At 64.6% G+C, this 56470-nt stretch carries 50 protein-coding genes, 1 tRNA gene and 2 pseudogenes (2 of these 53 running past the window's edge); 29 read left to right on the top strand and 24 right to left on the bottom strand.

From position 1 onward, the window contains the following. The 4 genes from ACVW17_RS06145 to ACVW17_RS06130 form a co-directional block, all read right to left on the bottom strand. Positions 1–164: the start of a hypothetical protein gene (locus tag ACVW17_RS06145; RefSeq protein WP_456796874.1), read on the bottom strand. Its footprint begins 481 nt before the window's first position; the window shows 164 of its 645 coding nt (coding positions 1–164); its start codon is at positions 162–164; its stop codon lies beyond the left edge, outside the window. Beyond that, the gene (locus tag ACVW17_RS06140; RefSeq protein ID WP_456796873.1) at positions 161–664 is read right to left on the bottom strand and encodes an RNA polymerase sigma factor; all 504 of its coding nucleotides are present in this window, start codon (positions 662–664) and stop codon (positions 161–163) included. The genes ACVW17_RS06145 and ACVW17_RS06140 overlap by 4 nt, the downstream gene beginning before the upstream one ends. 225 nt (positions 665–889) lie before the next feature. Continuing rightward, positions 890–2050: an alpha/beta hydrolase family protein gene (locus tag ACVW17_RS06135; protein WP_456796872.1), complete on the bottom strand. Its 1161-nt coding sequence runs from the start codon at positions 2048–2050 to the stop codon at positions 890–892. Positions 2051–2472: 422 nt separating this feature from the next. Then, positions 2473–2931, bottom strand: a complete 459-nt coding sequence (locus ACVW17_RS06130) for a winged helix-turn-helix transcriptional regulator (protein ID WP_456796871.1) — start codon at positions 2929–2931, stop codon at positions 2473–2475. Positions 2932–3100: 169 nt separating this feature from the next. On the opposite strand from ACVW17_RS06130, the gene ACVW17_RS06125 reads away from it, so the two are divergent. The 3 genes from ACVW17_RS06125 to ACVW17_RS06115 all read left to right on the top strand — a co-directional run bounded on the left by ACVW17_RS06125 (position 3101) and on the right by ACVW17_RS06115 (position 6477). After that, complete coding sequence (locus tag ACVW17_RS06125; protein WP_456796870.1) at positions 3101–3958, top strand: alpha/beta fold hydrolase; 858 nt, start codon at positions 3101–3103, stop codon at positions 3956–3958. Between the two features lie 90 nt (positions 3959–4048). After that, positions 4049–5314, top strand: a complete 1266-nt coding sequence (locus ACVW17_RS06120) for an MFS transporter (protein WP_456796869.1) — start codon at positions 4049–4051, stop codon at positions 5312–5314. 269 nt (positions 5315–5583) lie between these two features. Then, complete coding sequence (locus ACVW17_RS06115; RefSeq protein WP_456796868.1) at positions 5584–6477, top strand: hypothetical protein; 894 nt, start codon at positions 5584–5586, stop codon at positions 6475–6477. A 249-nt stretch (positions 6478–6726) separates the two neighbouring features. Here ACVW17_RS06115 and ACVW17_RS06110 read toward each other — a convergent pair. Next, positions 6727–6803 (bottom strand) — tRNA-Arg (locus ACVW17_RS06110). A gap of 431 nt (positions 6804–7234) precedes the next feature. Here ACVW17_RS06110 and ACVW17_RS06105 point away from each other — a divergent pair. From ACVW17_RS06105 to ACVW17_RS06095, 3 genes are all read left to right on the top strand, one after another. Beyond that, positions 7235–8314, top strand: coding sequence for an LLM class flavin-dependent oxidoreductase (locus ACVW17_RS06105; RefSeq protein WP_456796867.1), 1080 nt, complete (start codon positions 7235–7237; stop codon positions 8312–8314). A 93-nt stretch (positions 8315–8407) separates the two neighbouring features. Then, a complete protein-coding gene (locus ACVW17_RS06100; protein ID WP_456796866.1) occupies positions 8408–9448 on the top strand; it encodes an alpha/beta hydrolase in 1041 nt (346 codons plus the stop codon). A gap of 210 nt (positions 9449–9658) precedes the next feature. Continuing rightward, a complete protein-coding gene (locus ACVW17_RS06095) occupies positions 9659–9916 on the top strand; it encodes a GCG_CRPN prefix-to-repeats domain-containing protein (RefSeq protein WP_456751081.1) in 258 nt (85 codons plus the stop codon). Positions 9917–9931: 15 nt separating this feature from the next. On the opposite strand, the gene ACVW17_RS06090 is transcribed toward ACVW17_RS06095, so the two are convergent. Then, positions 9932–10336 carry a YccF domain-containing protein gene (locus ACVW17_RS06090; protein WP_456751080.1) on the bottom strand — a complete coding sequence of 135 codons (405 nt, stop codon included), beginning with the start codon at positions 10334–10336 and terminating at the stop codon, positions 9932–9934. A 176-nt stretch (positions 10337–10512) separates the two neighbouring features. Between ACVW17_RS06090 and ACVW17_RS06085 the strand changes: the two genes are divergently transcribed. Beyond that, positions 10513–11121, top strand: a complete 609-nt coding sequence (locus ACVW17_RS06085; RefSeq protein ID WP_456751079.1) for a carboxymuconolactone decarboxylase family protein — start codon at positions 10513–10515, stop codon at positions 11119–11121. A 154-nt stretch (positions 11122–11275) separates the two neighbouring features. Here ACVW17_RS06085 and ACVW17_RS06080 read toward each other — a convergent pair. Beyond that, positions 11276–13049 (bottom strand): annotated as a pseudogene (locus ACVW17_RS06080) (putative bifunctional diguanylate cyclase/phosphodiesterase). Positions 13050–13252: 203 nt separating this feature from the next. Beyond that, positions 13253–14215: a sensor histidine kinase gene (locus tag ACVW17_RS06075; protein ID WP_456751077.1), complete on the bottom strand. Its 963-nt coding sequence runs from the start codon at positions 14213–14215 to the stop codon at positions 13253–13255. Between the two features lie 178 nt (positions 14216–14393). Here ACVW17_RS06075 and ACVW17_RS06070 point away from each other — a divergent pair, with 178 nt between their 5' ends. Both ACVW17_RS06070 and ACVW17_RS06065 read left to right on the top strand, forming a co-directional pair. Beyond that, on the top strand, positions 14394–15236 hold the full coding sequence (locus ACVW17_RS06070; RefSeq protein ID WP_456751076.1) for an SDR family NAD(P)-dependent oxidoreductase: 843 nt from the start codon (positions 14394–14396) through the stop codon (positions 15234–15236). Between the two features lie 23 nt (positions 15237–15259). Further along, positions 15260–16279, top strand: coding sequence for an adenylate/guanylate cyclase domain-containing protein (locus tag ACVW17_RS06065; protein WP_456751075.1), 1020 nt, complete (start codon positions 15260–15262; stop codon positions 16277–16279). A 903-nt stretch (positions 16280–17182) separates the two neighbouring features. Here the strand turns inward: ACVW17_RS06065 and ACVW17_RS06060 are convergent. Beyond that, positions 17183–18424 (bottom strand): LLM class flavin-dependent oxidoreductase, encoded by a 1242-nt coding sequence (locus tag ACVW17_RS06060; RefSeq protein ID WP_456796865.1) that lies wholly within the window; start codon positions 18422–18424, stop codon positions 17183–17185. A 390-nt stretch (positions 18425–18814) separates the two neighbouring features. On the opposite strand from ACVW17_RS06060, the gene ACVW17_RS06055 reads away from it, so the two are divergent. The 3 genes from ACVW17_RS06055 to ACVW17_RS06045 are packed head-to-tail and all read left to right on the top strand — an operon-like array spanning position 18815 to position 21599. Then, on the top strand, positions 18815–20221 hold the full coding sequence (locus tag ACVW17_RS06055) for an MFS transporter (RefSeq protein ID WP_456756353.1): 1407 nt from the start codon (positions 18815–18817) through the stop codon (positions 20219–20221). Continuing rightward, entirely contained in the window at positions 20197–20397 is a 201-nt protein-coding gene (locus tag ACVW17_RS06050) for a hypothetical protein (protein WP_456751073.1), read from the top strand. Before ACVW17_RS06055 ends, ACVW17_RS06050 begins: the two co-directional genes overlap by 25 nt. 32 nt (positions 20398–20429) lie before the next feature. Then, entirely contained in the window at positions 20430–21599 is a 1170-nt protein-coding gene (locus ACVW17_RS06045) for an extracellular catalytic domain type 1 short-chain-length polyhydroxyalkanoate depolymerase (protein WP_456751072.1), read from the top strand. 15 nt (positions 21600–21614) lie between these two features. Here ACVW17_RS06045 and ACVW17_RS06040 read toward each other — a convergent pair whose 3' ends face one another. Further along, the gene (locus ACVW17_RS06040) at positions 21615–22283 is read right to left on the bottom strand and encodes an MBL fold metallo-hydrolase (RefSeq protein WP_456751071.1); all 669 of its coding nucleotides are present in this window, start codon (positions 22281–22283) and stop codon (positions 21615–21617) included. 168 nt (positions 22284–22451) lie between these two features. Here ACVW17_RS06040 and ACVW17_RS06035 point away from each other — a divergent pair, with 168 nt between their 5' ends. Together ACVW17_RS06035 and ACVW17_RS06030 are read left to right on the top strand one after the other, a co-directional pair. Continuing rightward, positions 22452–23264, top strand: coding sequence for an RMD1 family protein (locus ACVW17_RS06035; protein ID WP_456751070.1), 813 nt, complete (start codon positions 22452–22454; stop codon positions 23262–23264). Between the two features lie 110 nt (positions 23265–23374). Beyond that, positions 23375–24982 (top strand): alpha-amylase family glycosyl hydrolase, encoded by a 1608-nt coding sequence (locus ACVW17_RS06030; RefSeq protein WP_456796864.1) that lies wholly within the window; start codon positions 23375–23377, stop codon positions 24980–24982. On the opposite strand, the gene ACVW17_RS06025 is transcribed toward ACVW17_RS06030, so the two are convergent. Beyond that, positions 24979–26670, bottom strand: coding sequence for an alpha-amylase family protein (locus ACVW17_RS06025; RefSeq protein ID WP_456751068.1), 1692 nt, complete (start codon positions 26668–26670; stop codon positions 24979–24981). The genes ACVW17_RS06030 and ACVW17_RS06025 overlap by 4 nt on opposite strands. A 114-nt stretch (positions 26671–26784) precedes the next feature. On the opposite strand from ACVW17_RS06025, the gene ACVW17_RS06020 reads away from it, so the two are divergent. Next, positions 26785–26949 carry a hypothetical protein gene (locus ACVW17_RS06020; protein WP_456796863.1) on the top strand — a complete coding sequence of 55 codons (165 nt, stop codon included), beginning with the start codon at positions 26785–26787 and terminating at the stop codon, positions 26947–26949. A 22-nt stretch (positions 26950–26971) separates the two neighbouring features. Further along, positions 26972–27454 (top strand): MmcB family DNA repair protein, encoded by a 483-nt coding sequence (locus ACVW17_RS06015; RefSeq protein ID WP_456751066.1) that lies wholly within the window; start codon positions 26972–26974, stop codon positions 27452–27454. Between the two features lie 319 nt (positions 27455–27773). Here the strand turns inward: ACVW17_RS06015 and ACVW17_RS06010 are convergent, their stop codons facing one another. Both ACVW17_RS06010 and ACVW17_RS06005 read right to left on the bottom strand, forming a co-directional pair. Beyond that, positions 27774–28328 (bottom strand): ActR/PrrA/RegA family redox response regulator transcription factor, encoded by a 555-nt coding sequence (locus ACVW17_RS06010; protein ID WP_021077587.1) that lies wholly within the window; start codon positions 28326–28328, stop codon positions 27774–27776. Between the two features lie 119 nt (positions 28329–28447). Continuing rightward, positions 28448–29767: an ActS/PrrB/RegB family redox-sensitive histidine kinase gene (locus ACVW17_RS06005; protein WP_456751065.1), complete on the bottom strand. Its 1320-nt coding sequence runs from the start codon at positions 29765–29767 to the stop codon at positions 28448–28450. Between the two features lie 105 nt (positions 29768–29872). Here ACVW17_RS06005 and ACVW17_RS06000 point away from each other — a divergent pair, with 105 nt between their 5' ends. From ACVW17_RS06000 to ACVW17_RS05985, 4 genes are all read left to right on the top strand, one after another. Then, positions 29873–30679, top strand: coding sequence for an ABC transporter ATP-binding protein (locus ACVW17_RS06000; protein WP_456751064.1), 807 nt, complete (start codon positions 29873–29875; stop codon positions 30677–30679). Continuing rightward, on the top strand, positions 30676–31500 hold the full coding sequence (locus tag ACVW17_RS05995; protein ID WP_456751063.1) for an ABC transporter permease: 825 nt from the start codon (positions 30676–30678) through the stop codon (positions 31498–31500). The genes ACVW17_RS06000 and ACVW17_RS05995 overlap by 4 nt, the downstream gene beginning before the upstream one ends. A gap of 128 nt (positions 31501–31628) precedes the next feature. Next, positions 31629–32957, top strand: a complete 1329-nt coding sequence (locus ACVW17_RS05990; protein ID WP_456751062.1) for a polyhydroxyalkanoate depolymerase — start codon at positions 31629–31631, stop codon at positions 32955–32957. A gap of 198 nt (positions 32958–33155) precedes the next feature. Continuing rightward, complete coding sequence (locus ACVW17_RS05985) at positions 33156–33995, top strand: M48 family metallopeptidase (RefSeq protein WP_456751061.1); 840 nt, start codon at positions 33156–33158, stop codon at positions 33993–33995. A 180-nt stretch (positions 33996–34175) separates the two neighbouring features. Here ACVW17_RS05985 and ACVW17_RS05980 read toward each other — a convergent pair whose 3' ends face one another. After that, a complete protein-coding gene (locus tag ACVW17_RS05980) occupies positions 34176–36434 on the bottom strand; it encodes a transglycosylase domain-containing protein (protein WP_456751060.1) in 2259 nt (752 codons plus the stop codon). A 139-nt stretch (positions 36435–36573) separates the two neighbouring features. Here ACVW17_RS05980 and ACVW17_RS05975 point away from each other — a divergent pair, with 139 nt between their 5' ends. After that, positions 36574–36999, top strand: a complete 426-nt coding sequence (locus tag ACVW17_RS05975; protein WP_456751059.1) for a DUF1330 domain-containing protein — start codon at positions 36574–36576, stop codon at positions 36997–36999. A gap of 203 nt (positions 37000–37202) precedes the next feature. Here ACVW17_RS05975 and ACVW17_RS05970 read toward each other — a convergent pair whose 3' ends face one another. From ACVW17_RS05970 to ACVW17_RS05960, 3 genes are all read right to left on the bottom strand, one after another. After that, positions 37203–38429 carry an ABC transporter substrate-binding protein gene (locus tag ACVW17_RS05970; protein WP_456751058.1) on the bottom strand — a complete coding sequence of 409 codons (1227 nt, stop codon included), beginning with the start codon at positions 38427–38429 and terminating at the stop codon, positions 37203–37205. 360 nt (positions 38430–38789) lie between these two features. Continuing rightward, positions 38790–40121: an IS1182 family transposase gene (locus ACVW17_RS05965; protein ID WP_456798932.1), complete on the bottom strand. Its 1332-nt coding sequence runs from the start codon at positions 40119–40121 to the stop codon at positions 38790–38792. Positions 40122–40361: 240 nt separating this feature from the next. Continuing rightward, positions 40362–41582: an ABC transporter substrate-binding protein gene (locus ACVW17_RS05960; protein ID WP_456751057.1), complete on the bottom strand. Its 1221-nt coding sequence runs from the start codon at positions 41580–41582 to the stop codon at positions 40362–40364. A gap of 200 nt (positions 41583–41782) precedes the next feature. Here ACVW17_RS05960 and ACVW17_RS05955 point away from each other — a divergent pair, with 200 nt between their 5' ends. Beyond that, a complete protein-coding gene (locus tag ACVW17_RS05955; protein ID WP_456751056.1) occupies positions 41783–42307 on the top strand; it encodes a methylated-DNA--[protein]-cysteine S-methyltransferase in 525 nt (174 codons plus the stop codon). A gap of 170 nt (positions 42308–42477) precedes the next feature. Here the strand turns inward: ACVW17_RS05955 and ACVW17_RS05950 are convergent, their stop codons facing one another. The 6 genes and pseudogenes from ACVW17_RS05950 to ACVW17_RS05925 form a co-directional block, all read right to left on the bottom strand. Further along, positions 42478–42672, bottom strand: a complete 195-nt coding sequence (locus ACVW17_RS05950; RefSeq protein ID WP_456751055.1) for a hypothetical protein — start codon at positions 42670–42672, stop codon at positions 42478–42480. After that, the gene (locus ACVW17_RS05945) at positions 42669–42845 is read right to left on the bottom strand and encodes a hypothetical protein (protein WP_456751054.1); all 177 of its coding nucleotides are present in this window, start codon (positions 42843–42845) and stop codon (positions 42669–42671) included. The genes ACVW17_RS05950 and ACVW17_RS05945 overlap by 4 nt, the downstream gene beginning before the upstream one ends. 168 nt (positions 42846–43013) lie before the next feature. Next, positions 43014–43403, bottom strand: coding sequence for a response regulator transcription factor (locus ACVW17_RS05940; protein ID WP_456751053.1), 390 nt, complete (start codon positions 43401–43403; stop codon positions 43014–43016). 90 nt (positions 43404–43493) lie between these two features. Beyond that, a pseudogene (locus ACVW17_RS05935) lies at positions 43494–44163 on the bottom strand (response regulator transcription factor). After that, positions 44157–45368: a sensor histidine kinase gene (locus tag ACVW17_RS05930; protein WP_456796862.1), complete on the bottom strand. Its 1212-nt coding sequence runs from the start codon at positions 45366–45368 to the stop codon at positions 44157–44159. The pseudogene ACVW17_RS05935 and the gene ACVW17_RS05930 overlap by 7 nt, the downstream one beginning before the upstream one ends. Beyond that, complete coding sequence (locus ACVW17_RS05925; RefSeq protein ID WP_456796861.1) at positions 45361–45909, bottom strand: PAS domain S-box protein; 549 nt, start codon at positions 45907–45909, stop codon at positions 45361–45363. Before ACVW17_RS05925 ends, ACVW17_RS05930 begins: the two co-directional genes overlap by 8 nt. Positions 45910–46324: 415 nt before the next feature. Here ACVW17_RS05925 and ACVW17_RS05920 point away from each other — a divergent pair, with 415 nt between their 5' ends. The 3 genes from ACVW17_RS05920 (at position 46325) to ACVW17_RS05910 (ending at position 50245) form a co-directional block, all read left to right on the top strand. Continuing rightward, positions 46325–46582: a hypothetical protein gene (locus tag ACVW17_RS05920; protein WP_456751050.1), complete on the top strand. Its 258-nt coding sequence runs from the start codon at positions 46325–46327 to the stop codon at positions 46580–46582. A gap of 361 nt (positions 46583–46943) precedes the next feature. Beyond that, positions 46944–48302 (top strand): HlyD family secretion protein, encoded by a 1359-nt coding sequence (locus ACVW17_RS05915; RefSeq protein WP_456751049.1) that lies wholly within the window; start codon positions 46944–46946, stop codon positions 48300–48302. Next, on the top strand, positions 48299–50245 hold the full coding sequence (locus tag ACVW17_RS05910) for a glycosyltransferase (protein ID WP_456751048.1): 1947 nt from the start codon (positions 48299–48301) through the stop codon (positions 50243–50245). Before ACVW17_RS05915 ends, ACVW17_RS05910 begins: the two co-directional genes overlap by 4 nt. A 137-nt stretch (positions 50246–50382) precedes the next feature. Here ACVW17_RS05910 and ACVW17_RS05905 read toward each other — a convergent pair whose 3' ends face one another. Next, positions 50383–53175: a [protein-PII] uridylyltransferase gene (locus ACVW17_RS05905; protein ID WP_456751047.1), complete on the bottom strand. Its 2793-nt coding sequence runs from the start codon at positions 53173–53175 to the stop codon at positions 50383–50385. Positions 53176–53373: 198 nt separating this feature from the next. Between ACVW17_RS05905 and ACVW17_RS05900 the strand changes: the two genes are divergently transcribed. The 4 genes from ACVW17_RS05900 to ACVW17_RS05885 form a co-directional block, all read left to right on the top strand. Continuing rightward, positions 53374–54348, top strand: coding sequence for an aliphatic sulfonate ABC transporter substrate-binding protein (locus ACVW17_RS05900; protein ID WP_456751046.1), 975 nt, complete (start codon positions 53374–53376; stop codon positions 54346–54348). A gap of 207 nt (positions 54349–54555) precedes the next feature. After that, a complete protein-coding gene (locus ACVW17_RS05895; RefSeq protein ID WP_456798931.1) occupies positions 54556–55392 on the top strand; it encodes an ABC transporter permease in 837 nt (278 codons plus the stop codon). Next, complete coding sequence (locus tag ACVW17_RS05890; protein WP_456751045.1) at positions 55392–56177, top strand: ABC transporter ATP-binding protein; 786 nt, start codon at positions 55392–55394, stop codon at positions 56175–56177. Before ACVW17_RS05895 ends, ACVW17_RS05890 begins: the two co-directional genes overlap by 1 nt. A gap of 58 nt (positions 56178–56235) precedes the next feature. Further along, a protein-coding gene (locus ACVW17_RS05885; RefSeq protein ID WP_456751044.1) for an OsmC family protein crosses the window boundary here: on the top strand, positions 56236–56470 show its start. It continues 275 nt past the right edge of the window; the window shows 235 of its 510 coding nt (coding positions 1–235); its start codon is at positions 56236–56238; its stop codon lies beyond the right edge, outside the window.

The following is a 56470-nucleotide window of genomic DNA, read 5'->3' as shown; positions in this document are numbered from 1 at the left end:
ACGCCGAACGCGATCTGACCGGCCTGGCCGAGAATTGCGGGGCGGGCCGATCGTGCCGCCGCGCGGTTACGGCGGGAATTCCGATCGGACTGGATCAGCTTGTCGTGGTCGTCGAGGCGCCGGCTGATGTCGGCCCATAGCTGCGTGATGTCAGTGTCGGTCATCGTGCGCTCTCCTGATAATGCGCGCCCAACCGCGTCTTGAGGCGGTGCAGTCGGGTCGAGACGTTGGATTCGGTCGTGCCGACGATCGCGGCTATGTCGGACTGGCTGTGGCCATCTAGGAACAGGAGCAGGATCGCGCGGTCGAACGGCTCAGCCGCCTTGACCGCGCGTTCGAGGACGATTGCTTCGTCGACCTGCCGCTCCAGCGACGCGCCGTCGCCGGTTTCGCTATCCAGCTCGACCGTGGGCCGGCGGCGCGTACTCGATCGGACATAGTCGATCGCTACGTTGAGCGCGATGCGATAGGCCCACGCCCCGACCGGCCGCGTAGCATCGTAACGCGGCCATGCGCGCCACAGTTCGAGCAGTATCTCCTGCACCAAATCAGGACGGAGGTTGGCGTCCCAGCAATAGCTTCGGGCGACCTTGCGGATGATCAATTCGCATTCGGCGAGCATCCCTGCGAAGCCGCTATCGCCCGCGTCGCGGTCTTCTCCCATGCCTCTCGCCATCCCGTCGCCACCCCGTTGATAGCGAGGATTTCGATGGCGTGGCGATTATCTCACAGCCGGGGACACCGGGCGCCATTCAAGCTGAGTATCAGCTGCGCGACCTCGCGCATGGCTGGCGGATCCCGTCGGTAGCCTAACGCACGGTACTTGCAATCCACGACCGTCGCGGCCGGTCTCGCGACCGAACCGGTACAGCCAAGTGAGCAACCGCGCTCACCGGTGGGAGGCGAGCGTGCGATCAAAGAATTGCAGCGCCAGCGATTGCGCCCGCGCATGGACTTGCCGGCGGTCTACCGATGGATCGTCCTGGCAGAGCCGCTCGGGCAGCATCTTGCGTCCGATCTCGTTGCATACCGGCACGAAATCATAATGGCCGGCCTTGCCCGGTATCTCGATCAGACGCGCGCCGCGGATCAGCGCCGCATAACGTTCGGCATTGGTCTTAGGCGGCGCAATCGTATCGCCTGCGCCGACCAGTATCTCCATCGGCACATTGATGTCGGAGAGGTCCTTGCGCTCGAAGCCGCTGGCGAACACGGGCGCCATCGCGAACACGGCACGGATGCGTGGATCGCGATAGGAGTCGCCCGAATGGCGGATCGCTTCCTGCACCACGGGATCGCTTATCTCCATCTTCGCGAAGAGCGCGGGGGCCTCGGGGAACTCCGGTTGCGGCCCGCAGGTGAAGTCGCGCGCGGGCGAGGCGCAGAAGCGCTCAAACAGAGGCCGGTCGATGCGACCGCCCGCGAGCGTGATCACGCTGTAGCCACCCAATGAGAAGCCGAGCGCGCCTATCTTGCTTTGGTCGATCAAGGACCCGAATTGCGGGTCCTTCAGCAGCCGGTCGAGCACCGCGCTGAGGTCCTGCGGTCGCTCCCACCACATCATGAAGCCGCGCGGGTCGCCCTTCTCAGTGCAGGTGTTGCCGTGATGATTGACTGCCGCGACGATGTAGCCGTGCGCGGCGAGATAATGCCCCATCCAGAGCAAGGCGGCGGCGCACCCGCCTGTCCCGTGCGAGATCAGGATCAGGGGAAATTGTGCCTGCTTCGCCGCGACTGGCGCGTCCGGTTCGACCGCTTCGAGCTCGAACGGCGCGTCGGCGGGAACAACAGCATGACCCGTCGCCACTGCCGGATACCAGATGGTCGTTTCAAGCGGGCGCGGCCCCGTCTCGTCCCAGTTGCGCCGGTGCTCGTCGACAAAATGTCGGCTGGTTTGACCGACGCTGGCAACCTGTGCGGCGGCCGGGGTGGCGCACGCTATGATCGCGCTCAGCACAATGGCGATTGTGGATCGCCACTCGCGGTGAGAAATCCCCAACAGAGCAAACAGGCCGGCGCGCAAGCGGGCGCCGTCAAGGCATGGACCCATCAATCAAACCTCCCAGACAAACGTTGGAGCGGGCGCGAATTCGGCGTTCCGTCACCGCAAAGCGCCGCCCGCGCGATAAAGCGACATCGGTATGGGAGCAATGTCCGCCACCGCGGCGGCGGCGCGATCGCGAACGCTTCGCCGCCGTCCTTCTCCAAGGCCCCGGTTGGCGGCGATCTTTTCTGCGGTGCTGTCTGTGCTCATATCGACAGCGTGTACTATTCGCGCTTTCGGTCTCAACACCCTGAGAGGGCGGGAAGGTCTTCGCTGGATTAAATCCTTGTCATCTAGAGGTGTGTGACCGCCCCGTCCGCCATGCGTCCTGTTTACCTTCTGGCGCATCGCCGAGGGTGGGTGCGACAAGTCGCCAATATTCTGTCCGCGCCAGACCTGCACAGTGGAGAGGGCTAACCACGAACAGGTCACCGACGTTTCACAGGAGCGGGGCGCACGACAGTATCGTCGGGCCCGAGCTTCCGTCCGTCCTGCGCACGCAATTCAAGATTGCGCACCGGTAATCCAGATTTCTTATCCACGAGCAGCACGTGCGGTTCGTCAGGTGAAAAGCAGAACGCCTCGCCCCATTGCCTGAGAGCGACTAGGAGGGGAAATAAGCCCCGGCCCTTCGTGGTCAGGACGTACTCCTGATACGGACTGCCGTCTGCGGCGGGGGCGAGATCCATAATCCCGTGCTGAACCAAATTATGGAGACGCGCGGAGAGGATGTTCTTGGCGAGCCCGAGGTTCTTCTGAAATTCTCCAAATCGCCGCAAACCGTCGAAGGCATCGCGGATGATGAGCAGCGACCACCAGTCCCCGATCGCGTCCAGAGGCCGCGCGACGGGACATGTAGCCTCCTTATGACTCGTACGCTTTCCCACTGGGCAATGCCTTCCTAGACGCCATGGCATGATCGAGGCGGGGCAACACCCGCCCTCGATTCCAAATAGAGGTTGCAGATTGAAACCGCAACAGATATGAGTCATGTGGTTTCAATCTGCAACCGAACTTGGCCCGCCATTCCGGCGCCTGGCCGCGGTGGAGAGGCTCATGACGCATTATCGGACGACGGAGATCGACGGGCTCAAAATCTTTTATCGGGAGGCAGGCGACCCGACGAACCCGACGCTCCTGCTGCTCCATGGCTTTCCGGCATCGTCATTCATGTTCCGCGAGCTGATCGACCGGCTCAGCGATACCTTCCATCTCCTTGCGCCCGACTATCCCGGTTTCGGGTACAGCGATGCGCCTGCGCGCGAGACGTTCGGCTACACCTTCGATCACCTGGCCGACGTTATCGAAAAGTTCGCAGATCAGGTCGGCCTCGACCGGTACGCTCTCTACATGCAGGACTTCGGCGGCCCCGTCGGCTTTCGGGTCGCGAGCCGACGGCCGGACAAGACCTCGTTCCTCATCGTGCAGAACGCGAACGCCTACGAGGAGGGACTCCCCGATAGTTTTTGGGCGCCAGCACGCGCACTCTGGAGGGACCCCTCGCCGGAGAATTTCAAGATCATTCGCGACGCTGCCATGTCGATAGATGCGCTCGCGTGGAATTACACGCATGGGGTTGCCGACGCCACGCGAGTCAGCCCCGACAGCTGGGTTATCCAGGAGGCGTTGCTGGCGCGACCAGGCGCAAAGGAGATCATGCTCGATCTTCTTTACGACTACCGCACCAACCTCGATCGTTATCCCGAGTGGCACGCTTATTTTCGAAAGCACCAGCCGCCGGCGCTGATCGTCTGGGGCAAGAATGACATCATCTTCCCGGACGTGGGAGCTTACCCATACCGCAACGATCTGAAGAAGATTGATTTCAACATCCTCGACACCGGCCACTTCGCGCTTGAGGACCGCGGCGACGCGATCGCGGAGCATATTCGTCGGTTCGCAGCTTCTCTGTAACCCATCCGATCGGAGCAGCGGAGAGAGCATTTTCTGCGGGTTTGCCTGCTGCTGCGGTTTCACTTGGCAACTCGGCGAATCGGAGCAGGCATGGCCGAAGCGAGCGCGGCGCAATCAACCGTCCTCAGTGAATGCGACCCAACGGCTTCGCAGGCTGTGTCATGCGCAGCGGCGGCTAGCCCTCTCATGTCGCCGCGAATGGTCATGTTGTTCGCGCTCGCCTGTGGCCTCAGCGTCGGCAATATCTATGCTGCTCAGCCATTGCTCGACGCCATCGCCCGCGAATTCTCTGTCAGTCCGGCAGCCATTGGCTTGGTTGTGACGGCGACACAGATCGGCTACGCGCTCGGCCTGATCTTCATCGTCCCGCTTGGGGACCTGCTCGCTCCGCGCGCCCTAATCGCCGGCCAAGTCGCACTATCGGCCGTGGCGCTTCTCATGGTGGGCTTGGCGCAATCGAGCGTCGTCCTGCTGGTCGGCATGGCCCTAGTGGGCCTGCTCGCCGTCGTAGTGCAGGTGCTGGTCGCCTTTGGCGCGACGCTGGCCGCTCCCGCCGAGCGCGGACGCGTCGTAGGATCCGTGACAAGCGGCGTGGTCGCCGGAATCCTGCTAGCCCGCGTCGTATCGGGCGTGCTCGCCGACGTCGGAGGATGGCGCTCCGTCTATCTCTGTTCGGCGAGCCTCATGCTCGTCCTGTCCTATCTCCTGCTGCGGGCGCTACCGCACCGTCCGAAGTCGGGCGCAGCTCCGTCCTATCCAGCGCTGATCTTTTCCATGGCGGCACTGTTCCGGGAGGAGCCGATTCTGCGCGCGCGCGCGGTGCTCGCCTTGCTCGTATTCGCCAGCTTCAATGTTCTGTGGACCCCGTTGGCGCTGCGTTTGGGGGCGCCGCCATTGTCCCTTTCGCACTCTGCGATTGGATTGTTTGGTCTTGCGGGGCTGGCCGGTGCGCTGGCCGCAGGCCGGGCGGGTCGCTGGGCCGATCGCGGACTCAGTCATTGGACGACCGGGCTTTCGCTGCTGCTTATGCTCGCGGCATGGCTGCCGATCGGCCTCGTCGGGGTCTCGCTCTGGGCGCTCGCCGCTGGTGTTGTCATGCTCGATCTCGCTGTCCAAGCCGTGCATGTGACCAGCCAGACTCTGATCTTCGCCGTTCGGCCCGAAGCGCGCAGCCGTCTCGTCGCCAGCTACATGGTGTTCTATTCAATTGGGAGCGCCGCCGGAGGCATAGCCTCTACCCTTGCCTACGCTGAAGCGGGGTGGGGCGGCGTCTGTGCCCTGGGCACGACGATCAATGTGGTTGCCCTTGCCTTTTGGGCGGCGACGCGGCGCTCCACTAAGACGGGTGCGCCGTGAGGCCTGATCGGTGTGGGCTCGCACTGGCGACCTTTCCCTGTTGCGCTGGCCGTGAGGGCGACCGGGGCCAGCATGCGGCCTGCGTTCGACGCGGCGGGCAGGCCATTGAAACGTGCGATGGTCGAGCCGCCTTGTGAACTTTTCGCAACGCCTGCGAAATCCTCAGTGAACCGGTCAGCGAAAGGATGGGTCGGGCATGACACGGGCCGGGTTCCAACATACAATTTACCGAGGCGGTGTAAGTGCGGTTATTCCTTTTCAGACCCATGATGGCCGATGACGCGGGACACCGTCATGCGAACCTGAGCGCGCTCGACCGGGTAAGTCTCTCCGTGCGCCATCTCACCGGCAGGATGCGCGCATTGAAGAGCGGCCTGCAGGCCTGCCACCTACCGGGTGGAAAGCGCGTTGTGGTCATGGCGCTCGCAGCGGCGTTCGCGTGCAGTGGACCCAGTGCAGGGGCTGCAGATGAGGCGCCTTCAATTTCATTGGAGTGGCTCACCGGTAAAGTCTATCTGGTCCAGGATCCCAACTATGCCGCGACCAACTCCCTAGTGTATCTAGGCAAGGACGGTGTCACCGTGATCGGTGCAACCTGGACGCCCGAGACGGCGAAGCAACTTGCGGGCTTGATTCACAAAACTACGACTCTTCCGGTCCACCGCGTGATCGTCACCTCGCCTGATCCCGAATGGGCTGGTGGCATCGCGTACTGGCAAGGTACGAACGCTGAAGTTGTTGCAGCGCGGGTGACCTGCGAAGCATTGCGGCACACTTGGGATGACACGGTGAAGGACTTCCGGAGTCACTTTCCCTCATATCCCATCCTGCCATTGGCTCTACCCTCCCGGTGCGTTGAAGATCGCTTTTCTTTCGAGGGCGGAAACATTCAATTGCTTTATCTCGGCCCCTCGCACACGGCCGCCGACATCTTCGTCTACTTCCCCGAAGAGCAGATCCTCGATGCCGGATCAATCCTGAAACCATTCCTCGGCAATATCGCCAAGGCCGACATCGCTGCCTACCCGGGGACGCTTCGCAACCTAAAAGCATTGCGACTGCCCACACGCATGATCATCGCCGGCCATTGGACTCCGGTGCACGGGCCCGATCTGATCGATCGCTATCTCGGCCTCCTAAAGGAGCTACCCAACCCGCGATAGACCGCAGTGACGCAAAGTGAACCCCCGAACGATCGCGCCCTTCGTCGCTTCGGCACGGCGAAGCTGTATCGCGTCGTCCTCTCGCTCTCCGCTTAGTGAAAACGCACCGCCCCGGGCCGGTTACCCACTTGCATCGCGGGGACTGGCGCGCCGCAAGCTATAAGCTGGGGATTGATCGCCATTGCGTCGCTTTCCCGACGCTCGTGAGCGACTGCGCTATGTAGCTGCAATCTGAAGCCATCCTTGAGATGGCGCACCCGACACGATTCGAACGTGTGGCCTCCACCTTCGGAGGGTGGCGCTCTATCCAGCTGAGCTACGGGTGCATCTCACTTCGCCTAGCCCGCCCGACCTGATCGGGTCAACGGGTTCGGTCGCATTCAACCAGGCCTCTCGACACAAACGGTTCGGCCTATCCGCTGGTTCTCAGGGCCTACGCGTCTGTTCGCCTCACTACGCTCAAAACTGCTTACGCGGTGCTTACGCGAAAATCTGTTAAGCGTGATCGGCTTGTGGTTCGGCAACTAACTCCCTGAAACTTCTGACTTCCCTCTCTCATACTAAAACGCAAAACCCGTTGACATCAGCCTTCGGAGGGCAACGCTCTATCCAGCTGAGCTACGGGTGCGTGCAGGGGTTCATTTAGCTGATTGGCTCCCGGTCGGCAACGGCGTTGTCCGGCCGGTCAAGGGCTGTAAACTGCCTGCGTTCATATGACAGGCCGGATAAAATGGCCGTCTTTCGAGGGAGTTTGCCCATGCGTCCGCTGGAATTCGGCTGGTACCTGCCCACGCATGGCGACACCACGGCCTATGGGCCGATGGAGGCGCAAATCGCCGGTTCACCGGAACTCTGTGCGCGGGTGGTCAAGGCGGCCGAGGATGCCGGTTTCGAATATCTCCTGATCCCGGTCGGCTCGGTGTGCTGGGAGGCCTGGATCGCGGGTGCCTTCATGGCGGCGCGCTCGGAGCGGATCAAGCCGCTGATCGCGGCGCGGCCCGGCTACATCAACCCGGTGCTGATGGCCAAGATGATCTCGACCTTCGACCAGATGTCGGGCGGCCGGATCTGCATCAATTTGATCGCCGGGCAGAACGAGAGCGAGGTCGAGGCCGAAGGCGTGCGCTACGCCAAGGAGGAGCGCTACGCCCTGATGGAGGAGGAGGTCTCGATCCTGAAGGCGCTGTGGACGACGCGCGGGCCGGTGCAGTTCGAAGGCAGGTTTCACACGATCTCGGGCGCGCATATCCGCCCGCGTCCGTTGCAGCAGCCGTTTCCGAAATTCTATCTCGGCGGCGGCTCGCGGCAGGCCTGGGAGGTCTCGGCCAAGCATTCCGACGTCCATCTGTTCTGGGGCGATCTGCCCGAGCGCATCGCCGACAATATCGCCGAGATCCGGCGGATGGCGCGGTCGCATGACCGCGAGCATGCGATCGGCTTCGGCATGCGGCTGCAGGTGATCTGCCGCGAGAACGAGGCCGATGCCTGGGCGGCCGCCGACCGATTGGTGCGTCACGCCACCGAGCGGCAGAAGCTGGAGATGAAGACGCTCTACAATCGCTCGGAGGCCAATCAGCGCGTGCAGCAGCTCGCGCGCGACTATGGCGACCTGCTGATGCCGCATCTGTGGACCGGGATCACCAAGGTGCGGCCCGGCGCGGGGATCGCGGTGGTCGGCAATCCCGAACAATGCGCCGCGACCTTGCAGCAGTTCATCGACGCCGGCTGCCACTCCTTCTGCCTGTCCGGCTATCTGCATGACGAGGAGGCCGAGCGGTTCGGCCGCCTGATCCGCCCGATCCTTGCCGCCAACAATCGCGGGCGGCTCGCGGCGTGAAGCATGATCCGGAAGCTTTCCGAAAATTCACGGGTGAATCGACGCCCGGCCCGGCATGATCCGGCCGGGATTGCGGCACAACGGAGTTGAACCATGCATCATCGGGGCTGGCTTGCGGCATTGGCGCTGCTCATCGTGACGGCGGCGCACGCGCCGGTCGCGTCCGCCACGCCGGAACAGACCGAGCGCGACATGAAGCCGGTCAAGGAGATCGCGAGCGGGCGCATCGCCGTCGGCAGTGCGACGTTTCCGCTCTATCTCTCGACCGACTGGTCCAGTCCGCTGCCCGACGTCACCCGCGCGGTGCTGGTGCTGCACGGCGTGCTGCGCAATGCCGACGATTATTTCCGCGCGGCGCTGAGCGCGCAGGCGGCGGCCGGCGATGTCGGCAAGCACACGCTGATGATCGCGCCGCAGTTCCTGATCGCGCCCGACGTCGAGGCGTTCAAGCTGCCGGCGGAGACGCTGCGCTGGAGCCTCTATGGCTGGCAGGGCGGCGAGCCCGCGATCGCGCCTGGCCCGGCGAGCTCGTTCGAGGCACTCGATGCGATCCTCGCCAGGCTCGGCGACCGCAAGCTGTTTCCGAACCTGAAGCAGGTCGTGGTGTTCGGCCATTCCGGCGGCGGCCAGGTGGTGCAGCGCTATGCGATCGCAGTGAAGGGCGATCAGGTGCTGCTGCGCGAGGGCATCGGCGTGCGCTATGTGGTCGCCAATCCGTCCTCCTATGCGTATTTCACCAAGGAGCGGCCCGAGCCCGCGATCGCGGCGACATGCGAAGGCTATAACAGCTGGAAGTTCGGCATGGACGATCGGCCGCCCTATCTCGCCGCGCCGACACCGGCCGCACTGGAACAGGCCTATGTCGCGCGCCGCGTGATCTATCTCTTGGGCACGCTCGACACCAACCCCGATCATCCCGCGCTCGACAAATCCTGCATGGCGGAGGCCGAGGGGCCGTACCGCTACGCGCGCGGCCACTCCTATGTCGCCGCGATGGCCGCCCGCGACGGCGGCACGCCGAACCACAGCGTGTGGGATGTGCCCGGCGTCGGCCACGAGGGCGGCAAGATGCTCAACTCGCCCTGCGGCCTGACCGCGGTGTTCGACATCCCCGGCTGCGAGGCCGCGCGCTAGGGCATGATCCGGAAAGGCGGACACCGGTTTCCGGGAAGGTCATGCTCGAACAATGGCATGCAATCATGCTGCGATCCCATGGGATCGCATCATGATTGCATCGCGCGCACACCACAATGTGTGCGCCGATTCGATGGCAAGCCGCATTGAGATCGCCTAGGCTGTTGGCGCGAATGGAGCATCACGACCGACAGCTTGATGGAGAACGTCATGAGAGGATGTTTGCTCGCGGTTCTGACGGCAGCTGCGTTGCTCGGCTCGATTCCCGCCAACGCGGCGGATGGCTGTGGCGTCGGTTGCCACGCCACCGTGAACGGCGCCTGCGTGATTGACGGCTGGGGCACCGGCGCGCGCGTGTGGAACGAATGCCCCGCCACCTCGCGCCCGCGTCCGCCCTGCGGCGGCCATGGGTTCGTCTGGAGGCGCGACTACAAGGCCTGTTCGCAGGCGACGAAGGACTGGCTGTAACCTTCAGGCCTGTTGCTATGCCGGCACGATCACCTTGCCGATCGGCCACAGCGCGATGCCGGCAAGCTTGAGATGCGCCCAGGCGAAGGGAATGCCGATGATGGTCACCGCGAGCAGGATCGCGGTGATCAGATGGCCGATCGCGAGCCACCAGCCGGCCAGGATGAACCAGATCAGGTTGCCGATCACGCCGAGCAGTCCGGTTCCGATGTCGGACATCCCGGTGATCTCATCGCGGCGCACCGCGCGCGAGCCGAACGGCAGCAGCGTGTAAACCGCGATGTTGAAGGCGGCGCGCGCCCAGGGCAGCCCGATGATGGTGACCGCCATGATGACAGCGGCGATCAGCCAGCCGAACGCCATCCACGCGCCGCCGATCAGGATCCAGAGGACGTTCAGGAGGATGGACACAGGCTGCATGGCTGACACCTTCGCGTAACACCGCCCTCAATATAGGCCGGCGCGCGGCGCCGCGGTAGGGTGCGGACCGGGCGCGTCGCGCCTCAAAGGGGAGAACGACAATGAGAAAAAGAAATGGGTCCAGGATTCTGGGGGCCAGGATTCTTGGGGCCAGGATCCTTTCGGCCGGGAGTTTGGTGCTGCTGGCATTTTCGGTGCAGGCCGCGCGCGCCGAGGATGCCATGCGCTTCGCGCCGCTCAAGGCCGAGGAGCTGTCGCCGCCGCAAAAGGCCTGGGCCGACATGATCAGCGCGCCGCCGCGCAACGCCAAATTCACCGCGCCGCCGTACCGCGCCTATATCCGCAATCCCGATCTGGCGCCGAAGCTGTCGAACCTGTCGGAGTATCTGCGCTGGAACACCTCGCTGCCGGCGCGGCTCAGCGAGATGGCGATCCTGATCACCGCGCGGCACTGGACCGCGCAATATGAATGGTCCGCCCATTATCCGCTGGCGATCAAGGGCGGGCTCGATCCGAAGATCGCGGACGCTATCGCCAAGGGCACGCGGCCGGACGGCATGAAGGACGACGAGGCCGCGCTGTACGATCTCGGCAGCGCGCTTTATCGCGACCGGAAGGTCACGGACGCCGTCTACAAGGCCGCGCTGGAGAAGTTCGGCGAGCGCGGCATCATGGATATCATCGGCATCATGGGCTACTACGACCTGGTGTCGATGACGCTGATCACGATGCAGGCCGGTGCCGCCAACAACGGCGTCGCGCCGCTGCCGGTGCTGGAGAAATAGGCCGACTTTACCCTCTCCCCGTTTTTACGGGGAGCGGGTTGGACCGCCGGCTCCTTTGCATGGGGTTGTTTTCGAGGTTTTGGCAGTGCGTCCCTGCGGAGGCAGGCGATCTGCGATAGCCCTGCCGCAAGCAGGGTGAGGTGAGGCGGATTGCCTACCGCCTGAACCCGCTGGCGCGCGAATAGCTCTGGCGGCTCTCCTGGGCCGGGCGTGCCGCCATGCTGGCGCGGGACTCGCTCGTGACCGGCGTCGCCGGCCTCAGATCCTCGAGGAAGATCGGCTTGGCGAAGTAATAGCCCTGCGCATAGCGGATCTTGGTCGCGGCCTGCAGATAGGTGAGCTCCTCGTAGGACTCGATGCCCTCGGCGATCACGGTCATGCCGAGCGCCTCGCTCAGCGATTCGATCGCACGCAGGATGCCCTGGCTGCGCGGCCGCTGATGGATGTCGGTGATGAAGGAGCGGTCGATCTTGATCTCGTCCGCGGTGATGTCGGCGAGCGCCGACAGCGACGAGTAGCCGATGCCGAAATCGTCGATCGAGATGCCGACGCCGATGCCGCGCAGGATCGGCAGGATCTGGTCCTGGAAATGCGACCGGGTCACGAACGCGTCCTCGGTGACCTCGATCATGAAGCGCTTCGGGAAGCCGGTCTCCTCGATCGCGCGCGCGAAGCGGCGCATGAATTCGAGATTGCCGGCCTGCTTGGCCGCGACGTTGATGCTGATCGTCGCGGTCGGCCCGAACGTGTCGTTGATCAGGTCGATCGACTTGACGATCTCCGCCAGCACCAGGAACGTCAGCTCGTCGATCAGCCCGAGCTCGACGGCGAGGTTGATGAAGGTGCCCGGCGCCTGGATCACGCCCTCGTCGTCGCGCAGCCGCACCAGCGCCTCGATGCCCTTGATCTCCTGGGTGCGGATGTCGACCTTGGCCTGGAACGCGCAGCAGAAGCGCTTCTCCAGGATCGCCAGCCGCAGCGACTGCTCGATCTTCATCCGCGCCAGCGCCTCGCGCTCCATGCTGTTGTCGAAGAACGCGGTCGAGCCCTTGCCGTTGTTCTTGACGCGGTACATCGCGATGTCGGCGTTCTGGCGCAGCGCCTCGTAGCTCCTGCCATGCACGGGGTAGAGGCTGACGCCGATCGAGGTCGAGGCGAAGATCTCGGATTCCTCGATGAAGAACGGCGCCTTCAGCCGCTCCTGCATCACATGGATGAATTCGGCGACCTCGTCATTGCTGCTGATCGGGGTTCAGCAGCAGCAGGAACTCGTCGCCGGAAATCCGCGACAGGATATCGGTGTCGCGCAGCGCGTGGCCGAGCCGCTTCGACAGCTCGACCAGCAGCGCATCGCCGATCGCGTGGCCGTAATAGTCGTTGATGTGCTTGAAATTGTCGACGTCGAGGAAGGCGAGCGCGAAATGGCTCTGTGCATCGTCGCGGATCAGGCCGTTGACCCGATGCTCGATCACCCGACGGGTCGGCAGGCTGGTCAGCTCGTCGTAATAGGCCGAGCGGAACAGCTGGTCCTCGAACGCCTTCTGCTCGCTGATGTCGGTCGATGCGGAGATCAGGAGGTTGCGGCCGGCGATCTGGACCGGCCGGTGCGCGGTGAGGAACACGTATTTGGAGGCGCCGCAGGACAGCACTTCCTCGAGCACCACCGGCCGGCCGCTGCGCAGCAGGTCGAGATTGGCGGCGTGGCGTTCGTCGACAGGCGGCGGCTGGGTCGCGCTGGCGGCCAGCTGCAACTGGCTCGCGGCGGCCTCGTTCACCAGGATGAACTGGCCGTGCTCGTCCTGGACGGTCACGCCCGCCGGCAGCAGCTGGAGAAGATCGCGAAGGATGCGCAATTCATTGCTGGAAATGTCGTCTTCGCCGGTCGCTGCCGCGCCCGCCTGAAAATCGTTTCTGGTGAGACTATGCATGGGCCGACCTTGGCAAAGTCCGTTGTAGTTTTGGTTAAGCGGACCTGCGAAATGCCGTGACAGAATGAGACCCGCGCGGCTTTCGCAAGCCGTCGCGGCAATCGTCATTAACAGAGTATCAATGCCGGCTGCGGCCGCCGGTGAAAGCGATTGCGCGCTGCGCGGTTGCATCAATCATGCGCGTGTGCCGGAAAGTCGACTTATCAACAGCTCGGCAGCTTGCACTGCATGGTGCAGTGAAGACCGGTCTTCAGATAACTGATCTCGGTCTTGCCGTCGAACGGCCGCAGCGCCGACTTCAGCAGCTTGGTGCCGAAGCCGGCTTCGCCGACGGCCTCGAGCACCGGTCCCTCGGTCTCGTCCCAGATCACGTTGAGACGGCCATCGTCCACCGTCCATGACACCTGCAGGAACCCGCGCGGCGACGAGAAGGCGCCGTACTTTCCTGCGTTGGTTGCGAGCTCATGGAAGATCAGCGCGAGCGAGACCGCGAGTTTGGCGGGCAGGAACAATTGCTCGCCGTTCAGATTGAACCGCACATGGCCGTAAGGTCCGAGCTCCGAGCGCAGCAAATCCTTGATATCGCAGCCATAGCCGTCGACCCGCGCGATCAGATCGTCGGTCGCCGAGAGCGCGCGGATGCGATGGTCGATGCGCTGCCAGACATCGGGTCGGTCCTGCAGCGCCTGATGCAGCACGGCGTGGATGGTCGAGGACTTGTTCTTCAGCCGGTGCTGCAATTCATCGACCACGACCTTGCGGTACTGCTCCTCCTCGAGCAGCCGCCGCGACACCTCGCGCTGCTGCGCGACCAGGGAACGGTAGTGCTCGACGCCCCAGATCGCGATGCCGCACACCACCCAGAAGATCATCAGCAGCGCAAAGCGCGCCGGATCGGCGGTCGAGCCGCTGAAATTGAGCACCACCCCGAGCAGACCGCTGGCGAGCGCGGTTGCGATCCCGACCCGGAAACCGCCGAATGCGGTCGCAAAGAACACCGCCGGGAAATAGGGCGTGAAGAACACGTCGGGCCTGATCTGGGCGAGCCCGAAGCGCGCGGTCGTGGCCAAAACCAGACAAAGCGCTGCGAAGACGATCGCAAGCAGCAGCGAGGGCTGGGAATCGCCCCGCCAACCCGCCCTGAAATCGTCGATCCACTTCGCCATCGCTCGTTCCAGTTCACGTGAACAGGCGAACTAAAATAAGGCCGCTGCGACCGAAAAACCGCAGTTGTGGCGTTCTGGCCACAGGCGGACCTCGCCGAGTTAACCGCGCCCGCGCTTGCGTTGATGGAAGCAGCTGGGGAATATCCGCAACACCAAAGGTTAAGTTGGGGGGCCCGGCATGGGACGGCTGGACGGCAAGGTCGCGGTGATCACGGGGGCGACCAGCGGCATCGGGTTGCGCACGGCGGAGGTGTTTGTCGCCGAGGGCGCAAGGATCGTGGTTGCCGGGCGCCGCGCGGCGGAAGGCGAGGCGCTGGCCAAACAGCTCGGCGGCAATTGCGTGTTTCGGCAGACCGACGTCACGGTCGAAGAGCAGATGCAGGCGCTGATCGCGCTTGCGGTGGAGAAGTTCGGCCGCATCGACTGCCTGTTCAACAATGCCGGCGGCCCGGCGCAGACCGGCGGCATCGAAGGGCTCGATGTCGAGCGGTTCGACGCGGCGATGGCGACCCTGGTGCGCAGCGTCATGCTCGGCATGAAGCATGCCGCGCCTTACATGCGCAAACAGGGGTCCGGCAGCATCATCAACAATGGCAGCATCGCCGGTCGGCTCGCCGGCTTCTCCTCGTCGATGGTGTATGGCGCGGCGAAGGCCGCCGTCATTCACTTCACCAAATGCGTGGCGATGGAGCTCGGCGAGTCCGGCATCCGCGTCAACTCGATCTCGCCCGGTGCGATCGCGACCGGCATTTTCGGCAAGGCGCTCGGGTTGTCGACGGAAGCAGCCGAGAAGACCCCCGCGGTGATGCGCGAGGTCTACAAGGCGGCGCAGCCGATCCCCCGCGCAGGGCTGCCCGACGACATCGCGCATGCTGCGGTGTTTCTGGCGAGCGACGAATCGAGCTTCATCAACGGCCACGATCTCGTCGTCGACGGCGCCATCACCGGCGGCCGCAACTGGAGCCAGCAGCAGGCCGGCTATGTCGCGCTGCGCAAGGCGTTCGATCAGGGGGCAGGGTAGACACTCGCGCCGGAACGGAAGGCATGAACGCCAGGCTGGAGCGGAAGCTGCGCACGCTCGGCGCCGTCATCGTCGCGGGCGTCGTCGCGAGTATCGCCATCAATCTCGCGCAAGGCCGTCATTCGGCGGGAGCATTCGTCGCGGGGTTTGCCTACGCGTTCGTGTCCTGCGTGGTGCTCGGCGGGATCGAATTGTTTGTCTTCCAGGGCCGGCTGTCGGAACGACTCAACCGGCTGTCCTTTGCCGCCCTTCTGGCGGTGCGCAGCGCGGCCTATGCCATCGTCATCATTGCCATCCAGCTGCTCCAGGTCGGCGAGCGCGTCGCCGGCTTGCCGCATCAAACCTCGATCCGGGATTTCGGGGTCAGCATCGCCTATTCCGCCGCGATCTCGCTGGTGCTGAACTTCGGCTTCAGCATCGCGACGCTGATCGGCCCGCGCGTCTTCATGAATTTCGTCACCGGCCGCTATCACGCACCGGTCGAGGAGAACCGTTTCGTGCTGTTCGTCGACATCGCGGGATCGACCGGACTGGCCGAGCGGCTCGGCGGTGTCGGCATTCACCGCTTTCTCGACCGCACGTTTCGCCTGCTCACGGAATCGGTCGTCGATTATCGCGGCGAGGTGCTGAATTATGTCGGCGACGAGATCATCGTGACCTGGCCGGAGCAGCTTGGCGCGGTCGATTGCCGGCCGCTGCGCTGCTTCGTGGCGATGCGCGACGCGCTGCAAAAGGCGGCGCCGCAGTTCGAGCGCGAATTCGGCGCGGTGCCGCAGATCCGTGGCAGCCTGCATTTCGGCCCCGTGATCGTCGGCGAGATCGGCGACGTCAAGCCGGCCATCGTGTTCAACGGCGACGTCATGAACACCGCAGCGCGGCTGGAGGAACTGAGCCGCAAGGTCGATGGCGGCTTCCTCGCCTCACGCGCAGCGATGGCCCGCTTCGCCGCGCCGCCACCATTTCCGTTGAGCGATCTCGGCCGGCTGCCGATCCGCGGCCGCGTCGACGGCATCGACGTCGTCGGGATCGGGGCGGTGGCGTAGTTCATTTCTCGGACCCAGTTGCGCACACTGCGACAAATTAACCCGACGGGCAAATTTGCGCTTCCGTCGTCGGGCAAATCAGTGATCCAATTCCGTCCGTCTCACCCGATCGAGGGGCGCTTCGCGGTCGTCACGAACGCGGGTCGAGATGCGGTGGACGCCGATTGCGCAACTGACGAGTGCGCATGAGGCGGACGGCGAAATCGTGCAGGCCTGACGCCCTAGCGGTAGGTGTCTCTTCCGATTGCGCAAATGCGCGTTGTGAAGACGGTGACAAACAAGCCCAGTCTCGCCGGGGAGAGCACGTATAAGCCGTAAGCCATCGCGCAGGGAAAGCCGGATTGCTCCGGTTACACCTGTGGTCCTACCCCCGTGCTTTCTACCTATTGCACGGGGCCCATGGGTGCGATCGGCACCCGGCTTTCCCTGCGCCCTCTGTGAAGTGAGAGGGCGAAACGAGATGCAAAGCTCGGGCAATTCATGTCGCGAGAATACAAAACTGCGTCCCCCCTACAACTGTCATCGCCCGGCTCGCCGCCTCCGCTAAAGCTTCGGCGCGCCACGGACTGCTTGCCTCGTCGAAGCCTTGGCGTAGACGGGACCGGGCGATCCAGTACGCCGCGGCCTCTCGGCTCAAGCACAGCCGTTTCTGGAATACTGGATCACCCGCTTTCGCGGGTGATGACAGCGAGAGTGCGGCAATTGAATCGAACCCCATCCTCATCGTCGTCCCGGCGAAGGCCGGGACCCAACCACAAATGGCTATTGTTGAACCACGCCGGAACAACGAGTCCCATCCACAACATCCGCCGCGGCGTATGGGTCCCGGCCTTCGCCGGGACGACGGCGGTGGATGCGGCGCGATCTTGCGATCCCTCTACCCTTCCAAGGGCACTCCTGCGCTCACGCCTTCTGGTTCGCCGCTTCCTTGGCGAGATCCGGCGCGTTCACGGCCGGGATCGCGACGCGGCCCGCGCCGGTATGCTGGAGGGCGGCGGCGGCCTTGTCGTTCTGCATGATCTTGGCCATCACGGCTTGGCCGGCGCGCTCGAACACGGCGCGGTTGTCGACCAGGAACTGGCGCGACTTGCGCAGGCCGTCGATATAGCCGTTGATCTCGGGCACCACATAGCGTGCGACCATGTCCCAGCTGCGGCGGGTGTTTTCCGGATTGGCCCAGTCATGCGCGAAGCCGATGATCGAGCCGACGCCGCCGGAGACCTCGACCAGGTTCTTGATCATCTTGATCAGATCGTCGGGCGTGCCGATGGTCGACGCCGCGCCTTCGACGAAGGCGGTCTTGTCGACGGCTTCATCCGCCGAGGAAAACGCGGTGAGGCCCGGCCGCATCAAGGTGCCGACGTTATATTCGTTGTGCCAGCGCAGCAGCCCGGCGCCGGCCTCGCGCCGCGCCTGCTCGCGGGTCTCGGCGATGTGCCAGGACAGCAGCACGCGCCAGTTGGCGCGGCTCACCGTGGTGCCGGCCTTCGCGGCGGCGTCCTCGGCGAACTGCCATTGCTGCGGCAGCGCCATCAGGCCCTGGGTCGACATCGAGCCGAGCGAGATGATGCCGATGCCGTATTTGCCGGCCAGCGTCATGCCCGAGGGCGAGATCTGCGAAGCCACCACGAACGGCATGTCCTCCTGCAGCGGCAGGATCTGCAACGCGGCATCGTGCATCTCGAACCAGTCGGTCTTGGCGGTGACGCGCTCGCCGTTGAACAGGCGGCGGATCACCGCGATCGCCTCGTCCTGGCGGTCGCGCTGGGTCATCGGGTCGATGCCGAGCGTATGGGCGTCGGAGGCGAGCGCACCCGGGCCGGAGCCGAAGATGGCGCGGCCGCCGGTCATGTGGTCGAGCTGCACCATGCGCTGCGCGACGTTGAAGGGGTGGTGATAGGGCAGCGAGATCACGCCGGTGCCGAGCTTGATGCGCTTGGTGCGCTCGCCGGCGGCGGCCAGGAACATTTCCGGCGAGGCGATGGTCTCCCAGCCCGAGGAATGGTGCTCGCCGCACCAGAATTCGTCATAGCCGAGGTTGTCGAGCTGCTCGACGAAATCGAGGTCGCGGCGGAATTGCAGCATCGGATGCTCGCCGATCGGGTGATGCGGGGCGAGGAAGGCTCCGAACTTGAGGCGCGCCATAGGTCGTTCTCTCCGGCTTTTTGTTATCGGGGGCCAGAGCCCTTTCCGTTCCGATGGAATCGGAACGGGGCTCTGGACGCTGGTTTTGACGCGTTTTCTTTACGCGAACAGGTATCCACTTCGCTCGAAAACGCTCTCGCCGCCAACCTACGGGGTGGCCCCGGGCAAGGCAATGCTCCGAGGCCGCGGCGCCCGCATGGTTGTTGCGCAAATCGGCGGCGATTGCCGCCGTCCGGAATGTTTCCCAGCGCATCAACGCAAGTCGCGCGGGCAGGCGCGGGATGGCCAGGGATGACGCGCCCGTGAAGCAACGCTTACGTCCGAGGTAATCGAGCCAATGACCGGAATCTGCTGATGTCGGACGTGACGTCATTTCGGGCAGGGCTGCGCATGCATCAGATCGTCTCGAGTCCGGTGGAGATATCCCGCCGCTGGTGGGTGCTGGCGATCGTGGTGTCGGCGCAATTCATGTTCGGCGTCGATGCCTTCATCGTCAATGTCGCGATCCCGACCATGGCGGCCGAGCTGCACGCCACGCCGGCGCAGATCGAGGCCGTGATCGCGATCTACCTGATCGCCTATGCCACGCTGGTGGTCACCGGCGGCCGGCTCGGCGACATCCACGGCACCAGGACCGTGTTCATCGCCGGCGTCGCCGGCTTCTCGGTGACCTCGCTGTGGTGCGGTCTGGCGCAGTCCGGCCCGGAGCTGATCGTCGCACGGCTGGCGCAAGGCGCGACCGCGGCGCTGATGGTGCCGCAGGTGCTGGCGACGCTGCATCTGTTGTTCTCGGATGCCAGCCGTGCGCGGGCCTTCGGCATCTACGGCATCGTGTTGGGGCTCGCCGGCGTGACCGGATTCGCGCTCGGCGGCGCGCTGGTGACGCTCGATCTCTTAGGCCTCGGCTGGCGCGCGGTGTTCTTCGTCAACGTGCCGTTCGGCGTCGTCATCATCGCAGCCGCGCTGAAGATCATGCCGACGGTGCCGCGTCGCGCCGGCACGCGGCTCGATCTTCCCGGCGCGATCGTGCTGTTCGTGGGCTTGCTGTGCCTGATCGGTCCGCTGCTGTTCGGTCACGATGTGCAATGGGCGCCGTTTGTGTGGCTGGTGATGGCCGCGGGCGTTGCTGTGATCGCAGGCTTCGTGCGGCTCGAGCGCAGCGTCGCACGCCGCGGCGGCATGCCGCTGATCGACCTGTCGTTGTTGGCGGACGCAGCCTTCATGCGCGGCCTGGTCGCGGTGTTTTTCTTCTTCTTCGCCAATCTGTCCTTCTACCTGATCATGACGATGTTCATGCAGAAGGGCTTGCAGATCCCACCGCTCTGGGCCGGGCTGGTGTTCGTGCCGCTGGCGCTGACCTTCGTGATCGCCTCGCGCCACAGCGGCGCGCGCGCCCGGCATCGCGGCACGCTGGTGCTGATCGAAGGCTGCGCCTTGCAGATCACAGGGATTGCGGTGCTGGTTGCGACGGTCGAGATGGTCGCAGCACCATCGGCGCTGCTGCTCGCGCTGGTGCTTGTGATCTTCGGCTACGGCCAGGGCCTGGTGATGGCGCCGCTGTCGAGCGCGGTGCTGTCGAGCGTGAAGCCGGCCAGCGCCGGCGCCGGCTCCGGCATGTACGGCACCACGACGCAGATCGGCAACGCGGCCGGCGTTGCCGCGATCGGCGCGGTGTTCTTCGCCGTCGAGAGCGCGACATCGACACGTCTGGCGCTGTTTGCAGCATGCGCATTGTTTGTGCTGTCGATCATTATTTCGGCCGCATTTCTGTCATGGATGCGCCGCGCCAGCGCATGAATCCGGTGACGCACGCGCGATCTTTCCAAAAGTTCATGCTCAAACAAGGTGCTACGGCAACTATTTCGGCCGATCCTCGCCGCGATCACGCGTTAACGCCGATTCTCACAATTCCGCAGGGAAAGACAGCACACGGCCTTTTCATTTTGCAGTGCAACAATTATCTGCTCGGGTGACACAGAACAATAAATCACCTCAGGAGCTGCTGTTGTCCCTGGTCAACAACGTCGAATTCTTGCGTCATCTGCCGAAGATGAACGCGTTCAGCGGCCTCGGCGCGCTTGCGCCGGCCGTGCCGACGCCGCTCGTCGAGACGACCGAATTCGGCGTCAACCCCGGCGATCTGAAGATGTACTCGTTCGTGCCCGCGCAGCTTGCGCGGTCACCGGCACTCGTCGTGGTGCTGCACGGCTGCGGCCAGACCGCCGCGTCCTACGATCTCGGCGCCGGCTGGTCGGCGCTCGCGGCGCATTACGGCTTTGCGCTGCTGATGCCCGAGCAGCAGGCGATCAACAACGGCAACACCTGCTTCAACTGGTTCAATCCGCAGGACATCGCGCGCGATCAGGGCGAGGCCGCCTCGATCAGGCAGATGATCGCGCACATGGTCGGCGCGCATGCGATCGATCCGAAGCGTGTCTATGTGACGGGACTGTCCGCCGGCGGCGCGATGGCGTCCGTCATGCTCGCGACCTATCCGGACGTGTTCGCGGGCGGCGCCATCATCGCCGGCCTGCCGTTCGGCGTTGCCAGCGATCTGCGCGAGGCGCTGCATGCGATGATGCATGCGAGTTCGCTGTCCGCGCCGGAACTCGGCGGCCTCGTTCGCAACGCGTCGACGCATAGCGGCGCCTGGCCGAAGATCTCGGTGTGGCACGGCAGCGCCGACCGCACCGTGCATCCCGGCAATGCCGATGCGATCGTGCGGCAATGGCTCGACGTGCACGGCCTGCCGCTCACGGCGATGTCGAAGTCGGATATCGACGGCCATCCGCGCGAGGTCTGGTGGAACGCCGACGGCGAGACCCTGGTCGAGTCCTACTCGATCACCGACATGGCGCATGGCACGCCGCTCGGGCTTGCCGACAATGATGAGCGGTATGGCGTGGAGGGCGCGTTCCTGATCGAGGCCGGGATCTCCTCGTCCTATCACATCGCGACCTTCTTCGGCCTGACCGATCAGGTCCGTCAGCCGCACATCGCACCGACCGGTGTGCCGCGCGAGCGCGCGGACACGATCTCGATGACCATCCCAGTGCCCGTGGCCGAGCCCGCATCCGGCCGCAAGAGCGACCGGCCGCGCAAGCGGCGCAGCAAAGGTGTCGACGTCAGCGCCGTCATCACGCGGGCGCTGACCGCCGCAGGCCTGATGAAGTAACGGCTGATGAAGTAGCTACATCTCGCCGGTCAGGAACGGGTTCGTCATCCGCTCCTGGCCGATGCTCGAACCGGCGCCGTGGCCGCAGATGAAGCCGACATCGTCGCCGAGCGGCAACAGCTTCTGCTTGATCGACTGGATCAGCGTCGCATGACTGCCGCCGGGCAGGTCGGTGCGCCCGACCGAGCCGGCGAACAGGACGTCGCCGACATGCGCGAAGCGCAGCTCCTTGTTGAAGAACACCACGCTGCCCGGCGAATGGCCGGGGCAGTGCAGGATGTCGAAGGTGAGGTCGCCGATCGAAGCCTGATCGCCCTCGTCGAGCCAGCGGTCGGGGCCGAAATTGCGCATCCCGGTCATGCCGAAGCGCTCGCCGCTCGAGACCACGTTGTCGAGCAGATATTTGTCGGCGATGTGCGGGCCCTCGATCTTGACCTGCAGCGCGTCGCGCAATTCGGCGGCACCGCCGACATGGTCGATATGGCCGTGCGTCAGCCAGATCTTCTCGACGGTGACGCCGGTCTGCTTGATCGCGGCCTGGATCTTGGCGACGTCGCCGCCGGGGTCGATCACCACCGCCTTCTTGGTCGGCTCATGCCAGATGATGGTGCAGTTCTGTTCGAACAGCGTCACCGGCACGATGATCGCGCCGGCCTTCGGTTTGGTCTCGGTTGTCTCGGTCATGGAGGCACCATAGGCTTCCCGGCAATGCCGTCAACACGCACGGGACATACGCCTGCCCCGGCGTGTGATCCCAAATCGGACCGTGATAAGGTCCAACAGAACAATTCATGAGCAGGCCGGTACGCGGTCGCTCGCAACACGCGTCAAGCCCTCGCAGTCCGGAACGTCATGACCCAGGCTCCCAACTCACCGCTCGGCGGACCCCGGACCACCGCCCGTGCCTTCTTCGTCGCGGACCGCATCAACACGTCCGGCCTCGAGCGTGGCGACGTGCTGGCCACGACGCCGCTGGCGTTTCGCGTCAATGACAATGGTGTGGCGATCCTGTTCCGCTACGGCGTCGTGGTCCTGATCGGCCTCAACGCGCTCGAGGAGGATGAATTCCTGCGCAGCCTGCAGTCGCGCATGACCGGCCTGTTCGCGCGGCGCGAGGAGGAGATCGCGATCATCGAGGTCGCCGCGGAGAAGGAGGACCAGATTCCGCCGGGCGGTCCGATCTATCTGCAAAGCCTGTCGCCGGAGCGGCTGATCCTGGTCGGCGAGGCGCTGGCCAAGAGCGCGGTGCTGGCCCGGCATGAACGCGAGGTGCGGGCTGTGTTCGACACCACCGAGCCGCTCGCGCGCGAACTCGCCAAGGGCGGCCGGGTGCATGGCGGCCGCGTTGCGATCCTCAAGCACATCGGCAACGCGCTGTTGGTGCGGCACCGCGTGGCCGGACCTGTCGAGGTGTCGGAGAAGCCCGACATCCTCTGGGACAAGCCGCAGCTCGAGCGGCTCTATTCCCGGCTCGAGGACGAGTATGAGTTGAAGGAGCGTGCGGAATCGCTCAACCGCAAGCTCGGCGTCGTCGCCGAGACCGCGCAGGTCTTGACCGACATCATCGACACCGGCCGCTCGCTGCGGCTGGAGCTGATCATCGTCTTCCTGATCCTGTTCGAGGTCTTGATCACCATCTACCAGTTGGCGATGGCCCGCCACTAAAGCGCCTTGCATCCGGGCTACGGCGCCATCTTTCCGTCCCGAATTGTGCGTCATCCCTGAACCTGCGGACACCCCTCGGGACACGGGGCGGCGAGCGAGGGGGGAATGGGATGGACCAGGACAACAGGGACTGGTGGCGGCGCGGCATCTTCTATCAGGTCTATCCGCGCTCGTTCCAGGATAGCGACGGCGACGGTGTCGGCGATCTCAGGGGGATCATCGCGCGGCTGCCTTATTTGACGCGGCTTGGCGTCGACGCGGTCTGGCTGTCGCCGATCTTCACTTCGCCGATGGCCGATTTCGGCTACGACATCTCCGATTACACCGGCATCGATCCGCTGTTCGGGACGATGGAGGATTTCGACGAGCTGGTCGCGGCCGCGCACGATGCCGGCCTCAAGCTGATCCTCGATCTGGTGCCGAACCACACCTCCGATCAGCATCCCTGGTTCATCGAGGCGAAGAGCTCGCGCGACAATCCGAAACGCGACTGGTACATCTGGCGCGACCCGGCGCCGGATGGCGGTCCGCCCAACAATTGGCTGTCGGAGTTCGGCGGCAGCGCGTGGGCCTATGACGAGGCTTCAGGCCAATATTACTATCACGCCTTCCTCGCGCAGCAGCCCGATCTCAACTGGCGCAATCGCGAGGTCAGGGACGCGATATACGAGGTGATGCGCGTCTGGCTGCGCAAGGGCGTCGACGGATTTCGTGTCGACGTGATCTGGCACCTGATCAAGGACGCCGAATTCCGCGACAACCCGCCGAACCCGCATTACCGCGAAGGCCGGCCGCCGCACGAGAAGGTGCTGACGCAATATTCGACCGACCAGCTCGAGGTGCACGCCGTCATCACCGAGATGCGCGGCGTCACCGAGGAGTTCGACAACCGCGTGCTGATCGGCGAGATCTATCTGCCGCTGCACCGGCTGGTCGCCTATTACGGCAATGATCTGCGCGGCGCGCAGATGCCGTTCAACTTCGCGCTGCTGTCGACCTTGTGGAGCGCGCGTGCAGTCGAGCAGATCATCGCCGATTACGAAAAGGCGCTGCCGCCGGGCGCGTGGCCGAACTGGGTGCTCGGCAATCACGACCGGCCGCGGGTAGCGAGCCGGGTGGGACCCGCGCAGGCGCCGGTCGCCGCGATGCTGCTGCTGACGCTGCGCGGCACGCCGACGCTTTATTACGGCGACGAGATCGGCATGCACCAGGTTGCGATCGCCCCTGACGAGGTGCGCGATCCCTTCGAGAACAACGTGCCTGGTATCGGCGTCGGCCGCGACGGCTGCCGCACCCCGATGCAATGGAGCGCGGAGCGTTATGCCGGCTTCTCGACCGCAAGGCCGTGGCTGCCGCTGGCGCAGGACTTTGCCAGCGACAACGTCGCAAGCCTCGAGGCGGAGCCGGCGTCGATCCTCAATCTCTACAAGGCGCTGATCGCGTTGCGGCGCAAGCTGCCGCAGCTCGTCCATGGCAGCTATGAGCCGGTCGCCGCGCATGGCGATGTGCTGCTCTATCGGCGGCGCAGCGCCGAGGGCGTTGCGGTGATTGCGCTGAATTTCGGTGCGGCTCCCGCGTCGGTCTCCTCCAGCGCGATCGGCTTCAGCAACGAGGTTCTGCTGTCGACCTTGATGGACCGGCAGGGCGAGAAGGTCGAAGGCGTGCTCGAGCTGCGCGCCAATGAAGGCGTGATCCTAGGGCCGCATCAGGACGATTAGCGGGATGTGCGGGGCGTCTTGGTGTCGATATCGCTGCGCTTGAGCAGGTAGTCGAGCCCACCGACCCGATACCACCGATAGCCGTAGGCCTCGATCAGGAGCGTGTGGCGGCCGCCATCGTCGGCGCGGTTGTGATCCTCGGTCAGGAGGTTGACGAGGAGGTTGCCGGCGTCGTCGGGCAACCCGACATTGAACGATATCTCGAGTGGCTTCTCCGCGAAATTGTGCACGAACAGCACCGAGTTGTTGCGCCAGTCGTAACGAATGATCAGGATGGCAGGGTTTCGGCTTGCGATGACCTTGAAGTCGCCCCAGCCGACCTCGGGGACTTCCTTGCGCATGCGGATGATGCGCTCGGTCCAGTTCAGCATCGAATTGGGATCGCGCCGCTGCTTGGCGGCATTGACGTGCTCATAGCCATAGGGGCCGTCGTCGATCACGGGCACGCATGGCCGGTCGCTTTCGGTAAAGCCGCCGTGCGGTTCGGTCGACCACTGCATCGGCGTGCGCGCGCAGGTGCGTTCGGGCAAATCGAGATTGTCACCCATGCCGAGCTCATCGCCGTAGCGAATGACGGGCGTGCCGGGAAGCGTGCACATCACGCTGTAGGCGAGCTCCAGACGCCGTCGGTCGCCGCCCAGCATCGGCGCAAGGCGCCGCCTGATGCCCCGGTCGTAGAGCTGCATGCTCTTGTCCGGACCGAATGCTTCGAACACCGTCTCGCGCTGCGCCTTGGTCAGGCGGCCGAGGTCGAGTTCGTCGTGATTGCGCAGGAACAAGCCCCATTGCGCGGTGGCGGGCCGCGGCTTGGTTGCCGTCAGGGCCTTCGCCAACGGCTTTGTATCCGCGGACGCGAGCGCGTAGAACAAATGCTGGTTGACGTGGAAGTTGAACATCATGTGCATTCGGTCGCCGTCGCGCCCGAAATACTCCATGTCGGTCTCGGGCAGCACGTTGGCTTCGGCGAGGATGATCGCGTTGCCCTGGCGCCATTGCAGGAATTCGCGAAATGCTCGCAGCATGTCGTATTGCTCGACCGGCTTGCGCACCGAGGCGCCCTTGGTCGCGATCACGAACGGCACCGCATCCATGCGGAAACCGGAGACGCCGAGCTGGGTCCAGAATCCCATGATCTTGAGGATCTCGGCCTGGACGTGCGGGTTCGACGTGTTGAGATCCGGCTGGAAATCGTAGAAGCGGTGGAAGTACCAGGCTCCTGCCTGCTTGTCGCGCGTCCAGGTCGATTTCTGGACGCCGGGAAACACCATGCCCGTGTTGGCGTTGGCGGGCTTCTTGTCCGACCAGACGTACCAGTCGCGGAAGGGTGAATCCTTCGCGCTGCGCGCCGATCGAAACCAGGCGTGCTGGTCCGAGGTGTGATTGACGACGAGGTCGATGATCACGCGGATGCCGCGTTGCCGGCAGCCATGGGTGAACTCGACGAAATCGCCGAGCGTCCCGTAGCGCGGATCGACGCCGTAATAGTCCGAAATGTCGTAGCCATCGTCGCGGCAAGGCGACGGCTGAAACGGCATCAGCCAGATCGTGGTGATGCCGAGCCCGTGCAGATAGTCCAGTCGCCGCAGCAGGCCGCTGAAATCGCCGATCCCGTCGCCGTTGGCGTCCATATAGGTGCCGACGGACAAACAATAGATCACGCCATTCTTGTACCAGAGGTCGTCGATCACCAGGCCATCCTCTCCGGCGGCAGCCGGAGATAAGCGGCGAGGCAGCGGTGAGTTCCTGCGGAGGGTGTCGTCCCGTCAACCGCCGGACGACACTTTCCGCCAGAGTCCGACCGCTTGATCTGCGCCTTCAACGTATCCTCGACCACGCGGTCGAACGATGACGCCCGCGCTCTCGCGGTGCTCGGCGATGTTGTCAAGCTTGGCGACCAGCGCGGCGAGCTTCTCGTTCAGCGCCTTGCGCTGCGCGATCTGCTTTCACTTTTCGGGATCATTCTCTGATGGAATCGGCTAATCTGCCTGGATGGAGTCACCCGCCCGCCAGATCGCGCTTGTTCCTGCGCCCGACCGACGCCAGTCGGAGACCGCGCTTGCGATCGCGCGCGGCACCGCGCGACTTCTGAGATCGCTGGGATTCTCCTGCATCAGCGAATTGCCGCTGCCGTCCGGCCGCCGTGCCGACCTGGTCGCGCTGAACGAGCGCGGCGAGATCTGGATCGTCGAGATCAAGTCGTCGGTCGAGGATTTGCGTGCCGACCAGAAATGGCAGGACTACCGGATGCATTGCGACCGGCTGTTCTTCGCCTTCACGCAGGATCTGCCGTGCGAGATCTTCCCGGTCGACACCGGCCTGATCATCGCCGACGCCTATGGCGCGCACCTGCATTGCGAGGCGCCGGAGCATCGCCTGCCGGCGGCAACCCGCAAGGCGATGACGGTGCGCTTTGCGATGGCCGCGGCGCAGCGGATCAATCGCCTGATCGATCCGCAGGGACATGAGTTTTAGGGTAGACGCGATCTTGACCCGTCATCCTGAGGTGTGAGCCTTGCGGCGCAATTGCGCCGCTTGGCGAGCCTCGAAGGATGAATCGGCCCGGCTGGTGGCCGTCGACCCTTCGAGACGGCCGCTTCGCGGCCTCCTCAGGGTGACGGAGATGGAGGTGTACGAGGAGCTCCGTAGCCCGGATGAAGCGCAGCGCAATCCGGGTAAGCCCGTCCGCGGATGATGCGTCCCGGATTTCGCTTCGCTCCATCCGGGCTACGTCCCACAAACGCAAATGGCCGGGCAAGGCCCGGCCATCGCGAAACCAAAATGAACCCGTCGCCTAGCGCGGCGCGCGCTTGGCGAGGATGCGCTGCAAGGTGCGGCGGTGCATGTTGAGACGGCGCGCGGTCTCCGAGACGTTGCGGTTGCACATCTCGTAGATGCGCTGGATGTGCTCCCAGCGCACGCGGTCCGCCGACATCGGATTGGCCGGCAGCTCGGACTTCTCGGTGCCGGTCGCAAGCAGGGCAGCGACGACGTCGTCGGCATCGGCGGGCTTCGAGAGATAGTCGACGGCGCCCATCTTCACCGCGGTGACGGCGGTGGCAATGTTGCCGTAGCCGGTCAGCACGATCGCGCGCGCCTCGGGGCGCTTGCGCTTCAACGCCGACACGACGTCGAGACCGTTGCCGTCGCCGAGCCGGAGGTCGACGACCGCGAACGCGGGAGCGGCGCGGCCGATCTCGGCAATGCCGTCGGACACCGTATCGCATGACTTCACCGAGAAGCCGCGCGTCTCCATCGCGCGCGACAGGCGTTCCAGGAACGGCTTGTCGTCCTCGACGATGAGGAGCGATTTGTCAGCATGGTCATTCAGTTCAGCGATTGCGTTCACGATCCATTTTTCCCTGTGATAGACCCGCTGAATATGGGGTTGCACTGGGGCGCTGCCAAGGCAGCCGAAAGTCGCGGTGGCTGCATCCGGTATGCCAGAGGCGCGATTGAGAACCGTTCTTAAGATGACGCCTCTGTGTCTCCCGCCGATTCCTCGAAGCGCTCGCGCGGCCACACGATCTGCACCACGGCGCCGTGATCGGGAAAGGTGCGATTGGTAAACGATACCTTGGCTCCGGTGCGTTCCAGCAGCGTCCGCGCGATGAAAACGCCCAAGCCCAAGCCGCCACGGGCATTTTGGGCCTCATCTGCGCCCCGACGGCGCGACAAATAGGGCTCGCCGATCCGCTTCAGCATGTCGGGCGCGATGCCCGGGCCGTCGTCGGAGACGACGATCTCGATGGTTTCGGCGTTCCACCAGGCGTTCACCTCGACGGTCTGGTGGGCGAAATCAACCGCATTTTCGAGAATGTTTCCGACGCCATAGAGGATCGCCGGATTGCGTGCTGCGACCGGCTCGCGCGTTGCTGCGACAGCAAGCCGCACCTTGATGTTGATACCGAAATCGCGATGCGGCGCCACCGCCTCCTCGATCAAAGTCGACAGCTTCATGGTGTCGAATGGCGCGCCGCTCGATGACAATTGCGCAATCTTGCTCAGGATGTCGCGACAGCGCTGCGCCTGCTCGCGCACCGTCTTCAGGTCGCCGGTGATCGCCGGGTCATGCACCGTCTTCTCGAGCTCGCGCGAGATCAGGAAGATCGTCGATAAGGGCGTGCCGAGTTCGTGCGCGGCGGCGGCGGCGAGGCCGTCGAGCTGCGTCAGATGCTGCTCGCGCGTCAGCACCAGCTCGGTCGCGGCAAGCGCGTCGGAGAGCTGGCGCGCCTCCTCGGTCACCTGGAATGCATAAAGGCTGGTGACGCCGATCGCGAGCAGGATCGAGAGCCAGACGCCGATCAGATAGATCGGCGGCAGCACCAGCGGATCGTCGTTATCCCAGGGCAGCGGCAGATGATAGAAGAACAGTGCCGAGGCGCAGGCGACCGCAAGGCAGCCGAGCGCCATGGTCAGCCGGATCGGCAGCACCGTGGCCGAGATCAGGACCGGCGCCAGGAACAGGAACGAGAACGGGTTCTGCAGGCCGCCGGTGAAGTACAGCAGGCCGCCGAGCTCGACGATGTTGATCGCGAGCAGGGCCGCGGCATAGGCCGGCTCCAGCCGCTGCATCGGGTTGAACGCGACCTGCAGCGCCAGATTGAGCAGCGCCGAGAAGGTCACGATGGTGACGCAGGGGACGATCGGAACGTCGAATTCCAGTCCCTGCGCCACGATGAAGATCGCGACCAGCTGGCCGAGCGCGGCGAGCCAGCGCAGCCGCAGGATCGTATCCAGGCGGACATAGCGGCGGGGTTGGCGGAAATCGGAAGCGACGTCGGTCATGCCTGGACTTTAGCTGTGCCGCGGGCGGCGCACAAATTCGCGACTTAGCGCAAGGACGTGTGCGAAGCCTTGCGCTTATTGTCGCAATGGCTCAATGACGGCCATATGCAACAGAGCGGGACAGGTCCGGCGCAAACGCCCGCGGCCGATCAGGACGGATCGGCCGCGATCGACGTTGCGCACCTCGTCAAGGTCTACAAGACCACCCGCGCGGTCGACGATATCTCGTTCCGCATCGCCCGCGGCAGCATCACCGGCCTGCTCGGCGGCAACGGCGCCGGCAAGACCACGACCATCGCAATGATCATGGGGCTGGTGCTGCCGACCTCGGGCAGCGTCGCGGTGCTCGGCGCCAAGATCCCCGAGCAGCGATATGACGTGCTCGGCCGGATGAATTTCGAGAGCCCCTATGTCGACATGCCGATGCGGCTCACGGTGCGGCAGAACCTGACCATTTTCGGCCGGCTCTATGCCGTGAAGCATCTGCGCGAGCGGATCGACCAGCTCGCCGCGGATCTCGATCTCAAGGAATTTTTGGACCGCGCCAACGGCAAGCTCTCCGCCGGGCAGAAGACCCGCGTCGCGCTGGCCAAGGCGCTGATCAACGCGCCGGACCTGCTGCTGCTCGACGAGCCGACCGCATCGCTCGATCCTGACACGGCTGACTGGGTGCGTGAGCATCTCGAGACCTATCGCAAGACCCATAACGCGACCATCCTGCTGGCATCGCACAACATGCTGGAGGTCGAGCGGCTGTGCGACCGCGTCATCATCATGAAGCGGGGCAAGATCGAGGACGACGACAGCCCGGAGCGGATCATGGCGCGCTACAACCGCGACACGCTGGAGGAGGTGTTTCTCGACGTGGCCCGCGGCCGTCTGCGCGAGGGCGCTCCGGAGGGCACACCATGAGCGAGATCGTCAGCCATCCGCCGCGCGGCATTTCCCTGCATCGCATCAACGCGATGGTGCTGCGCTATTGGTATCTCCTGATGTCGTCATGGCCGCGGCTCTTGGAGCTGATCTACTGGCCGGCCTTGCAGATCATCACTTGGGGCTTCCTGCAGAACTACATCTCGCAGACATCCGGCTTCTTCGCCAAGGCCGGCGGCACGCTGATCGGCGCCGTCATCCTGTGGGATATCCTGTTTCGCGGCCAGCTCGGCTTCTCGATCTCGTTCCTCGAAGAGATGTGGGCGCGCAATCTCGGCAACCTGATGATGAGCCCGCTGAAGCCGATCGAATTCCTGCTCTCGCTGATGATCATGAGCCTGATCCGGCTCGCGATCGGCGTGATCCCGATGACGCTGCTGGCGCTGGTCTTCTTCGGCTTCAACTTCTACGCCATCGGGCTGCCGCTGATCGCGTTCTTCTGCAATCTGATCTTCACCAGCTGGTCGGTCGGCGTGTTCGCCTCCGGCCTCGTGCTGCGCAACGGGTTGGGCGCGGAAAGCATCGTCTGGACGCTGATGTTCGCGGTGATGCCGCTCGCCTGCATCTACTATCCGGTCGAGGTGCTGCCGGGCTGGCTGCAAGTGGTCGCCTGGACGCTGCCGCCGACCTATGTGTTCGAGGGCATGCGCTCGCTGTTGATCGACCACGTCTTCCGCGCCGACCTGATGGTTTGGGCGCTCGTCATCAACGCCATCCTGTTCGCTGCCTCTTTTGCGGTCTTCCTTGCCCTTTTGCAGAGCGCCAAGCGCCACGGCTCACTGCTGTCAGGTGGTGAATAAATGTCACTTTCTCGTGGATTTCCGGTGTTTTAGCCCGATATCGGCCCCACATGGGTCTCGCGGCGCATTGACGCATTGTTGCGCATTGGTCAGTATGCTGCGGCGCAAACAGGGGTCTGAGAACTACAATGCCCATCGGTGAATTTGGCGGTGCCCCGCCACTCGTGGCGGAAGGCAGCCCGGCACTCACGACGCCGCTGTACTGGATGTATGAGATGGCGCACGCGTCGCTCAACCCCGCGCGTGCCGTGACCGACGCCACCAAGATCCTGTTTCAGAACCCGCTCAATCCGTGGTCGCATACCGAGTTCGGCAAATCGATCGCTGCCGGCTGCGAGCTGTTCGAGCGCACCACGCGCCGCTACGGCAAGCCGGACTGGAACCTGCCGACCACCGAGGTCAACGGCGTCCGCACACCGGTCGAGGTCCGTTCGATCTGGGAAAAGCCGTTCTGCCGCCTGTTGCATTTCGATCGCAAGCTGACGCGTCCGCTGCGCGCGCCGCAGCCGCGCGTGCTGATCGTGGCGCCGATGTCGGGCCACTATGCGACGCTGCTGCGCGGCACGGTCGAGGCATTCCTGCCGACGCATGAGGTCTACATCACCGACTGGGCCGATGCGCGCATGGTGCCGCTCGCGGAAGGGCGGTTCGATCTCGACGACTATGTCGATTATCTGATCGAGATGCTGCATGCGCTCGGCGGCAACATGCACGTGATTGCCGTGTGCCAGCCGTCGGTGCCGGTTGTTGCGGCCGTCTCGGTGATGGAAGCCAACAACGATCCCTTTGTACCGCTGTCGATGACGCTGATGGGCGGTCCGATCGACACCCGCCGCAATCCGACCGCGGTCAACAACCTCGCGGAAGAGCGCGGCATCGAATGGTTCCGCAACAATGTCATCACCAAGGTGCCGTTCCCGCATCCGGGCGTGATGCGCGACGTCTATCCGGGCTTCCTGCAGCTCAACGGCTTCATCAGCATGAACCTGGATCGGCACATGGACGCGCACAAGGCGCTGTTCGCCAATCTGGTGAAGGGCGACGGCGACCTCGTCGACAAGCACCGCGAATTCTATGACGAATACCTCGCGGTGATGGATCTCACCGCCGAGTATTATCTGCAGACCGTCGACCTCGTCTTCGTCAAGCACGCGCTGCCGAAGGGCGAGATGACCCATCGCGGCAAGCCGGTCGATCCGTCGAAGATCCGCCGCGTCGCGCTGATGACGGTGGAAGGCGAGAAGGACGACATCTCCGGCCTCGGTCAGACCGAGGCGACGCACGCGCTCTGCACCGCGATTCCGAACCATCGCCGGGTGCACTATGTGCAGAAGGGCGTCGGTCATTACGGCGTGTTCAACGGCTCGCGGTTCCGCTCCGAAATCGTGCCGCGGATCTCCGATTTCATGGTTTCGGCGGCCAATACGCGGCTTTCTCTGGTCGCTGCGGCAGAATAGGTATCGTCCCGGCCGCGATTTTCGCGGTCGCGCAAGCCACTGATTTAACTAAAAGATTCTCAAATCGGGCTGCGAACAAGGGGTGAATTTCGTTTCATCTCATGGGCCTTTTTAGATATTCGGATTCATCAGAAAAAATCCGGTTCCAGCCCCAGCCGGTAGAGGTCAGTTAACGGCCGACCCCTGTATATTGGGCAAATGATTTGTTTTTGCGCCGAGCGCTTTCCCTGGCGGCGGATATGGCAAAGTTCGGGCGAACTCCTGCTCCCCGGACTTTCAGACATGGCTACTCGCGCGCTCCTCTATCGGCGGCCTGCCGAACCCGCGACCGTATTGGTCAGACACGGCTCCCAGTTTTTCACCGTCAGGTTGCGCCGGCACAGGCGTGCGCGCCGCTATACGCTCAGAATCCATCCGACCGATCGCGAAGCGATCCTGACGATGCCGCCGCGCGGCACGATCGTCGAAGCCAAGGAGTTCGCCAACATCCATGGCGGCTGGATCGCCGCCCGTCTTGGCCGTTTGCCGAAGGCCGCGCCGTTTCAGCCCGGCACCGTGGTGCCGTTGCGCGGCGTGCCGCATCGGCTGGTGCATCGCTCGGGCGAGCGCGGCACGGTGTGGACCGAGACCCGCGACAGCGGCGAGAAGATCCTGTGCGTCGCCGGCGGCGTCGAGCACATGGACCGCCGGGTGCATGACTTCCTCAAGCGCGAGGCGCGCAAGGATTTGCAGAAGGCGGCGGCGCTGCATGCCGCGGAACTCGGCGTGCGGGTGCGGCGGATCTCCATCCGCGACCAGTCCAGCCGTTGGGGCTCGTGCACCTCGGCGGGCTCGCTGTCGTTCTCGTGGCGGCTGATCCTGGCGCCGCCCTTCGTGCTCGATTACCTCGCCGCGCATGAGGTCGCGCATCTCGTCGAGATGAATCACTCGGCGCGGTTCTGGCGGGTGGTCGACAAGGTCTGCGCCTCGGTCACGCGCGCCAAGACCTGGCTCGACACCCACGGCAACGACCTGCACCGCTACGGAATCCAGGAGTAGGCGAGATTCTCGTCGCTCTGCCCATCTGACGCACAGCGTCTCCGCCACCCCTGCTGTCATCGCCCGCGAAAGCGGGCGATCCAGTATTCCAGAGGCATTCGTGTTCAACCGATAAGCCGCGGCGTACTGGGATCCCCCGCATGCGCGGGGGATGGCAGTTGGATTCGCGGTGCCTAACGCTTACCGAAACAACCGATCCGCGAGCCAGCCATCCAGCCCTGCTGCCGCTTCCGGCCGCGCGTTCGGGTTGGGTGGCGGTGCGGAGGCGCGGGCCGGCATCGGCGAAGGTTGGCGATAGTAACCGCCGGATGGCACCGGCGCCGGCGGCGGGGCCTGCATCGGCGGTTGGATCTGCAGCGGCGCTGATGGCGCTGATGGCGCGGTGACCTGCGACGAGATCTGCATCAGGTTCGCCGGTCCCCAACTGCCCTGCGAGTTCGGGATCGCCGCCACCGGCACGCCCTGATGCGCTGATTTCATGAAGCGGGTCCACACCTCCACCGGCAGGCCGCCGCCGGTCGCCTTCTTGGTCGGCGAATTGTCGTCATTGCCGAGCCACACGCCGGTGACGAGCTTGGCGGTGTAGCCGATGAACCAGGCGTCGCGATAATCCTGGCTGGTGCCGGTCTTGCCGGCGGCGGTCCAGCCCGGAATCTCGGCCTTGCGCGCGGTGCCCGAGATCAGCGTCTCGCGCATCATGGCGTTCATCATCGCGTCATAGCGCGGCTCGATCACCTGGTTGGGCGGGTCGGTCGGTCGGTCGTAGAGCAGTTTGCCCGTACTGGTCTTGATCCTGGTCACCACATGCGGCGACACCGCGTAGCCGCCATTGGCGAACGGCGCATAGGCGCCGACCAGTTCGAGCACGGACACTTCCGAGGTGCCGAGCGCGATCGAGACGTTGGGCTCGAGCTTGGATGAGATGCCGAGCCGATGCGCGGTGCGCACCACATTCTTGGGCCCGACCTCGACGCCGAGCCGCACCGCGACCGTGTTCAGCGACATCGCCAGCGCCTGGGTCAAGGTCACCGAGCCGAAATATTCGTGGGTGTAGTTCTCCGGCTTCCAGCCCTTGATGTCGAGCGGCGCGTCGGTGCGGATGGTGTCGGGCGTCAGCCCGGCCTCGACCGCGGTGAGATAGACGAATGGCTTGAACGACGAGCCCGGCTGCCGCTTCGCGGTGACCGCGCGATTGTACTGGCTCTCGGAATAGTTCCTTCCGCCGACCATGGCCCGTACCGCGCCGTCGGGCGTCATCGCCACCAGCGCGCCCTGGCTGACGTTGAACTTGACGCTCTTGGCGGCGAGCTCGTCGATCACGGCGGCTTCCGCGACGCCCTGCAGCTTCGGATCGATCGTGGTCTGCACGATGATGTCCTGGTCGATCTGGCCGACCAGGTCGTCGAGCACTTCGCCGATCCAGTCGGCGACATAGTTCACGGTGCCGGCGCCGGCCGGCTTCACCGCGATCGAGGGCTGGCCGATCGAGGCCTTTGCCTGGGCCTCGGTGATGAATTTGGCGTCGGCCATCGCCGCGAGCACGACCTGGGCGCGCTGCTCGGCGCCTTCCGGGTTGCGGTTCGGCGCCAGCCGCGACGGCGATTTGACCAGGCCCGCGAGCATCGCCGCTTCCGGCAAGGTCACGTTCTTCGCCGACTTGCCGAAATAGCGCTGCGCGGCGGCCTCGACGCCGTAGGCGCCGGAGCCGAAATAGACGCGGTTGAGGTAGAGTTCGAGGATCTCGTCCTTGGAGTGCTTGCGCTCCAGCCACAGCGCAAGCTCGGCCTCCTGCAATTTGCGCTGCATGGTGCGTTCCTGGGTCAGGAACAGGTTCTTGGCGAGCTGCTGCGTCAAGGTCGAGCCGCCCTGCGAGACGCCGCGATGCAGCAGGTTGGTTGCGGCTGCGCGCAAAATGCCGACCGGGTCGACGCCGAAATGCGAATAGAAGCGGCGGTCCTCGATTGCGATGAAGGCCTTCGGCAGATAGGGCGGCAGATCCTTCAACGCGATATTGGCGCCGGCCATCTCGCCGCGCTGCGCCAGCACCGAGCCGTCGATGCCGACGATCTGGATCGTCGGCGGGCGCTTGGGAATTTCCAGCGACTGGATCGGCGGCAGATGCGCGCCGACCCACACCACGACACCGATCACCGCAATGCCGGCCCACAGGCCGAGCACCGCGGTCCAATAGAACAGCCGGCCGATACCGAAGCCGCGCGACTTGCTGCGTCGTTTGGTGCCGCTGCGCGACGGGCGCGGTCTCTCGCTACCGGATTCGTTGCCCTTGTCGGCGCTCTTGGATTTCGATTTGGCAGGTTTGCCGTCGTCACCGCCGCCGGGAATGCGGTCGGAAGGCGACAGCCTGAGATCGGCAAGCGCGGCCGGAAGCCCGAACAGCGGCTCCTTGCGTCCACCGCCTTTTTTACGTCCCCACGCCATCCGCAACGCTCACACCGCACCGGGCCGCACGCTAGCGTTCCCGGTTTAAGGCGCGGTTACGCAAAGCTTAACGGGGGATTAGGAGGTGGGGCAGCGCGTGCTACATTGAGGTGGAACAAAGGAAAAAGGGGAGCACCGCATGGGCCATATCGATCCGACCAAGGACGTGTTTGCGCAATTCCGGGACAACAACCGGCCGGGCCCGATCCACATGCTCAACCTGGTGCGCTTGCGCGAATGGGCCGCCTATCCCGACGGCCGCAAGGCGACCGGCGCGGAAGCCTATGCGGCCTACGGCCGCGACAGCGGGCCGGTGTTTGAACGGCTCGGCGGTCGCATCGTCTGGCAGGGTCGCTTCGAGCTGATGCTGATCGGCCCGCAGGAGGAGCGCTGGGATCACTGCTTCATCGCGGAATATCCAAGCGTCGCCGCCTTCGTCGAGATGATCCGCGATCCCGTCTATCGCGAGGCGGTGAAGCACCGCCAGGCCGGCGTCGAGGATTCGCGGCTGATCCGGCATGCGGTGCTGCCGGTCGGGAAGAATTTCGGCGAGATACCGGAGTAGCCGCGCGAGCTGCACGCACTCGTTGTCCCCGTCATCCTGAGGTGCGAGCGCAGCGAGCCTCGAAGGATGAATCGGCCACAGCCGGGCCGTCGGCCCTTCGAGACGCCGCTTCACGGCTCCTCAGGGTGACGGTGATAGGGTGGTCCGCAAAGACAATCGGCGGCCGAAAGGCCGCCGATTGCAGTTCAAACCTGCGCGAACCGCTAGCCCGCCGGGCCGGCGTCCTCAAGGATCGGGCCGAACAGCTCCCAGCGCTCGCCGTTGAAGCGCATCATCTGCAGCTGCTTGTTGACGCGATAGTCGTTCGGCGTGGTGTTGCCCTTGATGCCGGGCAGTGCCATGTCGAGGTCGACGTTCTTCAGGTTGGTCGCCTGCTTCAGCACGTTTTCGCGCGTCAGCTCGTCGCCGCACTGCTTCAGCACATGCACCATCAGCTGCGCGGTCGAGTAGCCATAGGTGTTGAAGTTCGAGTTCTTGTCGCCGTCGGGATAGTACTTGGCCATGAAGTCGAAATAGCGCTTCATGCCCGGATCGTCCTTCCACTGCGGATCGGCCGGATCCTTGCCGTAGTTGGTCGAGATCAGGCCCTTGGAGGCCTCCAGGCCCGCGGGCTGCAACACCGCGCCCACCGAAGTGGCGTTGATGTCGACGATGTGGATCGGATGCCAGCCGAGCTCGGCGATCTTCTTGATCGCCTGCGCGGCCTGCTTCGGCGTCGAGGCCGAGAAGAACAGGTCGGCGCCGGCATCCTTGATCTTGATCACCTGGGAATCGATGGTCGGGTCGGAGACCTCATAGGAGGCTTCGGCCACGATCATCTTGGCCGCCTTGTCGCCGAGGCCGGCCTTGATGCCGTTCAGGTAGTCCTTGCCGAGGTCGTCGTTCTGATAGAGCACGCCGATCTTGGCGTTCGGATGCTCCTTCAGGATATACTGGCCGTAGATGCGGCCTTCGACGAAGTAGTTCGGGTTGAAGCCGAGCGTCCAGGGGAAGTTCTTCGGGTCGGTGAACTTCGAGGCGCCGGTCGCGGCGAACAGCTGCGGCACCTTCTTGGCGTTGAGATATTTCTGCACCGCGGCGTTCGACGGCGTGCCGACGATCTGGAAGGTGAGCAGCACCTCGTCGCTCTCGACCAGCTTGCGCACCTGCTCGACGGCTTTCGGCGGCGAATAGGCGTCGTCATACTGGATCAGATTGATCTTGCGGCCGTTGATGCCGCCCTGATCGTTGATCATCTTGAAATAGGCCGCCTGGGTCTTGCCGATCGAGGCATAGGCGGAGGCCGGTCCGGAGAACGGCACGGTCTGGCCGATCTTGATCTCGGTATCGCTCGCGCCGGGATCGTATTTCTTCTGCGCGGAGGCCGCCGTTGCCGACAGCGCGATTGCGAGCGCCGTTGCCGTGACCAGGTGGAAAATCCCGTTCCTCATAATGCTGTTTCCCTCACGTGACTGATGTTGGCCGATGATCTTGTCCGCGGGTTCAAGATCCCGCGGCCGCCATCGCTTGCGCCGGATACTGGAGGAACCGTTGCTGCGACGCAAGACGAGCAGTGCCGAAAAGGTGAGCGATTTCAGTCAACCAAAGTAGGGGGCGCTGCGAAAGGAAGGGCGCGGGGGGAGTGATGTGCGCATCACGAAAGGGAGTTAGTTCGTCGAACCGACCGATGGAAACGCATTATCTCCGTCATCCTGAGAGCTTGTGACGGATTCGGCTCCTGCGGAGTTTTTGGCGGCTGTTCGTCGCAGCAATTGGCAGGTTTGAGTTCGAGTTCGGCGATGACCCGTTGTTTAGGCTCTGGAGAGGCGGTTGCCTTGCAGGATGTTGTTGACGAGGGCGTACCAGAGCACGACGGCACGGACCTTTTCGATGCCGCGCACGGTCAATTGCCGCAGGTCCCAATTGCGCCAGCGGGCATGGATGCACTCGCAGATCGACCGGGACCTGTATCGGGCCTTGCCCTCTTCGCTCGCCATTCGCGCACGCCAGGCCAACACCCCCGGACCGTCGCCGCGCCGCGGTAGATAGGGATCGGTACCGTGCTTGGATTGAGTGGGCGGACAAAAGATATCGATGCCATCGGCATAGGCCCATTCGATGTCCTCGGCACTGCCAAAGCCGCCATCGACGAGATGGTCCTTGGGCAACCCTCCGGGCCGCGCACGCTGCCGCTCCAGCATGGGGCGCATCAGGCCGCGATCGGATCCGATGTTGCAAATTCTGGTGTCGACGACGATCTGCTCGCCGGCCACGCTCGTCACCTGCACGTTGTAGGCGGGGCGGAAGCCGCCGTTCGCCATCTTCATGACCCGTGCATAGGCGTCCGTCGTGGAGGCCCGCGGCTCCTTCGGCGTCTTGCCGTTGCCGCGACTTTCTTCGCGCTCCTTGCGCTGCTGCTTGATCTCGGCGAGCGCCGTCTGCGCCGCCTTCACCCGCGCGCTGCGTTCCCGCGCGGCCCGCTCCTTGGCTGCCCGGGCACGCTTATTGCTGGCGTCCGAGCGTGTGTCGACCTCGCGCTTGAGGTCTTCCACCACGGCCTCAGCCTGCGCCAAATGCTTATCCAGCGTCGCCTCGCGCCGGAACGAGGCGGCCCCGGCGCTGGCCCGGACCCGCATGCCATCCTGCGCCAAGGTCTCCAGATCGACGAGACCGGCCTTTGCCAACGCTGCCAGATGCTCACTGAGCAGTCGGTCAAGCAGATCGGCGTTGCCGACCCGGAAGTCCGCCAGCAGGTGATAGTTCACCGACACCCCGCCGCACAGCCAGCGATAGGCATCGTGGCTCTCGCACAGCCGCTCCAACGCCCGCGCGCTGCCAACGCCTTCGCTGGCGGCATAGAGCCACAGCGCCAGCAAAAGCCGGGGCGAGGTCGCGGGGTGACCGGGACGATCGCCGCGAGCCTTGATCCGGTCCTCCAACTCACTCAGATCAAGCTCTTCGACATAAGACCAGATCAGCCGCACCGGATGGTCTTCCCCGATCAGGCTCTCAATATCAACCGCTCGCAGCGCAATCTGGTCGCGCTGGGGCTCACGCAGCCGCGGAGCGCCGGGCAAGCCCGCTTCGACTGGTGGCTTCGCCTGCTCCGGCAGGTCCCCAAACAACTCATCGGCAGCCAACATCACCTCCCGCGAATCCATCATCGCCAGAGAATCACACCGCGCCGGCTTTCGGCTATAATGCTCGCTGAAACCCCAAAAAAATCACACCCTCTGAGGAGCGCCACCGGGTCCGCGCAAAGCGCGGCCCGATGACAGGCTCCGCGCGTCTCGAAGGATGAACGGCCCCAGCTGGGCCGTCGTGCTTCGAGACGGCCGCTGCGCGGCCTCCTCAGCATGACGGATCTCAAAACGGCAAACGACCTAACCCGCCGGCCCCGTATCCTCGATGATCGGGCCGAACAGCTCCCAGCGCTCGCCGTTGAACTTCATCATCTGCATCTGCTTGTTGATGCGATAGTCGTTCGGTCCGGTTGTGATCGACATGCCGGGCAGCGCCAGCGACGGCACGAACTTCTTCAAGCTGGTCACCTGCTTCATCAGGTTCTCGCGGGTGAGATCGTCGCCGCACTGCTTGAGCACCTGGACCAGCAGCTCGGCCGTCGAATAGCCATAGGTGTTGACGGTGTTGAGCTTGTCGCCGTCAGGATAATACTTGTCCATGAAGGCGAAATAGGCCTTCACGCCGGGATCGTCCTTCCACTGCGGATCGGCGGGGTCCTTGCCGTAATTGGTCGAGATGATGCCCTTGGAGATGTCGAGGCCGGCCGGCTTCAGCGTCGCCGACACCGGGCTCGCATTGATGTCGAGGATGTGCACCGGGTGCCAATCCAGATCCGCGATCTTGCGGATCGCCTGCGCCGCGAATTTCGGCGTCGAGGCATCATAGACGAGGTCGACGCCGGCGGCCTTCAGCTTGACGATCTGGGAATCGACGGTCGGGTCGGTCAACTCGTAGGAGACCTCGGCGACGATCATGCTGGCGGCCTTGTCGCCAAGTCCGCTCTTCAGGCCGGTGATGTAATCGCGGCCGAGATCGTCGTTCTGGTAGAAGATGCCGATCTTGGCGTTGGGGTGATTGGCCAGGATGTATTTGGCGTAGATGCGGCCCTCGGACTGGTAGTTCGGGTTGAACGCGATCGTCCACGGCGCGTTCTGCGGATCGGAGAAGCGCGAGGCGCCGGTGGAGGCGAGCAGTTGCGGCACCTTCTTGGCATTCAGGTATTTCTGCACGGCGGCATTTGACGGCGTGCCGATGATCTGGAACGTGAACAGCACCTCGTCGCCCTCGACGAGCTTGCGCACCTGCTCCACCGCTTTCGGCGGCGAGTAGGCGTCGTCATACTGGATCAGGTTCAGCTTGCGGCCGTTGATGCCGCCGGAATCGTTGATCATCTTGAGATAGGCCGCCTGGGTCTTGCCGATGCCGGCATAGGCGGATGCCGGGCCCGAGAACGGCACGGTCTGGCCGATCTTGATCTCGGTGTCGGTGGCGCCGATGTCGTATTTCTTCTGCGCGGTGGCTGACGTAACCGACAACGCGATGGCAAGCGCTGTCGCAGCGAGCAATTGCACGCTCCTCATGTCCGTGACCTCCCATGTTGCCGATGATCTTGTCCGCAAGCGATGGGCCGGCGGATGTCACCGTTGCCGGGGATGATGGAGGAAGGGCAGGGGCATTGCAAGACGAGGCATCCTGCGCGCGATGTCGCGGAATTCGGGTGGACGCCGCCGGTCGGGGAATGAAAGTATCGCCGAGCGTGACCGATTTCCGCGAGATCACAATGGCCGACCGCAAGACTGCCCAGACCTTCAATCTCGACCGCCTGAAGACGCCGATCGGCACCGCGCTGCTGGTGACCGATGACGACGGCGTGCTGCGCGCGCTCGACTGGGACGACTATGAAGGGCGCATGCTCGAACTGCTGCGGCTGCATTATGGCACGGTCACGCTGCGGGACGATCGCGCGCCGGCTGCGATGCGCAAGGCGCTCGGCGACTATTTCAAGGGCGATCTCGACCGCCTGACCGATGTTGCATGGCGCGTCGCCGGCACGCCGTTCCAGCAGAAGGTCTGGCACGCGCTGCCGACCATTCCGCCCGGCACGACGATGAGCTACGGCGCGCTGGCTTTGAGGCTGAAAGCGCCGAATGCGATGCGCGCGGTCGGCCACGCCAACGGCTCCAACCCGATCAGCGTCGTCGTGCCCTGCCATCGCCTGATCGGCGCCAACGGCTCGCTGGTGAAATATGGCGGCGGGCTGGAACGCAAGCGCTGGCTGCTGCGCCACGAGGGTGTGGAGATATAGCGGCCCGCTCTGCCAGGCCGCGAGACAATCAATCGAGGTCTTCGCGGGGCATATTGCGCAGATCACGCACGATGTAGAGGAAGACGATCAGTGAGGGCACCCAGGCAAGGATCGCGCCGACCAGCATCGCATCGACCGTCGTCATCGGGACTCTCCTTGCGCGCTATCGGTCAGGCCGGCTTTCTGGACGGGCTGTCGTTGGTCCTGGCCAGGGGATAGAGCCACTTCCAATAGGCCTTGTTGCGCTCCAGTTGCCGCTTGTAGACGTCGCGACATTGCGTCGAGCAGAACTGCTCGAAGTGCCAGCTATGCCGGATCAGCCCGAAGGGACGCCTGCATCCGGGATTCCCGCAACGGGGTGTCATGATACGGCCTCCGCCTCCAGCTGCGCATTCGCCCGCCAAAGCCAGCGAATGAAGTTCTCCTGACCTTTGTAAAGACAGAGCCGTCCGCAGTAGCGCTCGCCCGCCGGATTGCGCAGGCAGATGATCTTGGGCTGTTCGCTGTCACACTGGGCGCAGCGCGGTTCCGCACGCATGGCGACCTCCCTCCCGAGGAATTGCCACTTGCCAATCGAAATGTCTGATGCTGTCCATGCCGCCGATCATCCCGATGGGCGACGGCGCGAAACCTCGCGCCATCATCGTCTGTCCGCAACCTGTCCAGATGTTTCGCGGCATTATCCCTGCGTATACGCGAAGCGAACTCATTCGCTCGTCGCTGTGCCGGGCTGCGCGAGCGCGGCATCGAGGCATCTGATCAGGGCATCGCCGTCAAAGGGCTTGATCAGGAAGCAGATCGCGCCCGCCTCCATGGCCCGGGCCCGGTCGGCCTCGACGGAGAACGCCGTGATGAAGATGAACGGAAAGCGTCGTCCACCGGCAATCAGATGGGCTTGCAGGTCGAGCCCGCTCATCGCCGGCATCCTGACGTCGGTGATCACGCAGGATGTGTCGCTGAGGTGGGGCGAGTGCAGGAATTCCTCGGCCGACGCGTAGGTCTCGACCGCGTAGCCCAGCGATCTGACGAGATTGTCGGTCGCGGTGCGGACCGACAGATCGTCGTCGATGATTGATATCACTGGCGGATTGGACAAAAGGGTCTTCCTGGGGACGGGCGGAGGGCCTGCGGTCTGTGCACTGATACGGGGCACAGTGCGTCGCCGACCGGGGCCGGAGAATCATACTTAGGTTTGTGCGCTGCCGGATGCCGGCCCGATTCCGAGCGTCTGTGCCATCCTGACCAGATCGGGCAACGACTTCGCGGCCATTTTCCGCATGATATGCCCGCGGTGGATCTTGACCGTAATCTCGGCCACGCCGATTTCGGCGGCGACCTGCTTGTTCATGAGGCCTGCGGTCACGAGGCTCATGATCTGACGCTCACGCGGCGTCAGGGCCGCGAAGGCTGCGCGTAAGTTGGCGAGAACCCTCGCGTCATCGCGCCGGCTCTTGTCGCGCTTGATCGCTGTCGTGACGGCATCCAGCATGTCCTGATCGCGGAATGGCTTGGTCAGGAAATCGACGGCCCCCGCCTTCATGGCCCTGACCGTCATCGGGATTATCGCCGTGACCGGTCATGAATATGATCGGAATATGAATGTCGGCCTTGGCCAGCTCCGCCTGAAAGTCGAGCCCGCTCAGCCGGGGCAGCCTGATGTCCAGGATCAGGCAGCTCGGGACATCCGGAAGCTTGTGCTGCAGAAATTCATGCGCCGACCCGAACACGGCGGTCCGCAGGCCGACCGACCGGAACAGATTGTTCAGTGCGTCCCGCACCGAGGCATCGTCGTCGACGACGAACACGATCGGATCCTCGGCGTTTGTGGGCGGCGATGCGGCGCGTCCAGTCACCATGCGTGATCCTCTTGACGCAGTGGCAGGGTAAACTGGAATGTCGCGCCGCGGTTGCTGTTCCCGGTCGCCGACAGCCGGCCACGGTGAGCTTCGACGATCGAGCGGCAGATCGACAATCCCATCCCCATGCCGCTGGCCTTGGTGCTGTAGAAGGCGTCGAACAGCCGCTCGACGTTTTCTGCCGCGATCCCGACCCCACAGTCGGTGACCGCAACCACGATCTGCCCGGCATCGTCCTGGCGCGTCCGGATCACGAGTTGCCGCGGCCGGTCCATGACCGGCTGCATCGCCTCGATGCCATTCATGACCAGGTTGAGGATGACTTGTTGCAACTGGATGCGGTCGGCGACCACAGGCGGAAGCGCGGGAGCGAGCTCGAGCTGCAAGGATACGTGTTGGCTTTGCAACTGATGTTGCACGAGGCCGATCACCTCGTTGATGGCTTCATTGATGTCGAGCGGCGCCTTCTGGTCGGCGGTCTTGTTCACCAGCGCGCGGACGCGCTGGATGACCTCGCCCGCCCGGTTGCCATCGCTGATGATCGACCTGACCGCGCCGCGCGCTTCGTTCAGATCGGGGGCCGCACGGTTGAGCCAGCGCAGGCATGCGGCGGCGTTGGCGACCACCGCGGCAAGCGGCTGGTTCACCTCATGGGCGATCGATGCCGCGAGCTCACCGAGCGCAGTCACCCGCGTGACGTGCGCGAGGTTGGTCTGCGCGTCATGCAGCTCGGCCTCGGCGCGCTTGCGGGCGGTCACGTCGGTGACGGCGCCGACAAACTCGGTGTCGCCCGCGAGGTTGGTCACCGCATGCGCCCTGGCGTGGACATGTTTGATCGTCCCATCCGGCATCAGCAGCCGGTAGCCATGCTCGAAGTCGTTGCCGTCGAGCGAGGCGCGGTCGATGGTGCGTTGCACGCGGCTGCGATCATCCGGATGGACGCGTTGCAGCACCGTGGCGTGCTTGATCGAAGGAACCCGGTCGAATTCGAAGATCCTGAACGTCTCGTCCGACCAGATGATCTCGCCGCTGGCGACGTGCCAGCCGAAGCTGCCGGTGTGGCTCAACCGCTGGGCTTCGGTCAGATACATCTCGCTCTGCTGCAGCGCATTCTCGGCCTGTTTGCGCTCGGTGATGTCCTCGCATGCGATCAGGACGATCAACTGACCGTCGAGCCGTCGCACGGCCTTGGCGTTCTCACGCACCCCAAAGCCTTGAAGCGTCCTTGCGGACCTTGCGGATTTCCCAGCTGTGGGGCTGGCCGATCTTGTCGAGGCACGCCGCGACGTTGCGCAGGACGATATCGCGGTCTTCGGCGGCAAACACCCGCAGCACGGATTGCCCGAGCAATTCGTCGACGGTGTAGCCGAGTTGCGCCGCGCCGAACGTGTTGACCGACAGCACGAGGCCCGTCGCGTCGACCATGAAGTACATGACCGGGTTGTGCTCGAACACCTCCTTCCACTGTGCTTCGCTGTTGCGCAGCGCTTCCATCGCGCGCTGTTCGCCGCTGGCCTGGCCGCGCAACATGGCTTCCATTCGCCGGTGGGTGCGGGCCGCCAACCGCATCACGAGCAGCGCCGCGGCAAGCGAGGCGACGAGCAGTGCCAGCGCAATCAGATGGGCGGAAGCCGTGGGCTGCGGAGCAAGCAACAGCCCCACGCAGGTGGCGGCCAGGGCCAGCACCATGCCGCCGAGCAGCCATTGCTCGGCCGACCAGGACTTCATGGTGGGGATGCGCATCATTGGCAGCACCAGCACTTGGCAAGGTACTTGGCACAGGACTGGCTATGGCACTTTGCCATCACACTTGGCCATCACAGGCCGCGCTGCGTCGCCAGGTGACCGCCATCATCAGCGGCGACAACGTCGCCCCAACGGCCGCACATTAGCAGCTTTCTCGACGCCCGGCCCGGATCATGCGGGCCTTTTTGACGTTCCGCTGCTGGGGCATGCGGTCGCCCGGACAGCGAATTCGCCCGTGACGCCCAGGCCGGGGTTGCGGATAAACCTAAGTATGTCGTCCCCATCCGAATGTAACGGCCGGACCAACCTCCGTTCAATGGCCTGTTTCCTCCCGGTGACTACGCTTATTGGGTAACTCGATGACGGTAGAGGTCTCCGGGCTTCGGCAATCGCCAATCAGGGACGGGAGGTTGAAATGCCCAACAGGCGCCTGCATTTGATCCTCTGTTCCGAAGATGCCGGGCACGAGGCAAAGCGCGAAAGGCTCGACCGCAGCTTCCAGCCGACCGTGATCGATGGCGGCAAGCAAGCCGCGAGCGCGCCGGCCGACCATTCCTGGATCGATCTGCTCGACGTCTTCGATCTGGGCGTCGTGATCTGTCAGGCGAGCTACCTGGCCCTGCTGGGCGCGAGCCTGGCAGCACTGCACGCGCAAGCCGATCCAGGATCGTAGGCACGCCAGGAGTTAGCCCCGGCAGGCTGCCGGACCGGAGCGATGGCTGCTCACGCCAGGGTCGCGCAAGACGGGTCCGACAACAGCCTTCCGAGAGAGCCCGGAATCCAGTCCCCTCTAGCCCTGATGGATTCCGGGCTCAGTTTTTCGGACGCGTCTCGAATGACGGGCGACCAGGTCAACGACGTCGCGCCGCCATAAGGCCTCCGCCCCGGGCAGAATTGCAGCAATTTTTCCGAAAGATGCCCGGTTCGCCTTAGCCGGTTTTGAAGCACCTGATTATTGGATCTGTCCGGCAACGGCATCGCTCCCAAGAGCTGTGCGTTGGTTCGCGCACTCCGCAGATCAGGGGCCGGACATCATGAATCAGGCACAGCAGCAGAAGCCGTTTGCCGACGGCAGTGTTTCCGTCACCAAGGATGATGCCGAGGGCGCGCGCGGATTGCAGCGCGACTTGCAGGACCGCTTGCAGCCGGCGCATGACGAGCCGGTCAGCGAGGGCGTGCCGCAGCCCGACGCGCCCGCGGGCTCGGGCCGGATGGTCCGCCGCCTGCTCAAGATCGGGACTGGCCTTGCCATTGTCGCGGTCTTCGGCTGGCTGCCGCTGAAAGCCGTGTTGCAGACCTCGAGCGTCGAGGCCGTGGTCAACGCCAGGATCGTGACCTTGCGCTCGCCGATCGACGGCACCGTGAGCGCGAAGCCGCAGCAGAGCGCGACGCAGCTCAGTGTGGTCCACGAGGGCGACGCGATCCTCCATGTCGTCAACGCGCGCGGCGATCGGGTGCGGCTCGACGATCTCCGCCGGCAGATGTCCCGCCTCGAGAATGAGCGGCCGAGCCTGGCTGCCAAGCTTGCCGCCGCCGAGACGGCGCAACAGGACCTCGCCCGCCAAGCCGGCCAGTTCCGCGACGGCCGCATCCTCCAGCTCCAGGCCCGCATCGCCGAAATCCAGACCGCGATCGAGGCCGCGGCGGCGCGGCGGGAAGAGGCGACGGCGGCGGTCGAACGCGCCTCGTCGCTGATCAAATCGGGCAGCGTCTCGACGGTGGAAATGGCCCGGCTGACGCGCGAGCAGTCGATCGCCCAGCAGACCGAGATCGGCGCGCAGCGGCGGCTCGACGCCGCCAAGGTCGAGCTCACGGCGGCGAAGAACGGCACCTATCTCGGCGACAGCTACAATGACCGGCCGAGTTCCGTGCAACGCGAAGAGGAGATGCGCCAGCGCGTCAGCGATCTGCGCGCCGACCTGGCGCATTCCGATGCGGAGATCGACTGGCTGACCCACGAGATTGCCTCGGAGCAGCTGCATTACATCAACCGGGCCGAGGCCGACATCAAGGCGCCGGTCGCCGGACGCATCTGGGAGATGATGACGTCGCCCGGCGAAGATGTCAGGGCCGGGCAGCCTCTGCTCAAGCTGCTCGATTGCAGCGGCGCCGTCGTCACCGCCAACGTCACCGAAGGCGTCTACAACCGTCTCAAGCTCGGCGAGCAGGCGAGCTTCGAGCCGAACGACGGCAGTGCCGCGATCAAGGGCGAGATCGTCAACCTCACCGGCGCGTCGGGCGCGCCGGCGAACCTCGCGATCAATCCGGATGCGCTGAACAAGGAACCCTACCGGGTGACGGTCTCGATGCCGGAGATCGATACCACCGGCAAGGACTGCGCGGTCGGACGCACCGGGCGGGTGGTGTTCAACACGGACGCGGCAAAGCCATGATGGCGGCATTCGCGCCCGGGCTGGTCGCCTTCGGCGCCTGTCTTGCGCTCCTGCCTTTGCTCAACCGCGAGCAGACGCTGGCGCGCATCATGATGACCGGCATGTCGTTCATCCTGCTGCTGCATTATTTCATCTGGCGGGTGACCCAGACCTTGCCGCCGCCGGGTCTCACCGCGGACGCCGTGGTCGGCTATCCCTTCGTGGTGGCCGAGGCGGCCTCGATGCTCGCGGTGTGCCTGTCGCTGTTGTTCCTCAGCCGCACCATCGACCGTTCGCCCGAAGTCAACGCCATCCTGCGGCGATCCGGGGCGTCGGCCGACGCGCCGCTCGTCGATGTCTTCATCTGCACCTACAATGAGGAGAAGGCGATCCTGGAGCGCACCATCATCGGTGCGACCGGGTTGAACTATCCGAATTATCGCGTCTGGGTGCTCGACGACGGGCGCAGGCTGTGGCTGCGCCGACTCGCCCAGGAACTCGGCTGCGACTATCTGACACGTCCGGACAACCGCCACGCCAAGGCCGGCAACATCAATCATGCGCTCCAGCATGTATCGGGGCTGGCCGAGCGGCCCGAGTTCATCTCGATCCTCGATGCGGATTTCGTCCCGATGCCGGATTTCCTGACCCGGGCGATCAGCCTGATGCAGGATGGCAGTGTCGGCGTCGTGCAGACGCCGCAGCACTTCATCAATCCGGATCCGATCCAGACCAATCTTGCCGCAACCGACGTGTGGCCCGACGAGCAGCGTTTCTTCTTCGACATTCTGATGCCGGCCAAGGATGCCTGGGGCACCGCGTTCTGCTGCGGCACGTCATCGCTGATCCGCTTCTCCGGCCTGATGCAGATCGGCGGCTTCCCGACCGATTCGGTGACGGAGGATTACCTCGTCACGCTGCGCCTGAAGGAGAAAGGCCTGCGCACGGTCTATCTCAACGAGCGCCTGACCATCGGCCTCGCGCCGGAGGGGTTGAAGGAATACATCACCCAGCGCGGGCGCTGGTGCCTCGGCTTCATGCAGATCTTCCGGGGGCGCAGCGGGCCGTTCTCGCGGCAATCGAAACTCGCATTCATGGACCGGCTGTCGTTGGTCGATGCCTTCATGAGCTGGGCGGCGGTCTATGGCACCAAGGTGTTCGGCCTGGTCGTGCCCTGGCTCTATTTGCTGTTCGGGATCAAGGCGGTCCACGCCGACCTGTTCGAGCTGTTGAAATACTTCATGCCGTTCTATGTCTGGCACGCCTTCACGATGGCCTGGATCTCGCGCGGCCGCTCGCTCGCGATCATGACCGACGTCTCGCAATACATCGCCGCACCCGCGGTGCTGAAGGCGGTGGTGACCGGACTTGCCAAGCCGCAGGGCCACAAATTCAAGGTGACGGCCAAGGGTGGCGACCGCAACCGCCGCTTCATCGAATGGCCGCTGCTGCGACTTTATGGCACTGCCTTGCTGATCACGCTGTTCGCGATCGCCTACGCCTTCATCCTGCATCTGCGCGGCGAGAACATCGCCTATGGCGGGCTGGCGCTGGGCTGGAGCCTGTATAATTGCGTGGTGCTCGCGATCGTCTGCTTCATCTGCATCGAGCAGCCACGGCGCAGGAAGGCCGAGCGGTTCGAGCGCGACGAGCCGATCCTGATTCAGGACGGCGCGGAATCGCGGCTGGTGCGGATGGCCGACATCTCGATCTCAGGCGCGCGCTTCATCGATCCCGCGCCGCCGGCCATCGGTGTCTCGATCAAGTGCAATGTCTACGGCCAGAGCGTCACCGCGCTGGTGGTCCGCCGCACAAGCGACGGTTTCGGCGTCCGCTTCGAGGAGGCGGTTGCGACGCGGATCAATGTGGTGCGCGCGTTCTATGCCGGCGAATATGTCCGCGCCTTCCGCAGCGTGCGCGCCGCACCGGTCGGCAAGGCGCTGCTGATGCGGTTGTTCGGTTAGGCCACCGCCCCAACCGCCGTCATTCCGGGGCGCGCGCAGCGCGAGCCCGGAATCCATTTCACCACGATAGCCGCGGCCCGATGGATTCCGGGCTCTCGCTTCGCGAGCCCCGGAATGACGACGACTGGAAAAAGTCCCTACGCCGCCGGCTTCGCGGCCTGGTCCTCGCTCGACAGCAGATGCAGCAGCGCGCTCTTGATCGCGGCCTGCCGCGTTGGGGCGGTGATCTGGGCGCCGAGCAGATCGGTGACATAGAACACGTCGCGGGCGCGTTCGCCGAAGGTCGCGACATGGGCGGAGGCGATGTTGAGGTTGAGCTTCGAGATCGCGGTGGTGAGCTGGTAGAGCAGGCCGGGCCGGTCGAGGCCGGAAACCTCGATCACGGTGTAGCGGTCGGACCACTGGTTGTTGATGGTCACCTCGGGCTCGACGATGAACGGCCGCGCCTTGCTGCGCACCGCGCGCTTGGCCACCGCCTCGGGCAGCCTGAGCTTGCCCTCCAGCACCTGCTCGATCATCTCGCCGATTCGGGTGGCGCGGCGGCCCTCATCCTCGTCGCGGTCGTATTCGCGCGAGATCGAGATGGTGTCGAGCGCGCGGCCGTCGGTCGTGGTGTAAATCTGCGCGTCGACGATGTTGGCGCCGGCCGAGGCACAGGCGCCCGCGATGATCGACAGCAGCCAGGGATGGTCGGTCGCCAGGATCGTCAGCTCGGTGACCGCGCGGACCTCGTCGAAGCCGACATTGATAGCAAGCTTGTGGCCGGCCTGTTCGCTTGATCGGATGAAGCGCGCCTGGCGAATCTTGCGTTGCAGCTCGACCTTGAGCCAGTAGGCCGGGTAGTGCCGGCCGATATAGGTGTTGAGCTCGGCCTCCGGCCATTCGGTAAAGGCGCGGCGGAATTCGGCCTGCGCCACCGCGATGCGCTGGGCGCGGTTCACCTCCGAGAAGCCGCCGGTCAAGACCGGCTCGGTCTCGTAATACAGCGTGCGCAGCAGCTGCGCCTTCCAGCCGTTCCAGACGCCGGGGCCGACGCCGCGGATATCGGCGGTGGTCAGGATCGTCAAGAGCTTCATCTGCTCGACCGACTGCACCACGGCGGCGAAATTCTCGATGGTCTTGCGGTCCGACAGATCGCGCGATTGCGCCACCGTCGACATCGTCAGATGCTCCTCGATCAGCCAGGCCACCAGCTCGGTGTCGGCAGCGGAGAAACCGAGCCGCGGGCACAGCCGCCGCGCCACCTTGGCGCCGGCGATCGAGTGATCCTCCGGCCGGCCCTTGGCGATGTCGTGCAGCAGGGTTGCGATATAGATCACCGGGCGGTGCTCGGGGCGGATCTTGCGGAACAGGTCGCTGGCGACCGTGAACTCCTCATTGCCGCCGCGCTCGATGTCCTGCAGAAAGCCGATGCAGCGGATCAGATGCTCGTCCACCGTATAGTGGTGGTACATGTTGAACTGCATCATCGACACGATCTTGCCGAACGCGCGGATGAAATGGCCGAGCACGCCGGTCTCGTTCATCCGCCGCAACACGGTCTCGGCATCGTTGGAGGTCAGGATCTCCATGAACAGCCGGTTGGCCTCGTCGTTCTCGCGCAGCTGGGTATTGATCAGCTTCAGCGAGCGCGTCACAGTGCGCATCGCGTCGGGATGGAAGGCGAGGTTGTTCTGCTGCGCGAGGCGGAAGATCCGGATCAGGTTGACCGGATCGTGCTTGAACACGTCGGGCGCCGCGAGGTTGATGCGGTTGTTGTCGACGATGAAGTCGTCGCTGCCGTTGACCCGCCGCCGCTTGGTGCCGGGCCGCAGCCGCGCCACCATCCGGCTCAGCACCGGCGCCGGCTTGTTGTGCTCCTCCTCGAGCCTGGCGCACAGGATCGCGGTCAGATCGCCGACGTCTTTCGCGATCAGGAAGTAGTGCTTCATGAAGCGCTCGACGTCCTGCATGCCGGGATGCGAGGTGTAGCCGAGGCGCACCGCGATCTCGCGCTGCATGTCGAACGACAGCCGCTCCTCTGGCCGTCCGGCGAAGAAATGCAGGTTGCAGCGCACCGACCACAGGAAGTCGGCGCAGCGGCGGAAGGTGCGGTATTCCTGCGCGTCGAACACGCCGCGCTCCAAGAGCTCGTCGGTCTCGCGCACGCGGTAGACGTATTTGGCGATCCAGAACAGCGTGTGCAGGTCGCGCAGGCCGCCCTTGCCGTCCTTGACGTTGGGCTCGACCAGATAGCGCGACTGGCCGGCGCGGCGATGCCGCTCCTCGCGTTCGGCGAGTTTTGCGGTGACGAATTCCGCCGCGGTGCCGTGCACCACTTCCTTGTCGAAGCGCTCGACCAGTTCGTCATAGAGCGGCTGGTCGCCGGTCAGGAAGCGGGTTTCCAGGATCGCGGTGCGGATCGTCATGTCGCCGCGCGCCTGGCGGATCGATTCATCGACCGAGCGGGTGGCGTGGCCGACCTTCAGCCCCATGTCCCACAGGCAATAAAGGATGGCTTCGGCGACCTGCTCGCCCCAGGCGGTCTGCTTGTAGGGCAGGATGAACAAGAGATCGATGTCGGATTCCGGCGCCATCAGCCCGCGGCCATAGCCGCCGGTCGCGACCACGGCCATGCGTTCTGCGCCCGAGGGGATCGGCGAGTGGTAGAGATGCCGGGTCGCCGCCGCGTAAAGGATGCGGATGATCTCGTCCTGCACGAAGCAGAGCCGTTCGGCGCAGCGCCGGCCGTGACGGTCTTTCAGCAGCAGCGCCTGCGCCTTGGCGCGCGCCGCGATCAGTTCGGCCTTGAGCAGCTGCGCCATCGCGGCGCGGAACTGGTCCTCGCGGCCGGCATGCTGCTCGGCCAGTGCATTGACCGAAGCGGTGATCCGCGCGGTCTCGAAACGATCATCCGCTTCAGGGCGGGCTTCGGCTACGACACTGTCCATACGTTCATCCGATATCGGACGGAGCTGTTGCTGTCACGGACCAAAGTATAATGACAGCAGCTCCATGCTCTCGTGGCGCCGCTACGAGCAAGTTCGTTCTCGCGCCATCGCGTAAAGGGTAGAGATTTTCTCGTTGACCGCAAGGATAACTCATTGAAATAAAAGATTGTTTCTTAGTCCGATCGAAGGGATCGACGAATGCACAAAATTTCCCGGCGCGGCTTCGCTGCGCTGCTCGCGGTCTCGACCTTGTTGCCCGGCGCGGCATTCTCCGCCGACGCGCTGAAGGAGATTCGGATCGACTGGGCGACCTACAATCCGGTGTCGATGGTCCTGAAGCAGAAGGGCCTGCTGGAGAAGGAGTTCGCCAAGGACGGCATCAGCATCGTCTGGGTGCAGTCGGCCGGCTCCAACAAGGCGCTTGAATTCCTCAACGCCGGTTCGATCGATCTCGGCTCGACCGCGGGCTCGGCCGCCTTGGTGGCCCGGATCAACGGCAATCCGATCAAGTCGATCTATGTCTATTCGCGCCCGGAATGGACCGCGCTGGTCACCACCAAGGACTCCAAGATCGCCTCCGTCGCCGACCTCAAGGGCAAGCGCGTCGCGGTGACGCGCGGCACCGATCCGCACATCTTCCTGGTCCGCGCGCTGCTCGGCGCCGGTCTGGCCGAAAAGGACATCACGCCGGTGCTGTTGCAGCACGCCGACGGAAAGACCGCGCTGATTCGCGGCGATGTCGACGCCTGGGCCGGCCTTGACCCGATGATGGCGCAGGCCGAGGTCGAGGACGGTGCCAAGCTGTTCTACCGCAAGCCCGACGCCAACACCTGGGGCATCCTCAATGTCCGCGAGGAGTTTTTGAAAGCGCATCCGGATATCGTTCGTCGCGTGCTCGCGACGTATGAGGAGGCGCGGAAATACTCGCTGGCGAACTATGACGAGCTGAAGAAGACCTTCATCGCGGTGACGAAACTGCCGGACGCCGTGGTCGACAAGCAGCTCAAGGAGCGCACCGAGCTGACCCATAGCCGGATCGGCGCGCCGCAACGGGAATCGATCCTCGCCGCCGGCCTCGCCTTGCAGCAGGCGGGCGTGATCGATGCCAAGACCGACGTGAAGGCCGCGCTGGATGCGCTGATCGACGACCAGATCCCGCTGCCGACGAATTAACTGCCGCTGCACCCTCTCCCCTTGTGGGAGAGGGTGGCTTCGCGAAGCGAAGCCGGGTGAGGGGTCTGTCTCCGCGGATAGAGACCCCTCATCCGTCGCGGACTGCGTCCGCGCCACCTTCTCCCACAAGGGGAGAAGGGAAGAGGGCCGCGGTCCATTCCGCGCCCACCTTGCAATCCCCCGCGAAGAGTCGTTCTTGCTATGGCCATGACCGTTGACCTGCCCGCGCTGGAACAGACGGCCGCGCCGCGTGCGGCGTCGGCGCGATGGTCGCGTGTTGCGCGCCCCGTGCTCGGACTCGCGGTGCCGGTCGTGCTCGCGCTCGGCTGGGAACTCGTCGTTGCGCTCGGCTATTCCAACGGCCGCCTGGTGCCGCCGCCGTCCAAGGTGTTCGAGACCATTATCGCGCTCGCCAAAAGCGGCGAGCTGACGCGGCATATCCTGGCAACGCTATGGCGGGTCGGCGCGGGCTTCGCGCTCGGCGTCATCGCCGGCACCATCATGGGCGCAATCTCCGGCTACTGGGCTTTCGCCCGCCGGCTGCTTGATCCGACGGTGCAGGCGCTTCGTGCGATCCCCTCGATCGCCTGGGTGCCGTTGTTCATCCTGTGGCTCGGCATCTTCGAGACCTCGAAGGTCGCGCTGATCGCGGTCGGTGTGTTCTTTCCGGTCTATCTCGGCGTGATGGGCGCCATTCTCTCGGTCGATCGCAAGGTGGTCGAGGTCGGCCGCGTGTTCCGCCTGTCCGGTTTTGCGATGATCCGCCGCATCCTGCTGCCCGCGGTGCTGCCGGCCTATGTGGTGTCGCTGCGGGTCGGGCTTGGGCTGGGCTGGATGTTCGTGGTCGCGGCCGAGTTCATGGGCGCCTCCGAAGGGCTCGGCTATCTCCTGATCGACGGCCAGCAGCTCGGCAAGCCGGCGCAGATCCTCGCTGCGATCGTGATCTTCGCGATCCTCGGCAAGCTCACCGACTGGCTGATCGAAATCGCTGCCGCGCCGCTGCTGCGCTGGCAGGATGCGTTCGGCGCGCGGGGAGGGGCCTGATGCTGGCGCTGAAAGAGGTCGGCAAGACCTATCCGAACGGCGTCCACGCGCTGGAGCGCTTCTCGGCCGAGATTGCGCCCGGCGAGATCATCGCGATCATCGGCGGCTCCGGTTGCGGCAAGTCGACGCTGCTGCGCGCCATCGCGGGCCTCGATCGCGCCAGCACCGGCAGCGTGACGCTCGACAATGCCGTCATCACCTCGCCGCACGCCAAGATCGGCATCATCTTCCAGGAACCGCGGCTGCTGCCCTGGCTCAGCGTCGCCGACAATATCGGCTTCGGCCTCGCCGACCTCCCCGCCGAAATCAGGCGCGAGCGGGTCGCATCCGCGCTGGCCCGCGTCGGCCTTGCCGACAAGGCGTCGGCCTGGCCGCGTGAGCTCTCCGGCGGGCAGGCGCAGCGGGTGGCGATCGCCCGCGCTTTGGTGCCGCAGCCCGAAGTGCTGCTGCTCGACGAGCCGTTCTCGGCGCTCGATGCCTTCACCCGGCGCGATCTGCAGGATCACCTGCTCGATCTCTGGGCCGACACGCGGCCGACCCTGATCCTGGTCACCCATGACGTCGACGAGGCCGTGGTGCTCGCCGATCGCGTCTTGGTGATGCGGCCGCGGCCGGGCCGGCTGTTCGAGCAGATCACCGTCAATCTGGCGCGGCCGCGCGACCGCAAATCGGAGCTGTTCGACAGCTTCAAGCGCCGGGTGCTGACCGCGCTCGACCGCTCGCTGGACCGTTCGGTGCGTGACGTCACCGACAAATCCAGCGCCGGCGAGGCGATGTGGTGGTGACATCGGCGCTCCAAGGCCTTACATCCAAAGGCTAAGAAGAACAGCTGGGAGCAGACCCATGGACTCCGCCGAACTCCGCGCAATGCAGGCTCCGATCAAGGAGCGCTACAAGACCGACCCCCAGGCCGCCGTGATCACGCTCAAGGCCAAGGGCTCGATCGACAATGAGAGCATCTCCTGTAAGGTCGAGACCGGCCGCGCGCTCGCGGTCGCCGGCCTGCATCCCGCCACCGGCGGCTCCGGGCTCGAGCTCTGCTCCGGCGACATGCTGCTGGAAGCGCTGGTCGCCTGCG

It is taken from the genome of Bradyrhizobium sp. USDA 4473, assembly GCF_054063335.1.
Note: the sequence above shows the minus strand (reverse complement) of the source record. Positions and strands in the feature narration are given on the sequence as shown.

Excerpts from the sequence above, each read along its gene's own strand:
- ACVW17_RS06070 (WP_456751076.1), top strand. The coding sequence starts at position 14,394 with ATGGGACGGCTGGACGGCAAGGTCGCGGTGATCACGGGGGCGACCAGC.
- ACVW17_RS05990 (WP_456751062.1), top strand. The coding sequence starts at position 31,629 with ATGCCCATCGGTGAATTTGGCGGTGCCCCGCCACTCGTGGCGGAAGGC.
- ACVW17_RS05960 (WP_456751057.1), bottom strand. The coding sequence starts at position 41,582 with ATGAGGAGCGTGCAATTGCTCGCTGCGACAGCGCTTGCCATCGCGTTG.
- ACVW17_RS05890 (WP_456751045.1), top strand. The coding sequence starts at position 55,392 with ATGCTGGCGCTGAAAGAGGTCGGCAAGACCTATCCGAACGGCGTCCAC.
- ACVW17_RS06120 (WP_456796869.1), top strand. The coding sequence starts at position 4,049 with ATGGCCGAAGCGAGCGCGGCGCAATCAACCGTCCTCAGTGAATGCGAC.
- ACVW17_RS06125 (WP_456796870.1), top strand. The coding sequence starts at position 3,101 with ATGACGCATTATCGGACGACGGAGATCGACGGGCTCAAAATCTTTTAT.
- ACVW17_RS06065 (WP_456751075.1), top strand. The coding sequence starts at position 15,260 with ATGAACGCCAGGCTGGAGCGGAAGCTGCGCACGCTCGGCGCCGTCATC.
- ACVW17_RS06030 (WP_456796864.1), top strand. The coding sequence starts at position 23,375 with ATGGACCAGGACAACAGGGACTGGTGGCGGCGCGGCATCTTCTATCAG.
- ACVW17_RS06055 (WP_456756353.1), top strand. The coding sequence starts at position 18,815 with ATGCATCAGATCGTCTCGAGTCCGGTGGAGATATCCCGCCGCTGGTGG.
- ACVW17_RS05980 (WP_456751060.1), bottom strand. The coding sequence starts at position 36,434 with ATGGCGTGGGGACGTAAAAAAGGCGGTGGACGCAAGGAGCCGCTGTTC.
- ACVW17_RS06035 (WP_456751070.1), top strand. The coding sequence starts at position 22,452 with ATGACCCAGGCTCCCAACTCACCGCTCGGCGGACCCCGGACCACCGCC.
- ACVW17_RS05910 (WP_456751048.1), top strand. The coding sequence starts at position 48,299 with ATGATGGCGGCATTCGCGCCCGGGCTGGTCGCCTTCGGCGCCTGTCTT.
- ACVW17_RS06015 (WP_456751066.1), top strand. The coding sequence starts at position 26,972 with ATGGAGTCACCCGCCCGCCAGATCGCGCTTGTTCCTGCGCCCGACCGA.
- ACVW17_RS06050 (WP_456751073.1), top strand. The coding sequence starts at position 20,197 with ATGGATGCGCCGCGCCAGCGCATGAATCCGGTGACGCACGCGCGATCT.
- ACVW17_RS05975 (WP_456751059.1), top strand. The coding sequence starts at position 36,574 with ATGGGCCATATCGATCCGACCAAGGACGTGTTTGCGCAATTCCGGGAC.
- ACVW17_RS05905 (WP_456751047.1), bottom strand. The coding sequence starts at position 53,175 with ATGGACAGTGTCGTAGCCGAAGCCCGCCCTGAAGCGGATGATCGTTTC.
- ACVW17_RS06075 (WP_456751077.1), bottom strand. The coding sequence starts at position 14,215 with ATGGCGAAGTGGATCGACGATTTCAGGGCGGGTTGGCGGGGCGATTCC.
- ACVW17_RS05965 (WP_456798932.1), bottom strand. The coding sequence starts at position 40,121 with ATGTTGGCTGCCGATGAGTTGTTTGGGGACCTGCCGGAGCAGGCGAAG.
- ACVW17_RS06040 (WP_456751071.1), bottom strand. The coding sequence starts at position 22,283 with ATGACCGAGACAACCGAGACCAAACCGAAGGCCGGCGCGATCATCGTG.
- ACVW17_RS05925 (WP_456796861.1), bottom strand. The coding sequence starts at position 45,909 with ATGATGCGCATCCCCACCATGAAGTCCTGGTCGGCCGAGCAATGGCTG.
- ACVW17_RS06095 (WP_456751081.1), top strand. The coding sequence starts at position 9,659 with ATGAGAGGATGTTTGCTCGCGGTTCTGACGGCAGCTGCGTTGCTCGGC.
- ACVW17_RS06060 (WP_456796865.1), bottom strand. The coding sequence starts at position 18,424 with ATGGCGCGCCTCAAGTTCGGAGCCTTCCTCGCCCCGCATCACCCGATC.
- ACVW17_RS06100 (WP_456796866.1), top strand. The coding sequence starts at position 8,408 with ATGCATCATCGGGGCTGGCTTGCGGCATTGGCGCTGCTCATCGTGACG.
- ACVW17_RS06000 (WP_456751064.1), top strand. The coding sequence starts at position 29,873 with ATGCAACAGAGCGGGACAGGTCCGGCGCAAACGCCCGCGGCCGATCAG.
- ACVW17_RS05945 (WP_456751054.1), bottom strand. The coding sequence starts at position 42,845 with ATGCGTGCGGAACCGCGCTGCGCCCAGTGTGACAGCGAACAGCCCAAG.
- ACVW17_RS06005 (WP_456751065.1), bottom strand. The coding sequence starts at position 29,767 with ATGACCGACGTCGCTTCCGATTTCCGCCAACCCCGCCGCTATGTCCGC.
- ACVW17_RS06090 (WP_456751080.1), bottom strand. The coding sequence starts at position 10,336 with ATGCAGCCTGTGTCCATCCTCCTGAACGTCCTCTGGATCCTGATCGGC.
- ACVW17_RS05970 (WP_456751058.1), bottom strand. The coding sequence starts at position 38,429 with ATGAGGAACGGGATTTTCCACCTGGTCACGGCAACGGCGCTCGCAATC.
- ACVW17_RS06115 (WP_456796868.1), top strand. The coding sequence starts at position 5,584 with ATGGCCGATGACGCGGGACACCGTCATGCGAACCTGAGCGCGCTCGAC.
- ACVW17_RS06135 (WP_456796872.1), bottom strand. The coding sequence starts at position 2,050 with ATGGGTCCATGCCTTGACGGCGCCCGCTTGCGCGCCGGCCTGTTTGCT.
- ACVW17_RS05985 (WP_456751061.1), top strand. The coding sequence starts at position 33,156 with ATGATTTGTTTTTGCGCCGAGCGCTTTCCCTGGCGGCGGATATGGCAA.
- ACVW17_RS05915 (WP_456751049.1), top strand. The coding sequence starts at position 46,944 with ATGAATCAGGCACAGCAGCAGAAGCCGTTTGCCGACGGCAGTGTTTCC.
- ACVW17_RS06105 (WP_456796867.1), top strand. The coding sequence starts at position 7,235 with ATGCGTCCGCTGGAATTCGGCTGGTACCTGCCCACGCATGGCGACACC.
- ACVW17_RS05895 (WP_456798931.1), top strand. The coding sequence starts at position 54,556 with ATGACCGTTGACCTGCCCGCGCTGGAACAGACGGCCGCGCCGCGTGCG.
- ACVW17_RS05955 (WP_456751056.1), top strand. The coding sequence starts at position 41,783 with ATGGCCGACCGCAAGACTGCCCAGACCTTCAATCTCGACCGCCTGAAG.
- ACVW17_RS05920 (WP_456751050.1), top strand. The coding sequence starts at position 46,325 with ATGCCCAACAGGCGCCTGCATTTGATCCTCTGTTCCGAAGATGCCGGG.
- ACVW17_RS05950 (WP_456751055.1), bottom strand. The coding sequence starts at position 42,672 with ATGACACCCCGTTGCGGGAATCCCGGATGCAGGCGTCCCTTCGGGCTG.
- ACVW17_RS05995 (WP_456751063.1), top strand. The coding sequence starts at position 30,676 with ATGAGCGAGATCGTCAGCCATCCGCCGCGCGGCATTTCCCTGCATCGC.
- ACVW17_RS06140 (WP_456796873.1), bottom strand. The coding sequence starts at position 664 with ATGGGAGAAGACCGCGACGCGGGCGATAGCGGCTTCGCAGGGATGCTC.
- ACVW17_RS05900 (WP_456751046.1), top strand. The coding sequence starts at position 53,374 with ATGCACAAAATTTCCCGGCGCGGCTTCGCTGCGCTGCTCGCGGTCTCG.